The sequence below is a fragment of the Hydrogenophaga sp. LT287 genome (assembly GCF_055702805.1).
On the sequence record NZ_JBVPZC010000005.1, the window covers coordinates 53,473 to 105,681 of the forward strand.

67 protein-coding genes (2 of these 67 cut by a window edge) are annotated in these 52,209 nt (G+C 63.1%); 45 read left to right on the forward strand and 22 right to left on the reverse strand.

Annotation, left to right across the window (positions count from 1 at the left end; translation table 11 throughout):
• The 6 genes in view from AC0GNR_RS06105 to radA are tightly spaced (at most 33 nt apart) and all read right to left on the reverse strand, a layout consistent with a single transcriptional unit that may run on beyond the window.
• Positions 1–392: the 5' portion of a glycosyltransferase family 2 protein gene (locus tag AC0GNR_RS06105; RefSeq protein ID WP_472900093.1), read on the reverse strand. 379 nt of this gene lie to the left of the window's left edge; 392 of the gene's 771 nt are visible here — the first part of the coding sequence; it begins with the start codon at positions 390–392; its stop codon lies beyond the left edge, outside the window.
• Between the two features lie 16 nt (positions 393–408).
• Positions 409–1,107: a glycosyltransferase gene (locus AC0GNR_RS06110; protein WP_472900094.1), complete on the reverse strand. Its 699-nt coding sequence runs from the start codon at positions 1,105–1,107 to the stop codon at positions 409–411.
• A gap of 9 nt (positions 1,108–1,116) precedes the next feature.
• Complete coding sequence (locus AC0GNR_RS06115; RefSeq protein WP_472900095.1) at positions 1,117–1,323, reverse strand: zinc-finger domain-containing protein; 207 nt, start codon at positions 1,321–1,323, stop codon at positions 1,117–1,119.
• Positions 1,324–1,334: 11 nt separating this feature from the next.
• Positions 1,335–2,285, reverse strand: a complete 951-nt coding sequence (locus AC0GNR_RS06120) for a branched-chain amino acid transaminase (RefSeq protein ID WP_472900096.1) — start codon at positions 2,283–2,285, stop codon at positions 1,335–1,337.
• Between the two features lie 33 nt (positions 2,286–2,318).
• Positions 2,319–2,747 (reverse strand): glycerate kinase, encoded by a 429-nt coding sequence (locus AC0GNR_RS06125; protein WP_472900097.1) that lies wholly within the window; start codon positions 2,745–2,747, stop codon positions 2,319–2,321.
• Between the two features lie 2 nt (positions 2,748–2,749).
• Positions 2,750–4,153, reverse strand: a complete 1,404-nt coding sequence (gene radA / locus AC0GNR_RS06130; RefSeq protein ID WP_472900098.1) for a DNA repair protein RadA — start codon at positions 4,151–4,153, stop codon at positions 2,750–2,752.
• A gap of 63 nt (positions 4,154–4,216) precedes the next feature.
• Here radA and AC0GNR_RS06135 point away from each other — a divergent pair, with 63 nt between their 5' ends.
• Positions 4,217–5,359 (forward strand): hypothetical protein, encoded by a 1,143-nt coding sequence (locus tag AC0GNR_RS06135; protein ID WP_472900099.1) that lies wholly within the window; start codon positions 4,217–4,219, stop codon positions 5,357–5,359.
• A 19-nt stretch (positions 5,360–5,378) separates the two neighbouring features.
• On the opposite strand, the gene AC0GNR_RS06140 is transcribed toward AC0GNR_RS06135, so the two are convergent.
• A complete protein-coding gene (locus AC0GNR_RS06140; RefSeq protein ID WP_472900100.1) occupies positions 5,379–5,675 on the reverse strand; it encodes an antibiotic biosynthesis monooxygenase family protein in 297 nt (98 codons plus the stop codon).
• Positions 5,663–6,715 carry an NAD(P)H-dependent flavin oxidoreductase gene (locus AC0GNR_RS06145; protein ID WP_472900101.1) on the reverse strand — a complete coding sequence of 351 codons (1,053 nt, stop codon included), beginning with the start codon at positions 6,713–6,715 and terminating at the stop codon, positions 5,663–5,665. Before AC0GNR_RS06145 ends, AC0GNR_RS06140 begins: the two co-directional genes overlap by 13 nt.
• A 104-nt stretch (positions 6,716–6,819) precedes the next feature.
• On the opposite strand from AC0GNR_RS06145, the gene hpaR reads away from it, so the two are divergent.
• The 10 genes from hpaR to AC0GNR_RS06195 all read left to right on the forward strand — a co-directional run bounded on the left by hpaR (position 6,820) and on the right by AC0GNR_RS06195 (position 15,422).
• Positions 6,820–7,302 (forward strand): homoprotocatechuate degradation operon regulator HpaR, encoded by a 483-nt coding sequence (hpaR, locus tag AC0GNR_RS06150; RefSeq protein ID WP_472900102.1) that lies wholly within the window; start codon positions 6,820–6,822, stop codon positions 7,300–7,302.
• Entirely contained in the window at positions 7,299–7,949 is a 651-nt protein-coding gene (locus AC0GNR_RS06155) for a fumarylacetoacetate hydrolase family protein (protein WP_472900103.1), read from the forward strand. Before hpaR ends, AC0GNR_RS06155 begins: the two co-directional genes overlap by 4 nt.
• Positions 7,946–8,719: a fumarylacetoacetate hydrolase family protein gene (locus AC0GNR_RS06160; protein ID WP_472900104.1), complete on the forward strand. Its 774-nt coding sequence runs from the start codon at positions 7,946–7,948 to the stop codon at positions 8,717–8,719. Before AC0GNR_RS06155 ends, AC0GNR_RS06160 begins: the two co-directional genes overlap by 4 nt.
• Positions 8,716–10,188: a 5-carboxymethyl-2-hydroxymuconate semialdehyde dehydrogenase gene (hpaE, locus tag AC0GNR_RS06165; protein ID WP_472900105.1), complete on the forward strand. Its 1,473-nt coding sequence runs from the start codon at positions 8,716–8,718 to the stop codon at positions 10,186–10,188. The genes AC0GNR_RS06160 and hpaE overlap by 4 nt, the downstream gene beginning before the upstream one ends.
• A 348-nt stretch (positions 10,189–10,536) precedes the next feature.
• Positions 10,537–11,463: a 3,4-dihydroxyphenylacetate 2,3-dioxygenase gene (gene hpaD, locus AC0GNR_RS06170; protein ID WP_472900106.1), complete on the forward strand. Its 927-nt coding sequence runs from the start codon at positions 10,537–10,539 to the stop codon at positions 11,461–11,463.
• 14 nt (positions 11,464–11,477) lie between these two features.
• A complete protein-coding gene (locus AC0GNR_RS06175; protein ID WP_472900107.1) occupies positions 11,478–11,924 on the forward strand; it encodes a 5-carboxymethyl-2-hydroxymuconate isomerase in 447 nt (148 codons plus the stop codon).
• Positions 11,925–11,928: 4 nt separating this feature from the next.
• Positions 11,929–12,756, forward strand: a complete 828-nt coding sequence (gene hpaH, locus AC0GNR_RS06180) for a 2-oxo-hept-4-ene-1,7-dioate hydratase (RefSeq protein WP_472900108.1) — start codon at positions 11,929–11,931, stop codon at positions 12,754–12,756.
• A gap of 14 nt (positions 12,757–12,770) precedes the next feature.
• Positions 12,771–13,589, forward strand: coding sequence for an aldolase/citrate lyase family protein (locus AC0GNR_RS06185; protein WP_472900109.1), 819 nt, complete (start codon positions 12,771–12,773; stop codon positions 13,587–13,589).
• A 29-nt stretch (positions 13,590–13,618) separates the two neighbouring features.
• Entirely contained in the window at positions 13,619–14,419 is an 801-nt protein-coding gene (locus AC0GNR_RS06190) for a class II aldolase/adducin family protein (RefSeq protein ID WP_472900110.1), read from the forward strand.
• A 4-nt stretch (positions 14,420–14,423) separates the two neighbouring features.
• A complete protein-coding gene (locus tag AC0GNR_RS06195; RefSeq protein WP_472900111.1) occupies positions 14,424–15,422 on the forward strand; it encodes a 2-dehydropantoate 2-reductase in 999 nt (332 codons plus the stop codon).
• A 6-nt stretch (positions 15,423–15,428) separates the two neighbouring features.
• Here the strand turns inward: AC0GNR_RS06195 and AC0GNR_RS06200 are convergent, their stop codons facing one another.
• The 3 genes from AC0GNR_RS06200 to AC0GNR_RS06210 form a co-directional block, all read right to left on the reverse strand.
• A complete protein-coding gene (locus AC0GNR_RS06200; protein WP_472900112.1) occupies positions 15,429–16,046 on the reverse strand; it encodes a MarC family protein in 618 nt (205 codons plus the stop codon).
• Between the two features lie 71 nt (positions 16,047–16,117).
• Positions 16,118–16,615, reverse strand: coding sequence for a MaoC family dehydratase (locus tag AC0GNR_RS06205; protein ID WP_472900113.1), 498 nt, complete (start codon positions 16,613–16,615; stop codon positions 16,118–16,120).
• 138 nt (positions 16,616–16,753) lie between these two features.
• Positions 16,754–17,500, reverse strand: coding sequence for an SDR family oxidoreductase (locus AC0GNR_RS06210; protein ID WP_472900114.1), 747 nt, complete (start codon positions 17,498–17,500; stop codon positions 16,754–16,756).
• Between the two features lie 111 nt (positions 17,501–17,611).
• Between AC0GNR_RS06210 and AC0GNR_RS06215 the strand changes: the two genes are divergently transcribed.
• Genes AC0GNR_RS06215 through AC0GNR_RS06230 form a run of 4 tightly spaced genes read left to right on the forward strand, consistent with a single transcriptional unit; the run spans position 17,612 to position 20,518 of the window.
• On the forward strand, positions 17,612–18,211 hold the full coding sequence (locus tag AC0GNR_RS06215) for a DsbA family protein (protein WP_472900115.1): 600 nt from the start codon (positions 17,612–17,614) through the stop codon (positions 18,209–18,211).
• Positions 18,212–18,247: 36 nt separating this feature from the next.
• A complete protein-coding gene (locus AC0GNR_RS06220; RefSeq protein WP_472900116.1) occupies positions 18,248–18,931 on the forward strand; it encodes a dienelactone hydrolase family protein in 684 nt (227 codons plus the stop codon).
• Positions 18,932–18,989: 58 nt separating this feature from the next.
• Positions 18,990–19,865: an amidohydrolase family protein gene (locus tag AC0GNR_RS06225; protein ID WP_472900216.1), complete on the forward strand. Its 876-nt coding sequence runs from the start codon at positions 18,990–18,992 to the stop codon at positions 19,863–19,865.
• A 2-nt stretch (positions 19,866–19,867) separates the two neighbouring features.
• Positions 19,868–20,518: a glutathione S-transferase family protein gene (locus AC0GNR_RS06230; protein ID WP_472900117.1), complete on the forward strand. Its 651-nt coding sequence runs from the start codon at positions 19,868–19,870 to the stop codon at positions 20,516–20,518.
• 7 nt (positions 20,519–20,525) lie between these two features.
• Here AC0GNR_RS06230 and AC0GNR_RS06235 read toward each other — a convergent pair whose 3' ends face one another.
• Positions 20,526–21,644, reverse strand: coding sequence for a magnesium transporter CorA family protein (locus AC0GNR_RS06235; RefSeq protein WP_472900118.1), 1,119 nt, complete (start codon positions 21,642–21,644; stop codon positions 20,526–20,528).
• 21 nt (positions 21,645–21,665) lie between these two features.
• Entirely contained in the window at positions 21,666–22,667 is a 1,002-nt protein-coding gene (gene hemB, locus AC0GNR_RS06240) for a porphobilinogen synthase (RefSeq protein ID WP_472900119.1), read from the reverse strand.
• 383 nt (positions 22,668–23,050) lie between these two features.
• On the opposite strand from hemB, the gene AC0GNR_RS06245 reads away from it, so the two are divergent.
• From AC0GNR_RS06245 to AC0GNR_RS06350, 22 genes are all read left to right on the forward strand, one after another.
• Positions 23,051–24,076, forward strand: coding sequence for a response regulator (locus AC0GNR_RS06245; RefSeq protein ID WP_472900120.1), 1,026 nt, complete (start codon positions 23,051–23,053; stop codon positions 24,074–24,076).
• Between the two features lie 269 nt (positions 24,077–24,345).
• Complete coding sequence (locus AC0GNR_RS06250) at positions 24,346–24,786, forward strand: CopD family protein (protein ID WP_472900121.1); 441 nt, start codon at positions 24,346–24,348, stop codon at positions 24,784–24,786.
• Positions 24,787–24,923: 137 nt separating this feature from the next.
• Positions 24,924–26,021 carry a VanZ family protein gene (locus tag AC0GNR_RS06255; protein WP_472900122.1) on the forward strand — a complete coding sequence of 366 codons (1,098 nt, stop codon included), beginning with the start codon at positions 24,924–24,926 and terminating at the stop codon, positions 26,019–26,021.
• Between the two features lie 21 nt (positions 26,022–26,042).
• Entirely contained in the window at positions 26,043–26,381 is a 339-nt protein-coding gene (locus AC0GNR_RS06260; protein WP_472900123.1) for a (2Fe-2S) ferredoxin domain-containing protein, read from the forward strand.
• A 66-nt stretch (positions 26,382–26,447) separates the two neighbouring features.
• The gene (locus AC0GNR_RS06265) at positions 26,448–27,071 is read left to right on the forward strand and encodes an alpha/beta hydrolase (protein ID WP_472900124.1); all 624 of its coding nucleotides are present in this window, start codon (positions 26,448–26,450) and stop codon (positions 27,069–27,071) included.
• A gap of 53 nt (positions 27,072–27,124) precedes the next feature.
• Complete coding sequence (locus AC0GNR_RS06270; RefSeq protein WP_472900217.1) at positions 27,125–28,303, forward strand: D-alanyl-D-alanine carboxypeptidase family protein; 1,179 nt, start codon at positions 27,125–27,127, stop codon at positions 28,301–28,303.
• A gap of 178 nt (positions 28,304–28,481) precedes the next feature.
• Entirely contained in the window at positions 28,482–28,859 is a 378-nt protein-coding gene (gene rpsL, locus AC0GNR_RS06275; protein WP_056266875.1) for a 30S ribosomal protein S12, read from the forward strand.
• 164 nt (positions 28,860–29,023) lie between these two features.
• The gene (gene rpsG / locus AC0GNR_RS06280; protein WP_439112201.1) at positions 29,024–29,494 is read left to right on the forward strand and encodes a 30S ribosomal protein S7; all 471 of its coding nucleotides are present in this window, start codon (positions 29,024–29,026) and stop codon (positions 29,492–29,494) included.
• Positions 29,495–29,575: 81 nt separating this feature from the next.
• The gene (fusA, locus tag AC0GNR_RS06285; protein ID WP_472900125.1) at positions 29,576–31,678 is read left to right on the forward strand and encodes an elongation factor G; all 2,103 of its coding nucleotides are present in this window, start codon (positions 29,576–29,578) and stop codon (positions 31,676–31,678) included.
• Positions 31,679–31,846: 168 nt separating this feature from the next.
• Positions 31,847–33,037, forward strand: a complete 1,191-nt coding sequence (tuf, locus tag AC0GNR_RS06290) for an elongation factor Tu (protein ID WP_472900126.1) — start codon at positions 31,847–31,849, stop codon at positions 33,035–33,037.
• A gap of 9 nt (positions 33,038–33,046) precedes the next feature.
• Positions 33,047–33,361 carry a 30S ribosomal protein S10 gene (gene rpsJ, locus AC0GNR_RS06295; protein ID WP_304828262.1) on the forward strand — a complete coding sequence of 105 codons (315 nt, stop codon included), beginning with the start codon at positions 33,047–33,049 and terminating at the stop codon, positions 33,359–33,361.
• A 225-nt stretch (positions 33,362–33,586) separates the two neighbouring features.
• The gene (gene rplC / locus AC0GNR_RS06300) at positions 33,587–34,261 is read left to right on the forward strand and encodes a 50S ribosomal protein L3 (RefSeq protein WP_304835053.1); all 675 of its coding nucleotides are present in this window, start codon (positions 33,587–33,589) and stop codon (positions 34,259–34,261) included.
• Positions 34,261–34,881, forward strand: a complete 621-nt coding sequence (rplD, locus tag AC0GNR_RS06305; RefSeq protein WP_304835050.1) for a 50S ribosomal protein L4 — start codon at positions 34,261–34,263, stop codon at positions 34,879–34,881. The genes rplC and rplD overlap by 1 nt, the downstream gene beginning before the upstream one ends.
• Positions 34,878–35,192: a 50S ribosomal protein L23 gene (rplW, locus tag AC0GNR_RS06310; RefSeq protein ID WP_304835048.1), complete on the forward strand. Its 315-nt coding sequence runs from the start codon at positions 34,878–34,880 to the stop codon at positions 35,190–35,192. Before rplD ends, rplW begins: the two co-directional genes overlap by 4 nt.
• 2 nt (positions 35,193–35,194) lie before the next feature.
• Positions 35,195–36,019 carry a 50S ribosomal protein L2 gene (gene rplB, locus AC0GNR_RS06315; protein WP_304835046.1) on the forward strand — a complete coding sequence of 275 codons (825 nt, stop codon included), beginning with the start codon at positions 35,195–35,197 and terminating at the stop codon, positions 36,017–36,019.
• 12 nt (positions 36,020–36,031) lie between these two features.
• The gene (gene rpsS / locus AC0GNR_RS06320; RefSeq protein WP_304835043.1) at positions 36,032–36,307 is read left to right on the forward strand and encodes a 30S ribosomal protein S19; all 276 of its coding nucleotides are present in this window, start codon (positions 36,032–36,034) and stop codon (positions 36,305–36,307) included.
• 9 nt (positions 36,308–36,316) lie between these two features.
• Positions 36,317–36,652 carry a 50S ribosomal protein L22 gene (gene rplV, locus AC0GNR_RS06325; RefSeq protein WP_439112197.1) on the forward strand — a complete coding sequence of 112 codons (336 nt, stop codon included), beginning with the start codon at positions 36,317–36,319 and terminating at the stop codon, positions 36,650–36,652.
• A 15-nt stretch (positions 36,653–36,667) separates the two neighbouring features.
• Positions 36,668–37,543 (forward strand): 30S ribosomal protein S3, encoded by an 876-nt coding sequence (gene rpsC, locus AC0GNR_RS06330; RefSeq protein ID WP_439112196.1) that lies wholly within the window; start codon positions 36,668–36,670, stop codon positions 37,541–37,543.
• A 2-nt stretch (positions 37,544–37,545) separates the two neighbouring features.
• Complete coding sequence (gene rplP / locus AC0GNR_RS06335; protein ID WP_304835037.1) at positions 37,546–37,962, forward strand: 50S ribosomal protein L16; 417 nt, start codon at positions 37,546–37,548, stop codon at positions 37,960–37,962.
• A gap of 17 nt (positions 37,963–37,979) precedes the next feature.
• The gene (gene rpmC / locus AC0GNR_RS06340; RefSeq protein WP_304835036.1) at positions 37,980–38,183 is read left to right on the forward strand and encodes a 50S ribosomal protein L29; all 204 of its coding nucleotides are present in this window, start codon (positions 37,980–37,982) and stop codon (positions 38,181–38,183) included.
• A gap of 11 nt (positions 38,184–38,194) precedes the next feature.
• The gene (rpsQ, locus tag AC0GNR_RS06345) at positions 38,195–38,464 is read left to right on the forward strand and encodes a 30S ribosomal protein S17 (protein WP_322304771.1); all 270 of its coding nucleotides are present in this window, start codon (positions 38,195–38,197) and stop codon (positions 38,462–38,464) included.
• Positions 38,465–38,594: 130 nt separating this feature from the next.
• Positions 38,595–39,107: a redoxin family protein gene (locus AC0GNR_RS06350; protein WP_472900127.1), complete on the forward strand. Its 513-nt coding sequence runs from the start codon at positions 38,595–38,597 to the stop codon at positions 39,105–39,107.
• Between the two features lie 64 nt (positions 39,108–39,171).
• Here the strand turns inward: AC0GNR_RS06350 and AC0GNR_RS06355 are convergent, their stop codons facing one another.
• Entirely contained in the window at positions 39,172–39,669 is a 498-nt protein-coding gene (locus AC0GNR_RS06355) for a GNAT family N-acetyltransferase (RefSeq protein ID WP_305659988.1), read from the reverse strand.
• Positions 39,670–39,929: 260 nt separating this feature from the next.
• Positions 39,930–40,454, reverse strand: coding sequence for a TlpA family protein disulfide reductase (locus AC0GNR_RS06360; RefSeq protein ID WP_371136586.1), 525 nt, complete (start codon positions 40,452–40,454; stop codon positions 39,930–39,932).
• Positions 40,455–40,532: 78 nt separating this feature from the next.
• Between AC0GNR_RS06360 and AC0GNR_RS06365 the strand changes: the two genes are divergently transcribed.
• Positions 40,533–41,237, forward strand: a complete 705-nt coding sequence (locus tag AC0GNR_RS06365; protein ID WP_472900128.1) for a DUF4197 domain-containing protein — start codon at positions 40,533–40,535, stop codon at positions 41,235–41,237.
• Between the two features lie 40 nt (positions 41,238–41,277).
• Here the strand turns inward: AC0GNR_RS06365 and AC0GNR_RS06370 are convergent, their stop codons facing one another.
• A complete protein-coding gene (locus AC0GNR_RS06370) occupies positions 41,278–41,715 on the reverse strand; it encodes a thioredoxin fold domain-containing protein (RefSeq protein WP_472900129.1) in 438 nt (145 codons plus the stop codon).
• Between the two features lie 42 nt (positions 41,716–41,757).
• Complete coding sequence (locus AC0GNR_RS06375) at positions 41,758–43,023, reverse strand: CaiB/BaiF CoA transferase family protein (protein WP_472900130.1); 1,266 nt, start codon at positions 43,021–43,023, stop codon at positions 41,758–41,760.
• A gap of 70 nt (positions 43,024–43,093) precedes the next feature.
• On the opposite strand from AC0GNR_RS06375, the gene AC0GNR_RS06380 reads away from it, so the two are divergent.
• The 6 genes from AC0GNR_RS06380 to gloA2 all read left to right on the forward strand — a co-directional run bounded on the left by AC0GNR_RS06380 (position 43,094) and on the right by gloA2 (position 47,946).
• Entirely contained in the window at positions 43,094–43,666 is a 573-nt protein-coding gene (locus AC0GNR_RS06380; RefSeq protein ID WP_472900131.1) for a hypothetical protein, read from the forward strand.
• A 92-nt stretch (positions 43,667–43,758) separates the two neighbouring features.
• A complete protein-coding gene (locus AC0GNR_RS06385; protein WP_472900218.1) occupies positions 43,759–45,012 on the forward strand; it encodes an MFS transporter in 1,254 nt (417 codons plus the stop codon).
• 9 nt (positions 45,013–45,021) lie between these two features.
• Positions 45,022–45,468: a PTS sugar transporter subunit IIA gene (locus tag AC0GNR_RS06390; RefSeq protein WP_472900132.1), complete on the forward strand. Its 447-nt coding sequence runs from the start codon at positions 45,022–45,024 to the stop codon at positions 45,466–45,468.
• On the forward strand, positions 45,437–45,706 hold the full coding sequence (locus tag AC0GNR_RS06395; RefSeq protein WP_472900133.1) for an HPr family phosphocarrier protein: 270 nt from the start codon (positions 45,437–45,439) through the stop codon (positions 45,704–45,706). The genes AC0GNR_RS06390 and AC0GNR_RS06395 overlap by 32 nt, the downstream gene beginning before the upstream one ends.
• A gap of 79 nt (positions 45,707–45,785) precedes the next feature.
• Entirely contained in the window at positions 45,786–47,537 is a 1,752-nt protein-coding gene (gene ptsP / locus AC0GNR_RS06400) for a phosphoenolpyruvate--protein phosphotransferase (protein ID WP_472900134.1), read from the forward strand.
• 13 nt (positions 47,538–47,550) lie between these two features.
• Positions 47,551–47,946 (forward strand): SMU1112c/YaeR family gloxylase I-like metalloprotein, encoded by a 396-nt coding sequence (gene gloA2 / locus AC0GNR_RS06405; RefSeq protein ID WP_472900135.1) that lies wholly within the window; start codon positions 47,551–47,553, stop codon positions 47,944–47,946.
• Between the two features lie 3 nt (positions 47,947–47,949).
• Here gloA2 and AC0GNR_RS06410 read toward each other — a convergent pair whose 3' ends face one another.
• Positions 47,950–48,789 carry a DMT family transporter gene (locus AC0GNR_RS06410; RefSeq protein WP_472900136.1) on the reverse strand — a complete coding sequence of 280 codons (840 nt, stop codon included), beginning with the start codon at positions 48,787–48,789 and terminating at the stop codon, positions 47,950–47,952.
• Positions 48,790–48,895: 106 nt separating this feature from the next.
• Between AC0GNR_RS06410 and AC0GNR_RS06415 the strand changes: the two genes are divergently transcribed.
• Positions 48,896–49,249, forward strand: a complete 354-nt coding sequence (locus AC0GNR_RS06415) for a carboxymuconolactone decarboxylase family protein (protein ID WP_472900137.1) — start codon at positions 48,896–48,898, stop codon at positions 49,247–49,249.
• A 14-nt stretch (positions 49,250–49,263) separates the two neighbouring features.
• On the opposite strand, the gene lipA is transcribed toward AC0GNR_RS06415, so the two are convergent.
• The 4 genes in view from lipA to AC0GNR_RS06435 are tightly spaced (at most 27 nt apart) and all read right to left on the reverse strand, a layout consistent with a single transcriptional unit that may run on beyond the window.
• Entirely contained in the window at positions 49,264–50,292 is a 1,029-nt protein-coding gene (gene lipA, locus AC0GNR_RS06420; RefSeq protein ID WP_472900138.1) for a lipoyl synthase, read from the reverse strand.
• A 27-nt stretch (positions 50,293–50,319) separates the two neighbouring features.
• On the reverse strand, positions 50,320–51,009 hold the full coding sequence (lipB, locus tag AC0GNR_RS06425) for a lipoyl(octanoyl) transferase LipB (protein WP_472900139.1): 690 nt from the start codon (positions 51,007–51,009) through the stop codon (positions 50,320–50,322).
• The gene (locus AC0GNR_RS06430; RefSeq protein ID WP_472900140.1) at positions 51,010–51,294 is read right to left on the reverse strand and encodes an HP0495 family protein; all 285 of its coding nucleotides are present in this window, start codon (positions 51,292–51,294) and stop codon (positions 51,010–51,012) included.
• A gap of 10 nt (positions 51,295–51,304) precedes the next feature.
• Positions 51,305–52,209, reverse strand: partial view of a D-amino acid aminotransferase gene (locus AC0GNR_RS06435; protein ID WP_472900141.1) — the 3' portion only. Its footprint extends 7 nt past the window's final position; 905 of the gene's 912 nt are visible here — the last part of the coding sequence; its start codon lies beyond the right edge, outside the window; its stop codon occupies positions 51,305–51,307.

The window sequence follows — 52,209 nt, forward strand, 5'->3', positions numbered from 1 at the left end:
AACCGCTGCACGCTGCCTGAACTGCGCATGAGGGTCAGCGGGCGGCCAAACGCCACCTGAATCCACCGCAGTTCCCAAACGGACTTTTCGCCGCTGGCCAGAACGGCTTTCAACTCGGTTTCCAGTTCCGGGGTGAACTCTTCGTCTGCATCGAGGAAAAAAATGTAGTCACCCTTGGCGTGGGTGAGAAGTCTGTCGCGCTGAACCGCAAAACCTTGCCAGTCGTCATACACGTGCACCTCAGCGCCAAGGGAGCGTGCAATCTCGGCAGTGCCGTCCTTGCTGGCGCTGTCTACCACCACGATCTGGTCGGCAAAGTGCGCGCTGCGGATGCAACTGGCTATGCGCCGGGCTTCATTGAGGGTGAGGATGGCGACGGTGAGTTGGGGCATGGGGGAATGTGACGGGTTAAGCGCGGTCACGTTTGGACCTGATCCACGCCTTCACATGTTTGGAAAGAGATTTTCGATTGGTTCCACTCACGCTCACGCCATCTCCAATATGCCGACACGCACCAGGGTCTGCGTAGACGACGAAACGATGTTGCGCGCGAATTGCGGCAGAGATGTCTTTTTCAGCGGCGTATTGAGAAAACCCGCCAAGCTCCTTCCAGAGCGAAAGAGCACAGAAATGGGGGTTAAAAGTAAACCCGTGCCACTGCTTGTGCAAATGATCAAGGCGCCATGCTTTTTGGCCGTTGAATTCGTGCCTAGCAGGCTTGAAGTTCAGGGGTTTGTCATGCAGCACATCCTCTACAGCACGGAAGCACACAATGCTTGCGCTGTTATCTTGAAGAAGCGCCTGTGCACCTGGTAAGTCGGGCGCAGTTTCGAATACCCAGTCGTCTTCACAATGAAAAACGTAAGGCGTCTTGATGCGCTCATACATCGCGTCAGCCGCGATATGGTGGCCCATCTGGCGATCCTGTACGACCAGGGTGCCGCTTGGACACAGCTCACGAAACACGCTGTTCGTGGGCTCATCCCCAAAGTCATTGACAGCTATGACCTCGTCAAAGGCAACTTGACCGAGCAGGCTCGTCAGAGTCTCACGAAGCTGTGCTGGTCGGTTTCCGATCGTGAGGCACAGAGTTACGGAGGGTCTCATGCTCGGGGCTTAATGCCCATGCCCAACCGTTTCCCCCGCCTTCAGCCGGTACACCGTCCCGCAATACGGGCAGCGCGCCTCACCGGTTTTGGCCACGTCCAGGTACACCTTAGGGTGGGTGTTCCAGAGCTTCATGTCGGCCAGCGGGCTGGGGCAGAACACCCCGCCGTGGGCGTTGAGGTCTTTGGCGGTCAGTTCTATGGTGGCGTTGCTCATGGTGGTGGACCTCAAACCTGCGTGAGCCAGTGGGCGTATTTGGGGTTGCGGCCGCCGACGATGTCGAAGAACGCGCTCTGGATCTTTTCGGTGATGGGGCCGCGGCTGCCCACGTAGTCTTCTTTGCCGAGCTCGATGCGGTCGAGTTCGCGGATGGGGGTCACTTCGGCGGCGGTGCCGGTGAAGAAGGCTTCATCGGCGATGTAGACCTCGTCGCGGGTGATGCGCTTTTGCACGATCTCCAGCTCCAGGTCTTTGGCGATGTGGAACACCGTGTTGCGGGTGATGCCGTTGAGTGCGCCAGCCGACAGGTCGGGGGTGTAGATCACGCCATTTTTGATGACGAAGATGTTTTCGCCGGCGCCTTCGCTCACAAAGCCCGAGGTGTCCAGCAGCAGGGCTTCGTCGTAGCCCTCGTCGGTCACTTCCATGTTGGCCAGGATGCTGTTGGTGTAGTTGCTCACCGCCTTAGCCTGCGTCATGGTGATGTTGACGTGGTGGCGGGTGTAGCTGCTGGTTTTCACGCGGATGCCGCGCTTCAGGCCATCGTCGCCCAGGTAGGCGCCCCACAACCAGGCCGCCACCATCAGGTGGATGGTGTTGCCTTTGGGCGATACGCCGAGCTTTTTGTCGCCGATCCAGGTCAGGGGGCGGATGTAGGCGCTTTCCAGCTTGTTTTCGCGCACCACGGCCTTTTGGGCTTCGTTCACTTCTTCTTTGGTGAACGGCAGCTTCATGCGCAGAATCTTGGCGCTGTTGAACAGGCGTTCGGTGTGCTCTTCCAGGCGGAAAATGGCGGTGCCGCCGTCGGCCGTTTTGTAAGCCCGCACGCCCTCAAAGGCGCCACAGCCGTAGTGCAGGGTGTGGGTCAGGACGTGGATCTTGGCGTCGCGCCATTCGACCATCTGGCCGTCCATCCAGATCTTGCCGTCGCGGTCTGACATTGAGGGAATGGGTGACATTTGCATTGCCTTTGGTGGGTTGAATTTGGGATTTTACGTCCCGGCTGGCGGGTCTTCAGGGTTGGCCAGCCGCAGCTCAAAAGTGTCCAGGCGGCCGTGGTGAAAGGTACAGGTGACGGTGTGGCCTTGTTCGTCGCGCCACTCTAGCGCTTCGGGCTCGTGCCCGGGTGCCGACAGCCGTTGCCCCAGGCTGAGCGTGCGGCGCACCACGTCAACCAGCGGTTGCCCCCGTTTCAGTTGCCGGTGCAGCCGCCGCGCGTCTTGCACATGGCCCATGGGCCGGGTGGCTGCGGTGCGCAGCAGGCGCATGAGCTTGGTGAAATGCAGCAGCACCCAAAAAGCGATCATGAGTGCGGCCAAGATCAGGCCTTGCCCGCCGTAGCTGCGCCAAGCGGCGTAGGCGATGGCAGCGGCCAGGGCGGGGAAGATCAGAGCGCGCAAGCGGTGAGGCAATTGGGGCATGTTCACAAGCTCCTGGCCAGTTCCATGGCCTCTTCAATGCGTTCCACGCCGTGCACGGTCAGGCCCTCAAAGGCCTTGTCGTTCTTCTTGGGCATGTTGGCTTTGGGCACCACGGCCACGCTGAAACCGAGTTTGGCGGCTTCTTTCAAGCGCTCCTGACCGCGCGGCGCCGGGCGCACCTCGCCGGCCAGGCCCACTTCGCCAAAGGCCAGGAAGCCCTTGGGCAGGGGCTTGCCGCGCAAGCTTGAAGTGATCGCTAACATCACCGCTAGGTCAGCTGCTGGCTCGGTGATGCGCACGCCGCCCACGGCGTTCACAAACACGTCCTGGTCCATGCAGGCCACGCCCGCGTGGCGGTGCAACACCGCCAGCAGCATGGCCAGGCGGTCGCGGTCCAGGCCCACGCTCAGGCGCCGGGGGCTGGGTCCGCCCGTGTCCACCAACGCCTGAATTTCGACCAGCATGGGCCGCGTGCCTTCCAGCGTCACCATCACGCAGCTGCCGGGCACGGGTTCCGAATGTTGCGAGAGGAAGATGGCGCTGGGGTTGCTCACGCCCTTCAGCCCTTTTTCGGTCATGGCAAACACGCCGATTTCGTTCACCGCGCCAAAGCGGTTTTTGATGGCGCGAATCAGCCGAAAGCTGCTGTGTGTGTCGCCCTCGAAATACAGCACCGTGTCCACCATGTGTTCCAGCACCCGCGGGCCGGCCAGCGCGCCTTCTTTGGTCACGTGCCCCACCAGCACAATGGCCGTGCCGCTGGCCTTGGCCGCGCGCGTCAGGTGGGCCGCGCATTCGCGCACCTGCGCCACCGAGCCGGGCGCGCTGGTGAGCTGTTCGGAATACACGGTCTGGATCGAGTCGATCACGGCCACCGAGGGGCGGTGCGCGTCCAGCGTGGCGAGTATTTTTTCCAGCTGAATTTCGGCCAACACGTTGACCCTTGAGCCGTCCAGCCCGAGCCGGCGGGCGCGCAGCGCCACCTGGGCGCCGCTTTCTTCGCCGGTGACGTAGAGCGTGCCCCCGCGCTGCCCCGCGTTGCCCGGCGCCGCTTCCCAGCGCCGCTGCAGCGAGTCCAGCGCTTGCAGCAGCAGGGTGGACTTGCCAATACCGGGGTCGCCGCCGATCAGCACCACGCCACCTTCGACAATGCCGCCGCCCAGCACCCGGTCCAGCTCGTCATGGCCGGTGGGGGTGCGCTCCACGTCGCTGGCTTCAATGTCGGCCAGTGCGGTCACAGCGGCGGTCTTGGCCAGCGACGCAAAGCGGTTTTTGGTGGGGGCTGACGACTCGGCCACCGATTCGATGAGGGTGTTCCAGGCGTTGCAGTGCGGGCACTTGCCCAGCCACTTGGGGCTGCTGCCGCCGCATTCGTTGCAGGTGTATTGGGTTTTTTCTTTGGCCATGTGGCTGGCAATATAGTCGAGTCCCGCCGCGCCCTGGCGCAGCCCGCTTCCGTGAGACACCCCTTGTCAACCAGCTCCGATTCTTTTCCCCCCACCGTGGCGCAGGCGCTGCGCGTGCTGGCGCCGGGCGACGTGCCCGCCTCGGGCGCCGCGCGCGCGTTCAACCTGCAACTGTCCCGCATCGACAAGCTCAAGGCCCAGCTCGACGCACTGGACATCCTGGGTCAGTCGCACCGGGTGGAACTGCACCGCTGGGTGGCGCCGCTGCAGCAGCGCCAGCGCCAACGCACGCGCGACATGGCCTTGTGGCTGGCTGAATGCGTGCAGGGAAAAAGCCTGAGCCGGCTGCAACACGACACCGCCACCGAGGCGCTGTGCCGCCTGGCCCAAACACTGGCCGAAGAGGGCGACAAAGCCATGGCCGCGCTGCACGACCAGCACAGCCGCCACACGCTGGCGCAGAAAAAGCAGGCCGCTGCCGACGCCATGCGCGCGAAGCTGGAAGCGGTGCTGGGTGAGCCCCTGGCCGACACCGACCCAGATGCGCCGCTGGAAGAGCTCTTGCGCGCCGGCATGGCGCGCTGGCGCGAGGCGCAAGACGCCGCGCAAGCGCGCCGCCGCGACAAGAAAAATGCCCGCAAGGCCCGCCAGAAGCCGGGCGCCGAGCAGGAACAAGCCCAAGCCCAGCAGGCCGATGCCGACACCCAGTTGCGCACGCTGTTTCGCCAGCTGGCCAGCGCCTTGCACCCCGACCGTGAACCCGACGCGCAGGAGCGTTTGCGCAAAACCGCGCTCATGAGCGAGGCCAACGCCGCCTACGGCCGCAAAGACCTGGTGACGCTGATGCAAATTCAGTTGCGCGCCGAGCTGGCCGACCCGGCGGCCGTGCCGCGCCTGGCCGACGACAAGCTGGCCGCGCTCACCCTGTTGCTCAAGCAGCAGGTGGCCGAACTGGAGCGCGAACGCGCAGCGCGCCAGCAGCGCCTGGCCGCCGAGTTTGACTTGCCGCCCGGCGCCGTGACCAACCCGAACACGCTCAAGCAAAGCCTGCTGGCTCAGGTGGACGCGCTGGAGCAAGACGTGGCGGAACTGGAGCGCGACCTGCAGCTGGTGCAGGAGCCCGCCGGGCTCAAGCGCTGGCTGAATGCGCAGCGCGAAGCACCGAGCCGGGTGCGAGTAAATCGCGACCCCGACGACTACTGCTGATCTGCTGCCTGTCCGTTGTTCATGGCGCCGGATGGCTGTAGTGCCGCGTCACCTCGGCAATGTCCACCGTGTAGCTGGCGTACCAGCGCTCGCGGCCCAGGCGCTGTGCGGCCAGGTGGTCGGTGTGCTGTTTCCAGGCGCGGATGCTGGCTTCGTCGGGCCAATACGACACCGCTATTTCCTGCTCGCCCTCGGTCACGGCGGTGAAGTCGAGGCAGCCGAATTGCGTCAGCGCCAGTTCGCGCATGTGCGCGGCCATGGCGCTGTAGGCGGCGTCGAGCGCGCGGGCTTTGGCGCGGAAGATCACAACGAACATTCGAATCCCCGGGCGAGCTGATGGGTGATATCGGCCGCGGGCAACGAACGGCAGCCGCTCGCGTTTTGCCCCGCCCACAGCGGTGAAAAGTCGCCACGGCCCAGCGCTTCGAAGTGCGCGCGCAGCGGCGCCATGGCGGCAGTGGCCAGCGGGAAAGCCGGGGCGGCCAGGCTCATCGGGCCGAGCTCGCGCATGGCGCGGTTGACGATGCCGCGCGCCGGCCGGCCGGTGAACACGTTGGTGAGCGCCGTGTGGCGCGCTGCCTCACTTTGCAGGGCGGCGCGGTGCAGGGCGCTGGTGGTGGCTTCTGCGCTGCACAGGTAGGCCGTGCCCACCTGCACACCGGCGGCGCCCAGCGCCATGGCCGCAGCCACGCCCGCCGCGTCGGCAATGCCGCCGGCTGCGATCACCGGCACGCGCACCGTAGCCACGATTTGCGGCAGCAGCGCGAAAGTGCCCATTTGCACGCTCAAGTCGTGCGACAGAAAGTGGCCGCGGTGGCCGCCGGCTTCCAGGCCCTGGGCAATCACCGCGTCTGCACCGTGCGCTTCCAGCCAGCGCGCTTCTTCCACCGTGGTGGCGCTGGACAGCACCACGCTGCCCCAGCTTTTCACGCGGGCCAGCAAGTCGGGCGCGGGCAAGCCGAAGTGGAAGCTCACCACCGGGGGGCGAAAGGGCTCGATCACATCGGCCACCGCTTGGCTGAACGGCACGCGTCCGGCGCCGGCGGGGACAGCCGAGATGTCCAGCCCGGCTTCGGCATAGAAGGGTGCCAGCGCGTCGCGCCAGCGCGCCTCGTGGGCGGCGTCGGGCGCTGGGGGCGTGTGGCAAAAAAAGTTGACGTTCCAGGGGTGCGGCGTGCCTGCGCTGAGGGCACTCAGCTCGCGTTGCAGCGCCTCGGGTGTGAGCATGGCGCCCGGCAACGAGCCCAGTCCACCGGCGTTGCACACGGCGGCGGCCAGCGCCGCACCTTGCGCGCCGGCCATGGGCGCCTGAATCAAAGGAAATGGGGTGCCCAGCAGGGTGGTCAAGGTGGTCATGGCGGGCATTTTCCCCTGTGTGGGCGCGTCTGAGCGATTCGGGCAGATGCATCCGGGAAAACCCTTGCCTGGCAGGCTGTCAAATCATTTAACATATTAAATAAATGAACGAGCCAACTCCTTTTGTCCACCGCAACCTGCCGCGCCTGCTGCTCGAAGCGCGTGAGGCCGTGATGCAGCGCACCCGGCCCAGCCTGCGCGAGCACGGCTTGTCAGACCAGCAGTGGCGCGTGCTGCGTGTGCTGGGCGAACACGCTGCCGAGCGGGCGGGCGTGGAAACCGGCCGGGTGGCGCGCGAGGCCTTGTTGCTGGGTCCCAGTCTCACCGGTGTGCTGACGCGCATGGAGCGCGATGGGCTGATCCGCCGCGCCCGCTGCCCGCAAGACGCCCGCCGCACCGTGGTGCGCGCCACGCCCGCGGGCTTGAAGCTGGTGCGCACGCTGTCGCACACCATTGAGGCGCATTACGCGTGGATGGAAGAACGCCTGGGCAAAGCGCAACTGGGTCAGTTGTATGCGTTGCTGGACCAGGTGATCGCATTGGAAGCGCCCCTGGGCGAGGACGAACCTGAGATGGAAACCGAATGAACATTCCCTACCTGCCCACCGGCACGGTGTACGGCACCTTGCTGAACTTTCAGCGCGAGCACGCACTGTGGGCGCCGCGCATGAGCGAGGCCCCCTACAAAGCGCCGCCGCAGGCGCCAGTGCTGTACATCAAGACCGCCAACACCTTCACGCCGGCGGGCCACTCGATTGCCCTGCCGCCCGGCGTGGCCGAGGTGGAGGTGAGCGCTTCGCTGGGCCTGGTGGCGGGTGAGGGCGGTGCCGTCGCGGGCTGTGTGTTGTTCAACGACGTGGCCATTCCCCACGAGAGCTATTACCGCCCGCCAGTGAAATTTCGGTGTGTGGACGGGTTTCTGGGTGTCGGGCGCGAGGTGGTGTCTCTGGACGCCGTTGGCGGTCTGGCCGGGCTGGGCGCAATGACCCTGGAACTGCGCGTGCATGGCGTGTTGAAGCAAGTCATTTCGCTGGCCGATCTGGTGCGCGACGCCGCCACGCTGTGGGCCGACGTGAACGCCTTCCAGAGCATGCGCCCCGGCGACGTGCTGATGCTCGGCACCGACTGCCTGGCCGACGGAAACCGGCCACGGGCAAAGGTGGGCGACGCGGTGGAGATCACAGCTGCCGGCTTCAAACCCTTGACCCACCAATTCGTGCAGGAGTCCCCATGAAAAGAGCCCGCATCGCCTTGGCCGGCGCGGTCCATGAAGCCATCGAATCGGATGGCCAACTGGCGTTGCTCACGCCCGCGTTCAAAGGCCGCCGCGTGGGGTTTGACGAGGTGGTCTGGTTGCCGCCGCTGGCACCCGTGCCACGCGCCCGCACGGTGCTGGCGCTGGGTCTGAACTACGCCGACCACGCCAAAGAACTGGCTTTCAAGGCGCCCGAAGAACCGCTGGCTTTCGTGAAGGGCGAGGCTTCGCTCATTGGCCACCGCGCGTTCACCGTGCGGCCCGAGGGCGTGCAGTTCATGCACTACGAATGTGAGCTGGCGGTGGTGATTGGCAAACCCGCGAAACGTGTGAAGAAAGCTGACGCGTTGCAGCACGTGGCCGGCTACACCGTGGCCAACGACTACGCGATCCGCGACTATCTGGAAAACTGGTACCGCCCCAACCTGAAGGTGAAAAACCGCGACACCTGCACGCCCATCGGCCCCTGGCTGGTGGACGCGGCCGATGTCCCTGACCCGATGAACCTGGCGCTCAAGACCACGGTGAACGGCAACGTCACGCAGCAGGGCAACACGAAAGACATGATCTTCGACGTGCCCACGCTGATCGAATATTTCAGCAGCTTCATGACGCTCATGCCCGGCGATCTGATCCTCACCGGCACGCCCGACGGCGTGGTCGATTGCCAGCCGGGTGACGTGGTCGTCACCGAGATCGAGGGCATTGGCGCCCTCACGAACACCATGACTTTCGAAAGCCACGCATGACCCGCATTGACCACCTCATCAACGGCAAAACCGTCGCCGGCGCCGACTACTTCGAAACGATCAACCCCGCCACGCAGGGTGTGCTGGCCGAAGTGGCTTCGGGCACCGAAGCGGAAGTGAACGCGGCGGTGCAGGCCGCCAAAGACGCGTTCCCGAAGTGGGCCGGCTTGCCAGCCACTGAGCGCGCAAAAAAAATGCGTGCGCTGGGTGATCTGATAGCGAGACACGTGCCCGACATTGCTCGGACCGAGACCGACGACACCGGCCAGACCATTGCTCAAACCGGCAAGCAGCTGGTGCCACGCGCAGCAGACAACTTCAACTACTTCGCCGAAATGTGCACCCGCGTGGATGGCCACACCTACCCCACACCCACGCACCTGAACTACACGCTGTTTCACCCGGTGGGGGTGTGCGCGCTCATCAGCCCGTGGAACGTGCCGTTCATGACGTCCACCTGGAAGGTGGCGCCCGCGCTGGCGTTTGGCAACACAGCGGTGCTGAAGATGAGCGAACTTTCGCCCATGACCGCCGCGCGCTTGGGCGAGCTGGCGCTGGAGGCCGGCATCCCAGCCGGTGTGCTCAACGTGGTGCACGGTTTCGGCAAGGAAGCGGGCGAGCCGCTGTGTGCGCACCCCGACGTGCGCGCGATTTCCTTTACCGGTTCCACCGCCACCGGCAACCGCATCGTCAAAGCGGCTGGCCTCAAGAAGTTCAGCATGGAGCTGGGCGGCAAGAGCCCGTTTGTGGTGTTTGACGACGCCGATCTGGACCGCGCGCTGGACGCCGCCCTGTTCATGATCTTCAGCAACAACGGCGAGCGCTGCACGGCGGGCAGCCGCATTCTGGTGCAGCAGAGCATTTACGCCGACTTTGCCGCGAAGTTCGCCGAGCGCGCCAAGCGCATCACCGTGGGCGACCCGCAGGACGAAAACACCACCATCGGGCCGATGATTTCAAAGGCCCATCTGGCCAAAGTGCGCAGCTACATTGAGCTGGGGCCGAAAGAGGGCGCGACGCTGTTGTGCGGCGGCCTGGACCGGCCTTCGTATGCCGCTGAGCTGCCAGCGCATGTGCAGGCGGGCAACTTCGTTTGGCCCACGGTGTTTGCCGACGTGGACAACCGCATGCGTATCGCCCAGGAGGAGATTTTTGGCCCGGTGGCCTGCCTGATTCCGTTCCGCGACGAGGCGCATGCGATCGAGCTGGCGAACGACATTGCCTACGGCCTTTCCAGCTACGTGTGGACGGAGAACATTGGCAAGGCGCACCGCGTGGCCGCTGCGGTGGAAGCGGGCATGTGTTTCGTGAACTCGCAGAACGTGCGGGATCTGCGGCAGCCGTTTGGCGGTACCAAAGCGTCGGGCACGGGGCGTGAGGGCGGGACCTGGAGTTACGAGGTGTTTTTGGAGCCCAAGAACGTGGCGGTTTCTCTTGGGTCGCATCACATTCCTCATTGGGGAGCTTGATTTGCTCTCCTGCATTGCATGCTTGGACCTGGGCGGGAAGGGCGCGCCGTGGCGCCCTGTTGCGCTCATGTCCCCCGAAACGGGCTGCGCCCGTTTCTCCTCCTTTACTTCGCTACACAGAACGCCACGTCATGCCCTTCCAGGGTCGATGTTGGAGATCAACGTTCGATTGCCAATGCGCAGCGAGAAGGCGGTGATGGGTGTTTGCCGCAGCGAAGGCAAGGCGGAGGGCTGCGCGCAGCGCGGACCGGGGGACATGAGCGTAGGTACATGCCCGTCACCGCCTTCCACCTACAAACGCCAGCCGAGAAACGACACCCAACAAGCACATCAACGGAGACAGACGAAATGGGCAAAGTAGCACTGGTCGGAAAAATCACCCATGTCCCCTCGATGTACTTGAGCGAACTCGACGGCCCGCGCAAAGGCACGCGCCAAGACGCCATCGACGGCCATCAGGAAATCAGCCGCCGCTGCCGCGAAGCGGGGGTGGACACCATCGTTGTGTTCGACACCCACTGGCTCGTCAACGCCAGTTACCACATCAACTGCGCGCCGCATTTTGAAGGCAGCTACACCAGCAACGAGCTGCCGCACTTCATCAGCAACCTGCCGTTTGCCATTCCTGGCAACCCCGAGCTGGGTCAGCTGCTGGCCCAGGTGTGCAACGAGCACGGGGTGGAAACCCTGGCCCACCACGCCACCACGCTCGGCCCCGAATACGGCACCCTCGTGCCCATGCGCTACATGAACGCCGATCAGCACTTCAAGGCCGTCTCCGTCTCGGCTCTTTGCATGGTTCACTACCTCAACGACAGCGCGCGGCTGGGCTGGGCCATGCGCCGTGCGGTGGAAGACCACTACGACGGCACGGTGGCCTTTCTCGCCAGCGGCAGCTTGAGCCACCGTTTCGCGCAGAACGGCCTCGCGCCCGAATTCGCCTTCAAGGTCTGGAGCCCATTTTTGGAAACGCTGGACCGCCGCGTGGTGCAGATGTGGGAAAACGGCGAATGGGCCGACTTCTGCGGCCTGCTGCCCGAGTACGCCGCCAAGGGCCACGGCGAAGGTTTCATGCACGACACCGCCATGATGCTGGGCGTGTTGGGCTGGAGCGAATACACCGGCAAGGCCGAGGTCATCACGCCGTACTTCGGCGCCAGTGGCACCGGCCAGATCAACGCTGTGTTTCCCGTCACGCCCGTCACCGGCAAAGCCATCCCCAAAGCGCAGGCCTCGGCTGCCGATGGCTTCAGCCTTGTGAGTTCGCGCCTCTGACCGGAAGTGTCCCCATGCCTCACCTCGTCATTCTTTACACCCCCAACCTCGACAAACCCGTGGCCGATGGCGGCGTGGACATGGGCGGCCTGTGCCGCGCGCTGGCCGACGCCATGCTGGCGGTCCGCGACGAGCAGGACCGCCAGGTTTTCCCCACCGGCGGCACGCGCGTGCTGGCCTACCCGGCGGCGCACAGCGCCGTGTCCGACGGCGGCGCAGCGGGCACCGCCGCCGGGCTGGGCGGTGACTACGCTTTTGTCTACATGAACGTGCGCATGGCCAAAGGCCGCAGCGCGGCCGTGCACCAGCGCGTGGGCGACGCGCTCAACGCCTGCGTGAAAGAGCGCTTCGCCGAACAGCTGGCGAAGCGTCCCATCGGCATCACCGTGCAGGTGGACGAAGGCCACGAGGTCTTTGACGCCAAGAACAGTTCGCTGCACCCGCTCTTTCCCAAACCCTAAAACCATGTTCGACAACACCCTTATCCAGCAACTTGCGGCCGAGCTGCAGCGCGCGCAGCAGACGCGCAGCCCGGTCGAGCACTTTTCGAAACGCCACCCGGGCATGACGATTGAAGACGGCTACCGCATTGGCCGCGCCTGGGTCGAGCTGCAACAAGCCGAAGGCCGCAAAGTGATCGGTCACAAGATCGGCCTGACCAGCCGCGCCATGCAGATCAGCAGCCAGATCGACGAGCCGGATTACGGCACCCTGCTCGACAACATGCTTTACACCGCGAAGGCCGGCGAGGTGCTGGAGATCCCGATGAAGCACTTCATCGCGCCGCGCGTGGAGGTTGAGCTGGCCTTCGTGCTCAAGGCGCCGCTCGCCGGGCCCAGCGTGACGGTGGACGACGTGCTCAACGCCACCGCTTACATCACCCCCGCCATCGAAATCATCGACGCCCGCATTGAGCAGTTCGACCGCGACACCAAGGCCATGCGCAAGGTCTACGACACCATCAGCGACAACGCGGCCAACGCCGGCATCGTCGTCGGTGCCGGCGACCCGGCTTTTCGTGCCGACCCGCACCGCACCAACCGCCCGTGGTGCGGCGCCATCCTGCGGCAAAACGGCGCGGTGGAAGAAACCGGTCTGGCCGCGGGCGTGCAGGGCGACCCGGCCGTCGGCATTGCCTGGCTGGCCAACAAACTCGCACCCTGGGGCGAGCGGCTGGAGGCCGGCGAGCTGGTGCTGGCGGGCAGCTTCACCCGGCCCGTGGCGGCCAGGGCCGGCGACCTGTTCGAGGCCGACTACGGACCGTTGGGCTGTCTGAAATTTCGTTTTGTCTGAACCCACACACCAGCATGAAAACACCCACCAACACCTTCAAGCAAGCGCTCGCGCAAGGCCAGCAGCAAATTGGCCTGTGGCTCGGTTTGGCTCATGCCTACAGCGCTGAAATTTGCGCCGGGGCCGGCTTCGACTGGCTGTTGATCGACGGCGAACATGCACCCAACGGACTGCAGGACGTGCTGGCGCAGGCGCAGGCCATTGCGGCCTACCCCGGTTCGCACGCCATCGCCCGTGTGCCGGTAGGTGACACGACCCTGATCAAGCAGTACCTCGACCTTGGCCTGCAGACCCTGCTGGTACCCATGGTGGACACGCCCGAGCAGGCCGCTCAGCTGGTGCGTGCCTGCCGTTATCCGCAGGACGATGGCCTGGGTGGCGTGCGCGGCATGGCGGGAGCCCGTGCGTCGCGGTGGGGCCGATACCCGAACTATGCAAAGGAAGCCAACGCACAGGTTTCCCTGTTGGTGCAGGCCGAAACCCGTGAGTCGCTACGTCACCTTGACGCCATTGCCGCTACGCCGGGGGTCGACGGGGTTTTCATTGGGCCGGCCGACTTGTCGGCATCGCTCGGCCATGTGGGCAACCCTGGCCATCCCGAGGTGCAGGCCGCCATTGAGGATGCCATTTGCCGCATCCTGCGCGCCGGCAAGGCGCCCGGCATCCTCACCACCGACGAAGCCCAAGCCAGTCACTACCTGGCGCTGGGCGCGGTGTTTGTGGCGGTGGGCCTGGACACGCAGATACTGGCGCGCCAGACCAGCGCGTTGGCTGCACGTTTCAAGACCGGTGCCACAGCCACCGCCGATTTGCCCAAGGGCAGTGTGTACTGACCCTTGATCTGCAGCGAAGGAATGCCCCCATGAACGCCATCTTGCCTGTCAACACCACCTCGGCCGCACCCTCCGGCATGCATCCCGACGAGTGGGCCGCCCGCTTGGAGCTGGCCGCCTGCTACCGCGTGTTCGCCCACCTGGGCTGGACCGAGATGATCTACAACCACATCACGCTGCGCTTGCCCGACAGCGTGAGCGGCGCCGAAAAACAGTTCCTGATCAACCCGTTTGGCCTGCACTACAGCGAAGTCACAGCGAGCAATCTGGTGAAGATCAACCTGCAGGGTGACGTACTCGATGGCTCTTCGCACCGGGTCAATCCAGCGGGCTTCGTGGTGCACGCCACCATCCACGGTGGACTGGAAGGCGCGCACTGCGTCATGCACACCCACACCACGGCCGGCGTGGCCGTGGCCTGCCTCAAAGGCGGCCTGCAGCAGACCAACTTTTACAGCGCCCAGCTGCACGGCATGGTGGCCTACCACGACTTCGAGGGCATTACCATTCACGCGGAGGAGGGGCCGCGCGTGCTGCAAAGCATCGGCAACAAACCGGCGGTGATTTTGCGCAACCACGGCCTGCTGGCCTGGGGCGCCACGCTGGCGCAGACCTTTGCCATTTTGTGGACGCTGCAACGGGCCTGCGAAATCCAGCTGGCCACCTTCAGCATGGGTGGAGCTGAAGCGGCCATCCCGGTGCCCGAGGCCATTGCTGAAAAATGCACCCGCGACGCGCTGCAGTTCAACCCGAACCACGGCGCAGGCCAGGACGTGTTCAACGCCCTGGTGCGTCAGGTGGACCGCCTTGACGATTCCTACAAGCATTGAAACCATGAACGAACCGACATTTCAACGTGTGACCATCGTGGGCGCGGGCGCCATTGGCGGCTGGCTGGGTGTGCGGCTGGCGCAGGCGGGCTGTACGGTGAGCGCCATCGCGCGAGGCGAAACGCTGGCCAACTTGCAGCGCGAGGGCTTGCGTTTGCGCAGCGGCGACAGCGAGCAAACCGTGAGCGTTCAAGCTGTGGCCGATGGCAGCCAGCTCGGCCCGCAAGACCTGGTGATCGTGGCCGTGAAAGCACCGGCGCTGGCCAAGGTGGCGCCGCTGGTGGCACCGTTGCTGGGCCCCAAAACCGTGGTGTTGACGGCCATGAATGGCGTGCCCTGGTGGTTTTTCGACGGCTTTGGTGGCAACCATGCGGGCACCCGTTTGCAAACCATCGACCCCGATGGTGCCCTGGCCCGTGCCATGCCCGCCGCCCACGTGATCGGCTGCGTGGTGCACGCCAGCTGCTCGGTGGACGCGCCGGGCGCCATTCGCCACCACTTTGGCAACGGTCTCATCGTGGGTGAGCCGGCTGGGGGTGAAAGCCCACGCGTGCAGGCGCTGGCCGCACTGCTGCAGCATGCAGGGCTCAGCGCCACGGTGTCGCCCCAGATTCAAAAAGACATCTGGTACAAGCTCTGGGGCAACATGACGGTGAACCCCGTGAGTGCGCTCACGGGCGCCACCACCGACCGCATCTTGAGCGACGAACTGGTGCGCGGTTTCATCAGTGCGGTGATGCTGGAGGCCAAGGCCATTGGCGAGCGCATCGGCATTCCCATTGACCAGCAGCCGGCTGACCGTCACGCCGTGACGCTCAAGCTCGGGGCGTTCAAAACGTCCATGCTGCAAGACGTGGAGGCCCGCAAGCCGGTGGAGCTGGATGCGCTGGTGAGCGTGGTGCGCGAGCTGGGGCAGCTCACCGGTGTGGCCACGCCGTTCACCGATGCGCTGCTGGGGCTCAGCCGTCTGCAGGCGCAGACGCTGGGCCTGTACCCGGCTTGAGTCTGTTTACAGCAGCGCCGGAAACAGCTTCACCAGCCCGGTGGCCATCACCTCGACCGCCAGTGCGGCCAGGATCAGGCCCATCAGCCGGGTCATCACGTTGATGCCGGTCTGGCCCAGGAACCGCGAAATGGGCTGGGCCAGCGTGAAACACACGGCGGTGGCCAGCGCGATGACCACGCCGTAGCCCACCAGCGCGGCGTGCTGCAAAAAGGTGGCGGCCTGGTCGGCGTAAATCACCACGGTGGACATGGTGGCCGGCCCGGTGAGCAACGGAATGGTGAGCGGCACCACAGCGATGGAGGCCCGGGCCGAAGCGTCGTCCACCTCGCCCTGGGTGGTCTTGGCTTCAGCGGGTTGGGCGTTCAGCATGGACAGCGCTGAGGTGAGCAGCAACATGCCACCGCCCACCTGAAAGCTGGCCAGCGAGATGCCAAAAAACTCCAGAATTTGCAGGCCGATGATGGCGCAGGTGGCGATCACCGCGAACGCGCTGACCGACGAAATCAACACCGTGCGCCGGCGCTGTTTGGCCGAAAAGCCCTGCGTGTAGTGGATGAAAAACGGAACGATGGCCAGCGGGTTGACGATGGCCAGCAGGGTGATGAGGGGCTTGAAATCCATGCTGCGGATTGTGGGGCAGGAAGCGCGCCGCCACGCAGCATCAGCGGATTTCAGGTGGTATTCATGCGCCGCTACCGTGGCGATCCGTCGCCCGGCAGGCGTCTGCGGAACATGCCGTAGCCCTCCATGTGCAGCACCTTGTCGCCGTGCTGGTTGAACATTTCCCACACCGTGCGCACCAGGCCCACGTCCGCCCGTTTGCTCATGGGGCGCTTTTCGGTGATGGTGTGCTGCAGCCGCAGCACGTCACCGGGGTAGACCGGCTTGGTCCATTTCAGGCTCTCCAGGCCGGGTGAGCCCAGGCTGGACGTTTCGCACAAAAAGTTCGTCACCATCAGCCGCATGGCCATGGCGCAGGTGTGCCAGCCGCTGGCGCTCAGGGCGCCAAATACCGACGCCTTGCCACCTTCTTCGCTCAGGTGAAAAGGTTGCGGGTCGAACTGGCTGGCGAAGGCGATGATCTCGTCCTTGGTCGGCGAGACCGTGCCCAGATCGCGCACCTGGCCAATTTCCAGGTCTTCCCACCAGACCTTGATGTGCGGGCTTTGTTCGGGGGTGGTGGCGGTCATGTTCGTCTTTCAAGGTGCCGGAGTTCCATCCTGGCGTGTAAAAAAGGCGCAGCCCAGGGCATCGCCGGGCCGGCTTTGGCGGACGGCCAGTGCCGCCCCCTAAAAGGGGGTAGCGCGAAGCGCTGCGGGGGTGTCATTTCACCTTCCTCCTGAGACGTCCAACAAAGACATGGTGGTGTAACTTGCCGCGTCGGACAGCAGCCAGACAATGGCCTGCGCCACCTCGTCGGCGGTGCCGCCGCGATGCATGGGCACCAGGTGCTTCAGGTCTTGCACCCGGTTGGGCAAGCCGCCCGAGGCATGAATCTCGGTCTCGATCAGACCCGGGCGCACCGCGTTCACGCGAATGCCCTCGGCACCTACTTCTTTGGCCAGCCCGATGGTGAAGGCGTCCACGGCACCCTTGGCCGCGGCGTAGTCCACGTACTGGCCCGGCGATCCCAGACGCGACGCTGCGCTGGACACGTTGACGATGGAGCCCCCGCTGCCGCCGTGCCGGGTGCTCATGCGCCGCACGGCTTCGCGGGCGCACAGCATGCTGCCCAGCACGTTGACGTCAAACATCCGGCGCCAGCGCGCCATGTCCATTTCGTCCACCCGCGCGCTCACGTCCACCACGCCGGCGTTGTTGACCAAGCCGCTCAGCGGCCCGAGCTTGGCGTCGATCCGGGCAAACATGGCCAGCACCTGGGCCTCGTTGGCCACGTCGGCCTGCACCGCCATGGCGGTGCCGCCGCCGGCACGGATGCGGCGCACCACCTCGTCGGCAGCCAGCGAATTGGCCGTGTAGTTCACCGCCACCGCCCAGCCCTGCTGCGCAGCCAACAAGGCGGTAGCGGCACCAATGCCGCGGCTGGCGCCTGTCACCAAAAGCACGGGGCTCATAACCGGTCTCCTGCAAAAAGGGGTGGCATCGCTTACAACACGGGCTCACCAGAATTCAAATATCTTCAGGGCTTGCGCAAGCCTTGATTACAACAGCGCCAGGAGACACCCATGCGTCGCACACTCGACTATTACTTTGCACCCCAGAGCCCCTGGATGTATTTGGGCCATGCCCGGCTGAGCGAACTGCTGCAGCGAACGAACACCGAGGTGCGTGTGCGCCCGGTGGACTTTGGCCACATCTTCTCCGTGTCGGGCGGTCTGCCCTTGCCACAGCGTGCCCCACAGCGCCAGGCCTACCGGCTGGTGGAACTGCGCCGCTTCAGCGAAGCGCTGGGCGTGCCTTTGAACCCGCAGCCGCGCCACTTTCCGCTGCCCGGTGACCCTTCGGCCCTGCTCATCACCGCGGTGGCCGCACACGACGGCGCAGCTGCTGCCATGCGGCTCACGGGTGCCATTGGCCAGGCCATCTGGGCCCAAGAGCGCAACATGGCCGATGCCACCGAGCTGGCCGCTGTGCTGTCCGAATGCGGGCTGGACGCTCAGCGGCTGGCGCAGGCCCAGGACGCTGACAACAAGGCGCTTTACGCGCAGCACACCCGCGAGGCGGTTGACGCAGGGGTGTTTGGTGCGCCAAGCTACGTCGTTCATGGCGAGATTTTCTGGGGTCAAGACCGGCTCGACTATGTCGAGCGCCGCTTGACCGCCTGAGTTTCCCTTTCAAAAACCAACACACAGGAGCATTGCATGGGCCAGTTCGTTGAACTCACTTCCGCCGACGGTTTCACCTTCCCTGCCTACGTGGCGCAACCCGCGGGCACGCCCAAGGGCGGCCTGGTGGTGCTGCAAGAAATTTTTGGCGTCAATTCGCACATCCGTTCGGTGGCCGACGGCTATGCCGCCGACGGGTATTTCGTGGTTGCGCCGTCCACCTTTCACCGCGTCAAAGCCGGTGTGGAACTGGGTTACACCGAGGCCGACATGGGCGCCGGCTTCGCGCTGAAAACGGCGGTGGAAGCCCTGCCCGAGCCCGGCGTCATGCCCGACATCCAGGCTGCCATTGACCACGCGGCGCAAGCCGGCAAGGTGGGCATCCTGGGGTACTGCTGGGGCGGTTTGCTCACCTGGCGCTCGGCCTGCCTGCTCAAGGGTTTGTCCGCTGCGGTGCCTTACTACGGCGGCGGCATGACCGGCGAGGCCGATGCCGCCCGCCAGCCGCAGGTGCCCGTGCTGGCCCACTTTGGCGACCAGGACCACTGGATTCCCCTGGACACGGTGGAAGCCTTCAAAAAGGCCCAGCCCGGTGTGGCGGTGCAGGTGTACGCCGCCAACCACGGTTTCAATTGCGACCAGCGCGGCTCGTACAACCAGCCCGCCGCCGAGCTGGCGCGCGAACGCACGCTGGCTTTTCTGGCGCAGCATGTCGGCTGATGCCCTGGCCGCATGGCGGGGCGTTCGTGCGCTGGGGCTGGCGCTGGCGGGCTTTTGCATGGGCGCTCAGGCGTTGGCGCAAAGCCCGCCGCCTTACAGCGGCCCGCTGTTTGACGCCCACCTGCACTACAACGACGAAGCCTGCGTGCACGACGCGCCGGCGCCCGGTTGCCCACACCCGCTGGCCGATGTGCTCGCGCGCATGCAGGCCAGCGGCGTGCGCGGTGTGCTGGCCAATTCCCGGCCCAACGACGGTACCAAGGCCCTGGCCACCGCGCAGGACCAGACCCGCACTGCGGGCGTGACCGTGGTGCCGTTTGTGCGCCTGTACCGCCACCGCGCCGACTACAACAACTGGTTCCGTGACGACACCATCGTGGACCTGGTGCAGGCCGAACTGGCCCAAGGCACGCCCGCCGGCCCCTACCGTGGCCTGGGTGAATTTCATTTGTACGACAGCGTCAACGCCAACGGCCCGGTGGCCCAAAAGCTCATGGCGCTGGCCGAAGAAAAGGGCCTCGCCATCCTGGCTCATGTGGACGACGTGGCAATTGACCTGTTGATGGCAAACACACCGTCCAAGGGACAGAGCATGCGTTTGATTTGGGCCCACACCGGCATTGGCGGCACCCCGGTTGAACGGGTGGATGCACTCATGGCCCGTTACCCGCTGCTCATGGGCGAACTGTCTTACCGCCCCGGCCTCACCTGCGAGGGCGGACAGCTGTGCCCCGAGTGGCGTGCCCTCATGCTCAAGTACCCCGACCGTTTCATGATCGGTTCCGACACCTGGGTCAACCAGCGCTGGCTGTACTACGGCGACCTGATGCAGGGCTACCGCACCTGGCTCGGCGGCTTGCCACCGGCCGTGGCCCGGCGCATTGCCTGGGACAATGGGGCGCGCCTGTTTGGCGTGGCCACGCCAAAAAATTGAACATGATCCAACTGCATTACTACCCCAGCACCGCCAGCATGGTGCCGCACATTTTGCTGGAAGAACTGGGCGTTCCCTATGAGCGTGTGCTGGTGGACCGCACCCAGGACGCCCAGAAAACCACGGCTTACCTGAAGCTCAACCCCAACGGCTTGATCCCGGTGCTGACCGACGGTGAGCTGGTGTTGTACGAGACGGCCGCCATTGCCCTGCATTTGTGCGACACGCACCCGGCCAGCGGCCTGGCGCCCGCGCTGGGCACGCACGAGCGCGCCCATTTTTACAAATGGCTGATGTGGCTGACCAACACGCTGCAGAGCACGCTCATGGTGTATTTCTACCCCGAGCGCTGGGTGAATGCAGGCAATGTGGCGGGTGCGGCCGAGGTGAAGCACCACGCTGAAATCCGCGTCAACAACCTGCTCAAACAGCTCGACGCCGAGTTCGTGCGCCATGGCGGCCCCTGGTTCATGGGCCAGACCTACACCGCGCTCGACGCCTATGTGTTCACCCTGTGCCGCTGGACACGCGGTTTTGCCAGCGCGCCAGCACGCGACAAACGCCACCTGGGGCCCTACCTGCAGCGCATGCTGGAACGGCCGGCGGTACAGCGTGTGCTGGTCAACGAGGGCTTGAGCGCCCCGTTCGTCTGAAACGGCGTTACCGCCCCGAGTGCGCGATGTAGCGCTTGCGCCAGAAGACGACGCTCAAGACCACCGCCGTCAGGCTCATGGTGCCCATGGCCCACCAGAAACCCGACTTCTGGTGCAGCAGCGGGATGAACTCGAAGTTCATGCCGAAAATCCCGGCGATCAGGTTCAGCGGCAGAAAGATGGCGGTCAGCGCCGTGAGGGTGCGCATGGTGTCGTTGGTGCGGTTGCTCTGGGCTGAAAAGTGCATCTGGATCGCGACCTCGGCATTCTGCTCGAGTTGCCGCACGTGGTGCACCACGCGCTGGATGTGTTCCAGCAGGTCCCGGCTCCGTACCCGCAGCAGTTCCAGCCCGCGGTGGCCGCCAAAGTGGTCGGTGCCCTGCTCGACAACCTCCCATTCCGCCAGTGCCTCAATCCAGTCCAGGATGGCCGAGCGCTGGTCTTCGCAGATCTCGTCCAGGTGGTGCAAGGCAATGCGCGCTTCCAGCAGCGCCCCCCAGTTGTTGAACCGGGCCTTGGGGTGCAGCAGCTCGGACTGCCAGTGATCCAGCTGGCGCGTGAGCTCACGGCGCAGCGCCAGGTAGCCGTCCACCAAGTGGTTGACGATGCGCAGCATCAGGTCGGCCGGACTGGCCGGTATCTGCGCTCCACTGACGCGCACATCCGTTGCGCCAGACGACATCAGCCGCGAAGCGTAGTGCGCCAGCGTGGTGCAACCCGCTGGGTGCACGGTGAGCAACACCCGGTCGAACAGCGCGAAGCCCACTGGGCTGGTATCGATACGGCGCAGTACCGGAGGCCCGCCCTTTTTGGGCCGCTGAGCCGGTGCCGGGGTGATGTCTTGGGGGGTCTCGCCATGTCCCGCCGCCAGGCGGCGAAAGACCAGAATGTCGTATTGCGAGGTGTAGTCGAAGTGCGAGGGCAGGTGCTGGTTGAGCAGGTCAGAGACGTGCAGGTCCACGATCGACACGCCGCACAGGTGGCGCAGGCTGGCCTGGATCGTGGCCTGCTGTTGCTCGAACTCGCTTCTCTCGCAGGCAATCCAGACATAGCCCCGCTCGGGCAAGGCGGCGGGCGCTGCCGAGCTTTCGCTCACGCCACCGGGCAGGATGCTGAAAACGCGCATGGCGTCTGGCAACTGAAGGGTTCAGCCGCGCAGCAGCCGCGCGGCGTCGCGTGCAAAGTAGGTCAGCACGCCGTCAGCGCCCGCCCGCTTGAAGGCCAGCAGGCTTTCCATCATCACCGCGTCGTGGTCCAGCCAGCCGTTGAGGGCAGCGGCCTTGAGCATCGCGTACTCCCCACTCACCTGGTAGGCGAACGTGGGCACGGCGAATTCGTCTTTGACCCGGCGCACGATGTCCAGGTACGGCATGCCGGGCTTGACCATCACCATGTCGGCGCCCTCGGCCAGGTCCAGCGCCACCTCGCGCAGCGCTTCGTCGCTGTTGCCCGGGTCCATCTGGTAGACCTTCTTGTCGGCCTTGCCCAGGTTGGCCGCCGAGCCCACCGCGTCGCGGAACGGGCCATAAAAGGCGCTGGCGTATTTGGCGCTGTACGCCATGATGCGCGTGTGTACCAGGCCACGCGCCTCCAGCCCCTGGCGAATGGCACCAATGCGCCCGTCCATCATGTCGCTGGGCGCGACCATGTCCACGCCCGCTTCGGCCTGGGTCACGGCCTGTTTCACCAGAATCTCCACCGTGGGGTCGTTCAGGATGTAGTTGTGCTCGTCCAGCAGACCGTCCTGGCCGTGGCTGGTATACGGGTCCAGCGCCACATCGGTCATCACGCCCAGCTGGGGGAAACGGCGTTTCAACTCGCGCACCACGCGCGGCACCAAGCCATCGGGGTTCAGCGCTTCCTGTCCGTCGGGCGTCTTGAGCGACTGGTCGATCACCGGAAACAGGGCCATGACCGGAATGCCCAGCGCCACGCAGTCTTCGGCCACTGGCAGCAGCAGGTCCAGGCTCAGGCGCTCCACGCCGGGCATGGAGCCCACCGCTTCACGGCGGTTCTCGCCGTCCAGCACAAACACGGGGTATATCAGGTCGGCCGGGCTGAGCCGGTGTTCGCGCACCAGATCGCGGGTGAAGGCGTCGCGGCGCAGGCGGCGTGGGCGGTACAGGGGGTAGGGGGCAGGTGCGTGCATGTTCGGTATTGTGTCAAAGTGCCATCGTTGGCATTTTGTCGACGGGAGGTCGGTTATCAGCGCTGGCCGTTGATTGAAAAACGCAAAAGATTGTGGTGAACTGTGCGGTAGTAAGAAAATACTGCGAGTGTCGGGCGGGTCAAGGTCCGCTGGAGGTGGTATTTTCAGCAGCCGACTGACGGAAAACCGCGCTTGGGTGTCGTGCCAGCACTTTGCTGCGCAAGGCTGTGCAAGTATCTTGTCTGTCTGCTGCCTCAACTGTCTACATATTTCTCTCGTCATGCTGCAAACCAAAAAAAAGCAACGCGAACACATCCGCGTCAGTCAAGCCCGGGGGAGGTGCTGAGCCCGATGGATGGTCGCTGGACGATCATTGGCCCGAATTGCTGGCGGGCCTGGCCGATCAGATCACCGAAGGCGTCAGTACCCTGCAAAGCAGCATCGACCAATTGTTGATCAAAGGCCGCATCACCAAGGCTGAGCACCGCGCGCTCAGCATACCGGCCGAGCGCATCAAGCTTGGCGGTATCAGCGCCCAGCAAATCAACCGCTTTTACGGTGGCCGTATTCGGCAGTCGCACGAAAAAGTGGACATGGCGGAACTGGTTGAAGGCGTGCTGCAGGAGCGAAAAAAAGAGCTCGGTGTGCTGGGCATAGCGCTGCGCCGCAAGCTCAAGCCGGTGGAGGTGCTGATCGATCCCACGGTGGCCCACACGTTTGTCAACGCCGTGCTCGACTGGGGCTTGCCTTTCGGCAGCCGGGTCGACGTGCGCATGGACCTCAATGCTTGGCCGCAGCATGCCCGCTTTCAGGTACGCGTGTCCAACGACGGCGTGCCGCCGTCGAGCAGCACCACCTCGGACAACCTGAGCTGGATGCTGATCCGTCAGATCGCCCTGGCGGCCGGCGGCATTGAAATCGACCGTGAACTGAACGAAGAGGGCGTGAGTTTCACGGCGCTGTTCAACCGCACCGTGCAAGCCGTGGACGGCATTTCGGCGGTGGACTTGTCGGATGAGCACTCGTCGATGTTCAAGTCGCTTTCCGGGACCTATGTGCTCACTGTCTCGCCCAATTTGCAAATTCGCGCCGACGTGCGCGATGCCTTGCGCGAGATCGGCATCATGTCCGACAGCGTGGTCGACTTCGGTCAGGCCCGTGAGGCGCTCAAAGGCCGCATGCCCAACCTGATCGTGATCGACTCCGAAATCAAGGACGATGAGTTCGAAGCCTTTCGCCGCGATTTGCTGCGCGAGGTGTTTGAGTTTCCGTTTGTCGAAATTTCGCCGGACGACAGTTCATTTGACATGTCAGGCTTTGGCGAGTTTTCCATGGCGAAAGTGGGCCGAGGCAACATCCGCGAGGCTTTGGGCACCGCGGTCATGTTCGAACTGGCCAAGATGATGTAAGGCTTTCACCGATTGGCCTGTCAGTGTTTTTCTCGTTTTGTCAAATTTGACAGGGGTTCGGCGATGTCAGGAAAATATTGGTGTACCATTTCACCCGAGTGAGCCGAAAGGTAAGCTCCCCGCTTTTCCTCCCTGAGCGGGTGCCTTAGTGTGTGACAGCAAAAAGGCTTCCTAACCCGGCCCTGTGGGCCGGGTTTTTTTTCGCCACCGTTTTTAACGCTGTTGCCAAGCGGCGGGTGGGGCGCGGGGTGCGCGGCTACACTGCCACCATGCTCTGGGTCAAATCCTTCCACATCGTGTTCATCGCCAGCTGGTTTGCTGGTCTTTTTTACCTGCCGCGCATCTTTGTCAATCTGGCCATGGTGCCGCCCGAAAGCGTGGCCGAGCGGCAGCGCCTGCTGCTCATGGCGCGCAAGCTGATGCGTTTCACCACCTTGCTGGCCGTGCCGGCGTTGGCGCTGGGCTTGTGGATGTGGCTTCCTGCGCCAGTCGGCTGGGGCTTTGGCTGGGGGCCTGGCAACGGCTGGATGCACGCCAAGCTGGCCGTGGTGGTCCTGATCCTCGGTTACCACCATGCCTGCGGCGTCATGCTGCGCAAGTTTGAGAGCGGCAGCAACCGGCGCAGCCACGTGTGGTACCGCTGGTTCAACGAGGCGCCCGTGATCATGCTCGTGGTGGTGGTGGTGCTGGTGGTGGTCAAGCCTTTGTGAGGCTCGGCACATGGCGCAGGTCTTTGACCGGTTGACGCAGCCCTGGGGTGCCCGGGTTGTATCGGACCTGCTTGCCGGCACCCGTCGACTGCACCCTTCTGCGGCCCGATCGGATCGGCCCAGCGGCCGTCTCTAGATTGAATACCCGCTCATCTGCCTGGCCGCTGGCCCTGCTGTTTGCGGGGTTGGTGGTGTACGCCAGCTTCTACCCTTTCACGGGCTGGCGTTTTCAGGGCGTTGCCCCGCTGGCGTTTTTGCACGCTCCGCTGCCCCAGTACTGGACGGGCTTTGACGTGGGGGCCAACCTTGTTGGGTATGCACCGCTCGGCTTTTTGTTGGCGCTTGCGCTATTGCGCTCCGGGTGGTCACGCGCGGCCTGGCCGCTGGCGGTGTGTCTGTCGGCCTTGCTCTCTCTTGCCATCGAGGCGCTGCAAAATTACCTGCCCATGCGCGTGCCTTCCAATGTGGACTTCGCCCTCAATGCCACAGGTGCTGTGGCGGGCGCGAGCACCGCGTGGGTGCTGGAGCGGCTGGGAGGCTTGCGCCGCTGGAGCCAGTTTCGTGCCGACTGGTTCGACCCCGGCGCCCATGGCGGGCTGGTGTTGCTGGCCTTGTGGCCGTTTGCTTTGCTGTACCCCGTGTCGGTGCCCTTCGGCCTGGGCCAGGTGGCGGAACGGCTGGAGGCGGGGTTGCGGCGCCTGTTGGCAGAAACCCCTTTTTTGGAATGGTTGCCCCTGCGTGCGCAGCAACCCTTGCCTTTGAGCCCGCTGGCCGAGGCTTTTTGTGTCGCCTTGTGTCTGCTGGCGCCCTTGCTGATGGGGTACGCCGACCTGCGTTCGGTGCTGCGCCGTTTGATCTTTGCGTGGCTCTTGTTTCTCTGCGCTGCGGCAACAGCATCCTTGTCCTCGGCGCTGACTTACGGCCCAACGCATGCCTGGTCCTGGATCAGTCCGCCCGCCGGCATGGGGCTGGTCTTGGCCATGCTGGGGGCCATGGCGCTGCTGGCTTTGCCGCGCAGGGTTTGCACGGTGGCCATGTTGCTGAGCCTGGCGGTGTCCTTGAGCCTGCTGAACCGGGCGCCGGCCAGTCCTTATTTCGCGCAGTCGCTGGAAGTTTGGGAGCAAGGTCGGTTCATTCGGTTTCATGGGCTCTCTCAATGGCTGGGCTGGCTGTGGCCGTTTGCCGCCCTGGTTTTTGGCGTGCGTGCGGTGCTTCGCCAGCCCGCCGCGCGGTGAGCTCGCACTAAAATCAGCGCCATGCCTGAAAACAAGTCTTATTACGAGCGCCACATTTTCTTCTGCCTGAACCAGCGTGAGGGCAGCGAAGCGTGTTGTGCCCAACACAAGGCGCAGGCGGCGTTTGACCGTTGCAAGTCGCAGGCCAAAGCACAGGGCCTGCTGGGCCCGGGCAAGGTGCGGGTCAACAAGGCCGGGTGTCTGGACCGCTGTGCCGGCGGTCCCATTGCCGTGGTCTACCCGGAGGCGGTTTGGTACAGCTACGTCGACGAGAGCGACATCGACGAGATCGTGCAATCGCATCTGCGCGATGGCGTGGTGGTGCAGCGTCTGGTGACGCCGTCCGACGTCGGCCGCTGATCCCATTCTTCTTTGCGCAGCCCCAGCAGACGCGGGCTTTTGCGCTCTTTCCCCGGAGTTGGCATCATGAATGCTCAGACCGAATACCTGCTGCAGGACGGCCCAGCCGGTCGGCTGGAGATTGCCATTGACCGACCCGCCGATGCCGCTTTAGGCGTGGCGGTGATCGCTCACCCCCATCCCCTGCACGGCGGCACCTTGTCCAACAAAGTGGTGCAGACTTTGGCACGCGCTTGCGTGATGGCTGGCTGGACCGCTGTGCGGTTCAATTTCCGAGGGGTGGGGCGCAGCGAGGGAGTCTATGACGAGGGACGGGGTGAGCTGGACGATCTGCTCGCCGTGGTTGCCGAGCAGGCTCCCGAGGGGCCGTTGTGCCTGGCGGGGTTTTCGTTTGGGGCTTTTGTGACCAGCCACGCCGCCGCGCGGGTGCAGAGCACGCGCGACCTGCAGCGTCTGGTGCTGGTCGGTACCGCGGCCAGCCGTTTCTCGGTGGCCGAGGTCGCTGCGGAACTCCATGGCCGCACACTGGTCATTCATGGCGAGCAGGACGATACCGTGCCGCTCGCGTCTGTATTGGACTGGGCCAGGCCCCAGGTGCTGCCGGTGCTGGTGGTGCCCGGTGGCGGTCATTTCTTCCACGGGCAGCTGCCGTTGCTGCGCGATCTGGTGCTGCGCCACCTGCGCGCCTGATGCTGGCTGGGCCGTTCACTTTCTTTTTTTCTTCATCCAAGGACAGCGTTTTGTTGCGTCGATTGTTTCTCCGTGTGTTGTTCCTCTCTTTGTCGGCGCTGGCGGTTTTTCCTGCAGCCGCCCAGTTGTCGCAGCCACCCGAGGTTGCTGCCAAAGCCTACTTGCTGCTCGATCTCACGTCGGGCCAGGTGCTGGCGGCCAAAGACCCCGACCAGCCGGTTGAGCCGGCCTCTCTCACCAAGCTGATGTCCGCTTACCTGGTGTTTGACGCGCTCAAGGCCGACAAGATCAGCTTGACCCAAACCTTTCCCGTGAGCGAGCGGGCCTGGAAAATGCCCGGCTCGCGCATGTTCATTGACCCCAAGATGCAGGTGCCGGTGGAAGACCTCATCAAGGGCATGATCGTGCAGTCGGGCAACGACGCCACCGTGGCGCTGGCCGAGGGCGTGGGAGGTTCCGTCGAACGCTTCGTCCAGATGATGAACGAGCAAGCCAAAGCGCTGGGCATGTCCAGCAGCAGCTTCAAAAACCCCGAAGGCCTGACCGTTGCCGGCCACACCACCACGGCGCGGGACCTGGCCACGCTGGCCACCCGTCTCATGCGCGATTTTCCCGACTACGTGCCCTACTACGCCATCCAGCGCTACCGCTACCCGGGTACGCCGGCCGCCAACGACACCAACCGCAACCTGTTGCTGTTTCGCGACCCCAGCGTCGACGGGTTGAAAACGGGCCACACCAACGCGGCTGGCTACTGCCTGGTGGCGACCGCCCGGCGGCAGGTGCCAGCGCTCGGCACAGGTGCTCAGGGCCAGCGCCGTTTGCTCAGCGTGTTGCTGGGCGCTTCCAGTGAAAACGCACGCGCAGCCGAAAGCCAAAAGTTGCTGAACTGGGGTTACACCGCCTTCGATGCGGTGCGTCTGTTCCCTGCGGGAGCGCCCGTGGCCACGCCGCGGGTCTGGAAAGGCAAGGCTCCCCTGGTGAAGCTGGGTCAGCCTGACGGCGTGGTGGTTTCGGTGCCTGCCGGTGAAGGTGGGCGTCTGAAAACCGAGATTGTGCGGCCCGATCCTCTGGTGGCGCCGCTCTTGCAGGGGCAATCCGTGGGCACGTTGCGCGTCAGCCTGGCCAGCGGTGCGCTGGTCACCGAAAGGCCGCTCACCGTGCTCGAAACGGTGGAAGAAAGTGGCGTGATCGGCCGCGCCTGGGATGCTTTGCGCCTTTGGATCCAGTGAGTCGCGGGGAGGCTGCGACGCCAGCTTTCGGCAGAAGCACCACTCAAGCGGCCAGCTTGAGGTGCGCCAAGTTCATTTGATTTGCCAGAAAATTGAGCCCGTGCTACAGTCGAGGGCTTTTCGGAATCTTCCGGGAAGTATCCGTTTTTGCTTTTTTCTAAACGTTTAGGGACGTTTCATGCCAACTATCAATCAACTCGTGCGCCACGGCCGGGAGGTCGAAAAGACCAAATCCAAGAGCCCGGCCATGGAAAACTCTCCGCAGCGTCGCGGTGTGTGCACCCGTGTGTACACCACGACTCCAAAGAAGCCCAACTCCGCTCTGCGTAAAGTCGCCAAAGTGCGTCTGACCAACGGTTTTGAGGTCATCTCCTACATCGGCGGCGAAGGCCACAACCTCCAGGAACACAGCGTCGTGCTGGTTCGTGGTGGTCGTGTCAAGGACTTGCCCGGTGTGCGTTACCACATCGTGCGTGGTTCGCTCGACTTGCAAGGCGTGAAAGACCGCAAGCAGTCGCGCTCCAAGTACGGTGCGAAGAAGCCCAAGGCCAAATAAGCCCTGCTTCGTCCGGATATCCAGTTGCTGTTTCCCGCGTGGCGCGGTGATTCAGCGTTGTGACCCGAAGCGCGGAATGTTCCGTGTGGGTCGAGTAAGTGAGGGTTCCACTGACCCTCGCGGTGTTTGAAAAGACGCCAACTGAAGTTTTATGAGGTGAAATAATGCCACGTCGTCGCGAAGTCCCTAAACGTGAAATCCTGCCGGATCCCAAGTTCGGCAACGTCGAGCTCTCCAAATTCATGAACGTGATCATGGAAGGCGGCAAAAAAGCTGTCGCCGAGCGCATCATTTACGGTGCCTTGGAGCAGATCGAAAAGAAGACCGGTAAAGACCCGGTCGAAATCTTCTCGAACGCCATCAACAACGTCAAGCCCATGGTGGAAGTCAAGTCCCGCCGCGTGGGTGGTGCCAACTACCAGGTGCCCGTTGAAGTGCGCCCTGTCCGTCGCCTGGCGTTGTCCATGCGCTGGATCAAGGAAGCCGCGCGCAAGCGCAGCGAGAAGTCCATGGCCATGCGCCTGGCCAATGAGCTGGTCGAGGCCACCGAAGGCCGTGGTGGCGCCATGAAGAAGCGTGACGAAGTGCACCGCATGGCCGAAGCCAACAAGGCTTTCAGCCACTTCCGCTTCTAAGACCCGTTCCCATCGTCAGTTCAAGCGAGCCCGCGGACCCCAATAAAGGGTGGCGGGCTTGCCTTATTCAGGAGTATTTTCATGGCACGAGTTACGCCACTGGAGCGGTACCGCAATATCGGTATTTCCGCCCACATTGACGCCGGCAAGACCACCACCACCGAGCGCATTCTTTTCTATACCGGCGTGAGCCACAAGATTGGTGAAGTGCACGACGGCGCCGCCACCATGGACTGGATGGAGCAGGAGCAAGAGCGTGGTATCACCATCACGTCCGCTGCCACCACCTGTTTTTGGAAGGGCATGGATGGCGCCTTCCCTGAGCACCGCTTCAACATCATCGACACCCCCGGCCACGTGGACTTCACCATTGAGGTGGAGCGTTCCATGCGCGTGCTGGACGGTGCTTGCATGGTGTATTGCGCTGTGGGCGGTGTGCAGCCCCAGTCCGAAACCGTTTGGCGCCAGGCCAACAAATACAAAGTGCCACGCCTGGCTTTTGTGAACAAGATGGACCGTACCGGCGCCAACTTCTTCAAGGTCGTTGACCAGATGAAGACGCGCCTGAAGGCGAACCCTGTGCCGATCGTGATCCCAATTGGTGCTGAAGAGCATTTCACGGGTGTGGTCGATCTGCGCAAGATGAAAGCCATCATCTGGGACGAAGCCTCCCAGGGTATGAAGTTCACTTTCACCGACATCCCGGCCGAGTTGCTGGAGTTGGCGCAAGAGTGGCGCGAGAAAATGGTGGAAGCTGCTGCCGAGTCCAGCGAAGAGCTGATGGACAAGTACCTCGGTGGCGAAGCGCTGACCGAAGAAGAGATCACCGCCGGCCTGCGTACGCGCACCCTGGCTTGTGAAATCCAGCCCATGCTGTGCGGTACCGCGTTCAAGAACAAGGGTGTTCAGCGCATGCTTGACGCTGTTATTGAGCTGCTGCCTTCGCCGGTGGACATTGAGGACGTCAAGGGCACCGACGACGACGAAGCGCCAACGACCCGCAAGGCCGATGACGAAGAAAAGCTGTCCGCACTGGCATTCAAGCTGATGACCGATCCGTTCGTGGGTCAGCTGACGTTTGTGCGCGTGTACTCTGGCGTCATCAAAAAAGGCGACACCGTTTACAACGCGGTCAAGGGCAAGAAAGAGCGCATTGGCCGTATCGTTCAGATGCACGCCAACAACCGCCTGGAAGTCGAAGAAATTCGCGCCGGTGACATTGCCGCTTGCGTGGGCTTGAAGGACGTGACCACCGGTGAAACCCTGTGCGATCCATCCGCCATCATCATGCTGGAACGCATGGTGTTCCCGGAGCCTGTGATTGCCCAGGCTGTCGAGCCCAAGACCAAGGCCGACCAGGAAAAAATGGGCATCGCTCTGGGCCGTCTGGCCGCAGAAGATCCATCGTTTCGCGTTCGTACCGACGAAGAGTCGGGTCAGACCATCATCGCCGGCATGGGCGAGTTGCACCTGGACATCATTGTTGACCGTATGCGCCGCGAATTCGGTGTCGAGGCCAACGTCGGTAAGCCACAAGTGGCCTACCGCGAAACCATCCGCGGCACCATCGAAGATGCCGAAGGCAAGTTCGTGCGCCAGTCCGGTGGTAAGGGTCAGTACGGTCACGTGGTGCTCAAGATCGAGCCGCAAGAGCCGGGCAAAGGCTTCGAGTTCGTCGACGCCATCAAGGGTGGTGTGGTTCCGCGCGAGTACATTCCTGCGGTCGAAAAGGGCGTGATCGAAGCGCTGGGCCAAGGCGTGCTGGCGGGTTACCCCGTCGTGGACGTGAAGGTCACGCTGCACTTCGGTTCGTACCACGACGTGGACTCCAACGAACTCGCCTTCAAGATGGCTGCCATCTTCGGTTTCAAGGAAGGCTGCCGCAAGGCCCAGCCCGTCATCCTGGAACCCATGATGGCCGTGGAAGTTGAGACGCCAGAAGACTACGCCGGTACCGTGATGGGTGACCTCTCCAGCCGCCGCGGCATGGTGCAGGGTATGGACGACATGGTGGGTGGCGGCAAGGCCATCAAGGCCGAAGTGCCCCTGTCCGAAATGTTCGGTTACTCCACCTCGCTGCGCTCGGCCACACAAGGTCGCGCTAGCTACACCATGGAATTCAAGCACTACTCGGAAGCTCCTCGCAACGTGGCCGAAGCCATCGTTGCATCGCGCGCCAAGTAACCAGCCGCTTGAAAGGGCTCAACCCGAGGCATCAACTGCCTCGGGTGGGTCAAGAATCAAAGCCGGTCTGCGATCACGCGCCGCCCTGTCCCCGTGCGGGGCGAACCAGCAGTGTGATGCAGACCTAAAACCAGTGACACGGGTTTGTTCTTTCTAAGGAATTGAAAAATGGCAAAAGAGAAATTTGAGCGGACCAAGCCGCACGTCAACGTTGGCACCATTGGTCACGTTGACCACGGTAAAACCACCCTGACTGCGGCCATCACCACCGTGCTGTCGGCCAAGTATGGCGGCTCCGCCAAGGCCTACGACCAGATCGATGCGGCTCCGGAAGAGAAGGCCCGCGGCATCACCATCAACACCGCCCACGTGGAATACGAAACGGCCAACCGCCATTACGCCCACGTTGACTGCCCCGGCCACGCTGACTATGTGAAAAACATGATCACCGGCGCCGCACAGATGGATGGCGCTATTCTGGTGTGCTCGGCCGCTGACGGCCCCATGCCCCAGACCCGCGAGCACATCCTGCTGGCCCGCCAGGTGGGCGTGCCTTACATCATCGTGTTCCTGAACAAGTGCGACATGGTCGACGACGCCGAGCTGCTCGAGCTGGTCGAAATGGAAGTGCGCGAGCTGCTCGACAAGTACGAGTTCCCTGGCGATGCCACCCCCATCATTCACGGCTCTGCCAAGCTCGCCCTCGAAGGCGACAAGGGTCCCCTGGGTGAAGAGGCCATCATGAAGCTGGCTGAAGCGCTGGACACCTACATCCCAACGCCAGACCGCGCTGTGGACGGTGCCTTCCTGATGCCCGTGGAAGACGTGTTCTCCATCTCCGGTCGCGGCACCGTGGTGACCGGTCGTATCGAGCGCGGTATCGTCAAAGTCGGCGAAGAAATCGAAATCGTTGGTATCGCCGACACCCAGAAGACCACCTGCACCGGCGTGGAAATGTTCCGCAAGCTGCTGGACCAGGGTCAGGCTGGCGACAACGTCGGTATCCTGTTGCGCGGTACCAAGCGCGAAGACGTGCAGCGCGGCCAAGTGCTGTGCAAGCCCGGCACGATCAAGCCACACACCCACTTCACCGGCGAGATCTATGTCTTGTCCAAAGACGAGGGTGGCCGTCACACGCCGTTCTTCAACAACTACCGTCCACAGTTCTACTTCCGTACGACCGACGTGACCGGCTCCATCGAGCTGCCAGAAGGCAAAGAGATGGTCATGCCTGGTGACAACGTGTCGATCACCGTGAAGCTGATCAACCCCATCGCCATGGAAGAAGGCCTGCGCTTCGCCATCCGCGAAGGTGGTCGTACTGTCGGCGCCGGTGTGGTTGCCAAGATCATTGCTTAAGGAGCACGCATGTCTTCCAAGCAAAAAATCCGCATCCGCCTGAAGGCGTTTGACTACAAACTGATCGACAGCTCCGCTGCTGAAATCGTTGACACCGCCAAGCGCACCGGTGCGATCGTCAAGGGCCCCGTGCCCCTGCCGACCCGCATGAAGCGTTTTGACATCTTGCGTTCGCCGCACGTCAACAAGACCAGCCGCGACCAGCTTGAAATCCGCACCCACCAGCGTCTGATGGACATTGTGGACCCAACCGATAAAACGGTTGACGCCCTGATGAAGCTCGACCTGCCGGCTGGCGTGGACGTGGAAATCAAGTTGCAGTAAGCAGCTTTTGTAGGGCCGGTGGCATTTCGATGCTGCCGGGCTTGCAGAAACAAAGCCCGCTGGTTATACTGGCGGGCTTTTCGGACTTTTGTCCGATGGGTTCGGCTTTGCCGATGCGGCCTGTCAATTTTGCAGCAGCCGTATTTTTAAAACGTGTCGGTGTCCTTCACAGGGTGCCGACGCATCATCAGCCCCGGCCAATTGAAGTCGGGAACGGAGAAAACAATGAGTCTTAGCAACTCCCTCGGGTTGTTGGGTCGCAAGGTGGGCATGATGCGCCTGTTCACCGATGATGGGGATGCAGTTCCTGTCACGGTGGTCGACGTGTCTAACAACCGTGTGACGCAAGTCAAAACTCAAGCCAATGATGGCTACGATGCATTGCAGGTCACCTTTGGTGCCCGCCGTGCCTCACGCGTGACCAAGCCCGAAGCGGGCCACCTGGCCAAGGCCGGTGTTGAAGCGGGTGAGATCATCCAAGAATTCCGCGTCGCCTCCGACGTTGCCGCCCAGTACCAGCCTGGTGCCGTGGTGGCTGCTACCGCGATCTTCGCGGCTGGCCAAAAGGTGGACGTGCAAGGTACTTCGATCGGTAAAGGCTTCGCCGGCACCATCAAGCGCCACAACTTCAAGTCGCAGCGCGCGTCGCACGGTAACAGCCGTTCGCACAACGTGCCCGGCTCGATCTCCATGGCACAAGACCCAGGTCGCGTGTTCCCCGGCAAGAAGATGACCGGTCACATGGGCGATGACACCAAAACCATTCAAAACCTCGACATTTTCCGCGTTGACGAAGCCCGTCAGTTGCTGATGATTCGCGGTGCGGTGCCGGGTTGCAACGGCGGTTTCCTGACCGTTCGTCCCGCCATCAAAGCCAAAGTCAACAAGGGAGCAAACTGATGCAAGTTGAACTCCTGAATGACCAGGGTCAAGCATCGTCCAACGTGGACGTGCCCGAGACCGTTTTTGGTCGCGATTACAACGAAGCGCTGATTCACCAACTGGTTGTGGCCTATCAGGCCAACGCCCGCCAAGGTACGCGTGCTCAAAAAGACCGTGAGCAGGTCAAGCACTCGACGAAGAAGCCGTTCAAGCAAAAAGGTACGGGTCGCGCTCGCGCCGGTATGACGTCTTCCCCGCTGTGGCGCGGAGGCGGTCGTATTTTCCCGAACAGCCCGGACGAAAACTTCACCCAGAAGATCAACAAGAAGATGTACCGCGCTGGTATGGCTTCGATCTTCTCGCAGTTGGTTCGCGAAGGTCGTTTGTCTGTGGTGGACTCCATGAAGGTGGACTCGCCCAAGACCAAGCAATTCGCTGACAAGCTGAAGGCTATGAACCTGAGCCATGTGCTGGTGATCGCCGAAGAAGTCGACGAAAACCTGTACCTGGCTTCGCGCAACCTGCCCAACATCTTGGTTGTTGAGCCGCGTTACGCAGACCCGGTGTCTTTGGTGCACTACAAAAAGGTGATCGTCACCAAGGGCGCCATTGACCAGCTCAAGGAGATGTTCGCATGAGCGTCACGAAATACGACGAAGGCCGCTTGATGCAGGTGCTGGTAGCACCGATCGTGTCGGAAAAAGCCACGCAAGTGGCCGAGCAAACCAACGCTGTGCTGTTCAAGGTGCTGCGTGACGCCTCGAAACCAGAAATCAAGGCCGCTGTGGAATTGATGTTCAAGGTTCAGGTCAAGGGCGTTTCCGTTCTCAACCAGAAGGGCAAAGCCAAGCGTTTCGGCAAGACCGTCGGTCGCCGCGATCACGTGCGTAAGGCTTATGTGACCCTGATGCCGGGTCAAGAGCTGAACTTCGGCGGGGAGGCTGTTTAATCATGGCAGTTATCAAGATGAAGCCCACCTCACCAGGCCGTCGTGGCATGGTGAAGGTTACGCGTGACCACCTCCACAAAGGTGAAGGTTTTGCGCCCCTGCTGGAACCTCAGTTCCAAAAGGCCGGCCGCAACAACAACGGTCACATCACAGTTCGCCACAAGGGCGGTGGTCACAAGCACCACTACCGCGTGGTCGACTTCCGTCGCAACAAGGACAACATCCCGGCCAAGGTTGAGCGTATCGAATACGACCCCAACCGCACGGCGCACATCGCGCTGGTGTGCTACGCCGACGGCGAACGCCGCTACATCATCGCCCCGCGCGGTGTTGAGGTGGGTGCAACGCTGCTGTCCGGTTCGGAGTCCCCGATCCGCGTCGGCAACACGCTGCCTATCCGCAACATCCCAGTTGGTTCCACCATTCACTGCATCGAACTGCAAGTCGGTAAAGGCGCCCAAATCGCCCGCTCCGCAGGCGCTTCGGCTGTGTTGCTGGCTCGCGAAGGCATCTACGCTCAAGTGCGCATGCGCTCGGGTGAAGTGCGCAAAGTCCACGTTGACTGCCGCGCCACCATTGGTGAAGTGTCCAACCAGGAACACAGCCTGCGCCAGTTGGGCAAGGCCGGTGTGAAGCGTCACATGGGTATTCGCCCAACCGTCCGCGGTACCGCCATGAACCCAATCGACCACCCACACGGTGGCGGCGAAGGCAAGACCGGCGAAGGCCGTGCGCCAGTGGATCCATGGGGCAACCTGACCAAAGGCTACCGTACGCGCAACAACCGCCGTACGCAGTCGATGATCGTGTCGCGTCGCAAGAAGTAAAGGGTTGACAACATGACTCGTTCACTCAAAAAAGGCCCTTTCGTTGACCATCACCTGATGGCCAAAGTCGAAAAGGCCGTGTCCACCAAGGACAAAAAGCCCGTCAAGACCTGGTCGCGTCGCTCCATGATCCTGCCCGATTTCATCGGCCTGACCATTGCCGTGCACAACGGCAAGCAGCACGTACCCGTGTACATCACCGACCAGATGGTTGGACACAAGCTCGGCGAGTTCTCGCAGACGCGGACGTTCAAAGGCCATCCGGCGGACAAAAAAGCGAAGAAGTAAGGACCTACCATGAGTACAGAAACCCGCTCCGTCGTTCGCGGCGTGCGCCTGTCGGTGGACAAAGGCCGACTGGTTGCCGACTTGATTCGCGGCAAAAAAGTTGACCAGGCACTGAACATTCTCGCGTTCACGCAGAAAAAAGCTGCCGGCATCGTCAAAAAAGCGCTCGAGTCGGCCATTGCCAACGCCGAGCACAACGACGGCGCTGACATCGATGAATTGAAGGTCAAGACCATCTACATCGAGCAAGGCACCACGCTCAAGCGCTTCTCGGCCCGCGCCAAAGGCCGCGGCAACCGCATCAGCAAACCCACCTGTCACATCTATGTGACGGTTGGCAACTGAAGAGGTCACAGGAATATGGGACAGAAAATCAACCCTACCGGGTTCCGCCTCGCCATTTCGCGCAACTGGGCCAGCCGCTGGTACGCGAGCAACCGTGACTTCGCCGGCATGCTGGCCGAAGACATCAAGGTGCGCGAGTACCTCAAGGGCAAGCTGAAGAACGCCGCCGTTTCGCGCGTCGTGATCGAGCGCCCCGCCAAGAACGCACGCATCACCATTTACTCGGCACGTCCGGGCGTGGTGATCGGCAAGAAAGGCGAGGACATCGAGAAGCTGAAGAAAGAACTGGCTGCCAAGTTGGGCGTTCCAGTTGCGGTCAACATCGAAGAAGTGCGCAAGCCTGAAATCGATGCCAAGCTGATCGCCGACAGCATCACGCAGCAGCTCGAAAAGCGCATCATGTTCCGCCGCGCCATGAAGCGTGCGATGCAAAACGCCATGCGTCTGGGTGCCCTGGGCATCAAGATCATGTCGTCGGGCCGTTTGAACGGTATCGAAATTGCACGCTGCGAGTGGTACCGCGAAGGCCGTGTGCCACTTCACACCCTGCGTGCTGACATCGACTACGGCACGTCCGAAGCCAAGACCACCTACGGCATCATTGGTGTCAAGGTCTGGGTCTACAAGGGCGACACCCTGGGTCGCAATGATGCGCCCGTGGTTGCCGAGGCACCCCGTGCCGAAGAAGAGCGTCGTCCGCGCGGTCCCCGCCGTGAGCGTCCAGCAGGTCCTCCTGCCCGCGCTGCGGTTCGCCGCCCTGGCGCCAATGCCGCACCGGCCGATGGCAGCGACAAGCCTGCTGAAGCCACCACTGGCACCGACAAACCCGCCGTTAAGCGCGTTCGTAAAGACGCACCCGCATCTGCAGCTGCGGACGGCAAAGGAGAATAACTATGTTGCAACCTGCTCGTCGCAAGTACCGTAAAGAGCAAAAAGGCCGCAACACGGGCGTCGCCACCAGCGGCGCTACCGTGGCTTTCGGTGACTTCGGTCTGAAGTCCACCGATCGCGGTCGCCTCACGGCCCGCCAGATCGAAGCCGCACGCCGTGCGATTTCCCGTCACGTGAAGCGTGGCGGCCGTATCTGGATCCGCGTGTTCCCGGACAAGCCGATCTCGAACAAGCCTGCCGAAGTCCGTATGGGCAACGGTAAGGGCTCGGTTGAGTACTACGTGGCTGAGATTCAGCCCGGCAAAGTGCTTTACGAGATCGTGGGTGTGCCGGAGCAGCTGGCTCGTGAAGCGTTCACGCTGGCCGCCGCCAAACTTCCATTGCGCACCACGTTCGTGACGCGCTTGCTGGGTCAGTGATTCAGGAGAACATGCATATGAAAACTACTGAACTGCGCCAGAAGGATGTGGCTGGCCTCGAAGCCGAAGTGAAATCGCTGCAAAAGGCCCACTTTGGCCTGCGCATGCAAAAAGCCACGCAACAACTCAACAACAACGCCACGTTGGGCGACACCCGTCGCGCCATCGCCCGTGCCAAGACCATCCTGGCCGAGAAGCAGCGCGCTGCTGCGGCCAAATAAGGAGCGAACCCATGACGGAAGCTAAAACATCCCTCAAGCGCACCTTGGTTGGCAAGGTGGTTAGTGACAAGCGTGCCAAGACCGTGACGGTGTTGGTTGAGCGTCGCGTGAAGCACCCGCTTTACGACAAGATCGTTGCCAAGTCGAGCAAATACCATGCGCACGACGAAAACAGCGAATACAAGACGGGCGACGTGATCGAGATCACCGAAAGCCGTCCGCTTTCCAAGACGAAAAACTGGGTGGTGAGCCGCCTGGTGCAAAAAGCCGCTCTGGTGTAAGCCTGTTTGTGCTGCTCGCAGCGCAAATCTGAAAAGCGACCGATACTTCGGTCGCTTTTTTACTTTCTAGGCCCCACTTTTTGAGGCCATTTTTCTAGACCTGCGGGTCCATAACCACGAGGAGCACAGCATGATTCAGATTGGCGAAAAAATTCCGGCGACTACGTTGATGGAGTTCATTGAGGTCGAGGGCAATGGTTGCAGCATTGGCCCCAACCCGGTTGATGTCCAGGCCGCCTCTGCGGGCAAAACCATCGCCGTATTTGCGTTGCCCGGTGCCTTTACGCCAACCTGCTCTGCCAAGCACGTACCGGGGTTTGTGGACCAGGCTGCTGCGTTCAAGGCCGCAGGTGTCGACGAAATCTGGTGTCTGAGCGTGAACGACGCCTTCGTGATGGGTGCCTGGGCGCGTGATCAGAAAACTGCTGACAAGGTTCGTATGCTGGCCGACGGCAGTGCCGATTTCGCCAAGGCCACCGGTCTGACGCTGGACCTGACGGCCCGCGGTATGGGTTTGCGCAGCAACCGCTATTCCATGCTGGTTCAGGATGGGGTGGTGAAAAGCCTGAACGTCGAGGGCCCAGGCAAGTTTGAAGTGAGCGATGCAGACACGTTGTTGGCCCAGGCAAAAACCGGCGTCTGACCTTCAACGCTTTCTGCAAAAAAGCCGCGCTGTAAACACAGCGCGGCTTTTTTTTTGGCAGCCGTCAGAGCTCGACCTTGAGGTAGTGCGCCCCCGCAATGGGGTTGTGGTAATACGGCGCAACCTCGTAAAAGCCGGCTTCCTGGTAGAGGGCGCGTGCGGCTTCCATGTCTGTTAACGTGTCCAGCAGCATGTTGGTGTACCCAGCCAGGCGGGCTTCTGACAGGATGAGGTCCACCAACTGGCGCCCAAGGCCGAAACCGCGGAACGCCGGACGCACGAACAGGCGTTTCATTTCACAGGCGTTCAGGTGGTCACTTCCCTCCAAGGGGCGAAACGCACAGCAACCGGCCGGGCTTCCACCCACCAGCGCCAACGCGATGGCGCCGTTTGGCGTGGTGTAAGCACCTGGGAGTTCGTCCAGTTCGGCCGCAAACCCCTGGAAGCAGAGGTCGATGCCAAGGTCTGCCTGGTAGTCCAGGAAAAGGGCCCGAACTGCCTCGATGTCGTCTGGGCCTTGGGCCCACCGAAGGATGATGTCGGTTGAAGGAGTCTCAGTCATGTGCTGGCAGTGGGGCGCAAGGGCTAACGCGCGGTAGGTGGCCTGCCACTATAAGGCAGCGAAGCTGAATGCGGCCGCCAAGTCCAGCAACCTGGACGATGTGAAAACGTCATTCAGCGCTCGCGCTGAGGGTCAGACCTGCAAGGCTTGCAACGACGTTTATCGGAAAGACTGAGTACCGCGCAGCGATGGTGCGTGCGGACCCTGAAAGAAGACCGGGGTCTTAAGATAAACAGACCTTCTAACGTTGATTGAAACCGTCAGCTCTGAGCCAGCAGCTTTTCAATGAGTGTGTGGAGCGCAGCGAAGTCGGGCTCACCCACATAGCGTTTGACAATGCGCCCTTGCTTGTCCACCAGGTAGGTGGTGGGCGTGAGTTTGACGTCTCCCCAACTCTGGGCGATCTCGCCGGTGTTGTCGAGCGCCACTTTGAACGGCAGTTGTCTGGTTTGGGCGAAATTCAAGACCCAGGCTGGGGGGTCGTAGCTCATGGCCACAGCCACGGTTTCGAAGCCCTGGTCCTTGTATTTGTTGTAAGTTGACGCCAGAGCCGGCATTTCTTTGACGCATGACACACAGGTCGTGGCCCAGAAATTCACCAGCGTCACTTTGCCTTTAAGGTCGGCAGTGGTCGTCTTGGCGCCGTCCAGCAGCACAAAGGTCGAGTCGGGCGCCGGGTCTCGGGTGCCGCAGCCCGTCAGCATCAAAGTGGAAGCCAAGCCCAGAACGGCCACCGCTGAGAGCAGGGCGCGCCGGGCTACCGGGGAGTGTGTTTCTTGGGTCATTGTGGTTCGAGGGTGCCGGGAATACAGTGCTCAGGTCAATCGAAAATGTCTGATACCGTCTATCTTCAGGAGTTCACCATGCAACGTCGCCAGTTTAACCAGTCGCTTGCCAGCGCCACAGCCTTGTTGATACTGGCAGCCCACCAACAGGCTCACGCCCTCACGCTGGCGGACCTGACCGACAAAGATGCCAGCGCCGGCCTGAAGACCGCGCTGGAAAAAGGTGCGCTGGCGGCCGTGGCGTTGCTGGGCAAGCCAGACGGCTTTTTGGGCAACCCCAAGGTGCGCATACCGCTGCCAGGTTTCCTGGAAGATGCGGCCAAACTGCTGAAGATGACTGGGCAAGGCAAGCGGGTGGAGGAACTCGTGACCAGCATGAACCGCGCCGCAGAGGCGGCAGTGCCCATGGGCAAAGACCTGCTGCTGGGTGCGGTGAAAAGCATGTCAGTCACCGATGCGAAGAAGATTCTGACCGGTGGCGACAACTCGGTGACGCAATTCTTTGCCGAAAAAACACGTCTCCCGCTCGGAGAGAAGTTTTTGCCAGTGGTGACGCAGGCCACTGAAAAAGTAGGACTGGCCGCGAAATACAACAAAGTTGCCGGCAAAGCGGCGGGCATCGGTTTGGTGAAGAAAGAAGACGCGAATATTCAGCAGTACGTGACGAGCAAATCACTCGACGGCCTGTACACCATCATTGGCGAGGAAGAGCGCAAGATTCGCCAGGACCCGGTGGGTGCTGGCAGCGCCATATTGAGCAAGGTATTTGGCGCCTTGAAATAACGATTTGCCCCACCGTCCACCGAGCGGTGTCAGCGCGCGCTCACTTCAATTTGGAGCGCGCCTCGGTCAGGCGCGCTTCCAAGTACTCACCGTAAAAGTCGGGCACGGCCACACCCACCAGACGCTCGGCCAACTCCTGTCCGTTGGGACCCAGAAACAACACCGTGGGCGCAAAGCGGGCTTTCCAGGCGCGGGCCTGGTCAGCGGGTGTGGTGTTTTCGCCGGCAAAACCTTGTAGGTTGGTGGTGCGGTCGCGGATATCGATCTGCACCGCCTGCACGCCGGCATCGCGCCGCATAGGCAGCAGGTAGTGGTTGCGCACCAAATCGCAATAGGGGCAGCCGGTGAGGGTGGTCATGACCACCAGGGGTTCCCCGCGCGCCGCAGCCGCCTGGGCTGCCGCCCGCAGTGAAGACGGGCTGGGCAGGGCGGCATGGGCTTTTGGGGCAGTGGCTCGCGCAGGTGTGGCTGTGGTCATGGTGTGGCTGAATGTTGGGGGCAGCGCCCGGCCAGTGGCGGCTCAAACAATACCGCGCTGCTGCAACTCAGACAAGCGCTCTGCGGGAGCGTTCAACCAGTCGCACAGCACTTCTTCGGTGTGTTGGCCCAGCAGGGGAGGAGGCAGGTCGTTGCGAACCGGGGTGGCGCTGAGCTTGAGCGGGCTCGCCACCAGGTCCACCGCATCGGCCATGGGGTGTTCCCACCGCTGCACCATGCCACGCGACAGGATGTGTTCGTCCGCGAAAACCTCGGCCAGGTTGTTGATCGGGCCGCCGGGTACCTTGGCGGCCTCCAGTGCCGCCAGCCAGTCGGTCTTGCTGCGGGTTTTCATGATGGACTCCAGCAACGGCACCAGCGTGTCGCGATGGCGCACCCGGTTTTGGTTGCGTGCGAAGCGTTCGTCGGTTGCCAGCGCGGGCTGCCCCGCCACTTCACAGAATTTGGCGAACTGGCTGTCGTTGCCCACGGCCAGGATGATGTGTTGCGGCTGGCCTCGGGCATCGGGTGCGACTTCAAACACCTGGTAGGGCACGATGTTGATGTGCGCGTTGCCCGCCCGTCCGGGCACTTTGCCCTCTTCGCGGCCGCGCACCAGGTAGTTGGCGCCGAGGTTGGCGAGCATGGCGACCTGCGTGTCCAGCAGCGCCATGTCGATGTGCTGGCCTTCGCCGGTGCGCTCGGCGTGGCGCAGCGCTGCCTGAATGGCGACCGTGGCGTAGAGCCCGGTGAACAGATCGGCCACGGCCACGCCAACCTTTTGTGGGCCGCCACCGGGCAGATCGTCGCGTTCGCCGGTCACGCTCATCAGGCCACCCATGCCCTGAATGGCGTAGTCGTAACCCGCGCGGTCTTTGTAGGGGCCGGTCTGGCCGAAACCGGTGATGGAGCAGTACACCAGGCGCGGGTTGATGGCGTGCAGCGAGGCGAAGTCCAGCCCATAGCGTGCCATGTCGCCGACCTTGTAGTTCTCCACGAACACATCGGCTTTGGCGGCGAGTTCGCGAATCAGCGCCTGGCCTTCAGGCTGGGCAATGTCGCAGGTGATGGAGCGTTTGTTGCGGTTAGCACCCAGGTAGTAAGCCGCCTCGGCGGTGTCGGCGCCGTCGCGCCCGCGCAGAAACGGCGGTCCCCAACCGCGGGTGTCGTCGCCGCCCGGGTGGTTCGGGCCCGGCGGGCGTTCCACCTTCACCACGTCGGCCCCCAGGTCGGCCAGGGTTTGCGTGCACCAGGGACCGGCGAGCACGCGCGACAAATCAAGTATGCGGATACCATCCAGAGCGTTCATAACGCCATTGTGCGCGACCCGACGCGGTTCGGTTGTCGCTCACGCGTGGTCACCCCCTTGCTGGAATTCCATGTTGCTCTTCAACCGGGCCGGTGCGACCCGCGCCAGCCGTACCGTGTCACGCGGGCTGTTGCCTTTTTTACTGCTGGCCTGGGCTGTGTCGGCCTGCAGTCCCACATTCAATTGGCGTGAATGGCGCAGCGACGGCACGCCCCTGCTGGCGCTCATGCCGTGCAAACCCGAGAGCGCCGTACGCCCGGTGCCGCTGGGCGGCGCGCCCACCACCTTGCACATGCACAGCTGCGACGCCGGCGGGTTGACCTTTGCCGTGGCCTGGGCCGAACTGCCCGATGCGGCGCGCGCACCCGAGGCGCTGGGCCAGTGGCGCGGCGCGGCGCTGGCCGCCATTCGGCTAGACCCGGCTTTGGCGCTTGACGCCCAAACCCAGTGGGACGCGCGGGTGCCAGGGGCGTCCACTGCGCAAGGCCTCAGGGCCCAGGGCACCACCCACGACAACCGTCCGGTGCAGATGCGCGCGGTGTATTTCGCCCGGGGTAGCCAGATTTACCAGGCGGCGGTGTACGGCACCCGTTTGCCCGACGCCGAAGTCACCACGTTTTTTGACGGGCTGAGACTGCCATGAGCGGCCCCGAACGCCATTTGCCCGGCGCAGCCAGCGCGTCCCATCGCTCTGGGCCGGTGCGGCAAGCGTCCGCGCCCAGCCCAAGCCCTTCGGTGGATCAGCTGGGCCTGCGCGCAGCGGTGGTCGTTTTCCTGTCGTTCGCCCTGGCGTATTTTTTCTCCGCGCTGGTGCGCGCCATCACCGCCACGATTTCACCCACCTTGAGTGTGGAACTGGCTCTGAACGCCAGCGACCTGGGTTTGTTGGCCGGCGGTTACTTTTTTGGTTTTGCACTCACCCAGTTGCCGTTGGGCAACTGGCTGGACCGCCATGGCCCGCGCCGCGTGATCCTTGCGTTCCTGAGCCTGGCGGTGCTGGGTTGTGTGGCCTTTGCCCTGGCCACCAGTTTCTCGGGGTTGCTGGCAGCGCGGGTGCTCACGGGCATGGGCGTGAGCGCTTGCCTCATGGCGCCCCTCACCGGTTACCGCCGCTGGCTGGCGCCGGCGGCGCAAATGCGTGCCAACTCCTGGATGCTCATGACTGGCTCGCTGGGAATGGTGGCCGCCACGCTGCCCGTGCAGTGGCTCATGCCCTTGATGGGTTGGCGGGGTTTGTTTTGGGCGCTGGCGGCGCTGATCGTGCTGTCCATGGCGGGCATTGCGGCGGCCGTACCACCCTGGCGCCAAGCGGTGGCGCGGCCGCTCCCGCACGAAGCCAGCGCCACGCCGCCGGGCTATGGTCTGATCTGGCGGCACCCGTATTTTCGCCAGATGCTGCCGATTGGTTTTGTCAACTACGGTGGCATGGTGGCGGTGCAAACGCTCTGGGCTGGCCCGTGGATGGTGAAGGTGGCGGGCTACACACCGCAGCAGTCGGCGGCCGGGCTGTTTGGCATCAACCTGTCCATGCTGGGCGCGTTCTGGCTCTGGGGCATTGTGAACCCCCGGCTGGTGCAGCGAGGGCTGAGCGCCGAGCGTCTGATTGCCTGGGGTTTGCCGCTGAGTCTGGGTGTGCTGGCGGCCATCGTGTTGCTGGGCGCCGGCGCGGGCTGGCCGTTGTGGGCCTTGTTTTGCGTCAGCAGCACCTTTGTGGCGTTGTCGCAGCCGGCGGTGGCGCTGGCTTTGCCTGCCGAGGCCGCAGGCCGTGCGTTGTCGGCTTACAACCTGGCCATCTTCTCCGGGGTGTTTGCGGTGCAATGGGGCATTGGCCTCGTGATTGACGCGTTCAGCGCACTGGGCTGGAGCGAACCCGACCGCTACCGCGCTGCGATGGGCGTTTTTCTGCTGTGTTGTGTGCTGGCCTACCTGGGCTTTCTCCGCCCTTACGTCCGTTCGCAGGCCCGCAACGCGGGTTTGCAACAAGGCTAAACTGGTGCCATGAACGGCATCCTCATCATTGCCCACGCGCCGCTGGCTTCGGCTTTGCGCGAATGCGTGTTGCACGTGTTTCCAGACAGCGCCGAGGCAGTGGCTGCGCTGGACGTTCAACCCAATATGCCGCCCGAAGAATCGCTGGCCCAGGCGCGCGCCTTGATGCGCCAATTGGGCCAACCCAACACCCTGGTGGTGACCGACGTGTTCGGCGCTACCCCCTGCAATGTGGCGCAAAAGCTGGTGGACGGCGTGCGCTCCAAGCTGATCACTGGCGTGAACCTCCCGATGCTGCTGCGCACCGTGTCGTACCGCCATGAGTCGCTGGACGCGCTGATCTCGCGCGCCATGATCGGCGCCACGCAGGGTGTGATTCAGGTGGCTGTGACCGCTCCCCAAAATCAGGCCAGACGAGCCACCCATGATCAAGACCACCGTGACCATCAGCAATAAGCTCGGGCTGCACGCCCGTGCCTCGGCCAAACTCACCAAGCTCGCAGGCAGCCACAGCTGCGAGGTCTGGATGTCACGCGGCGAGCGCCGCATCAACGCCAAGAGCATCATGGGCGTGATGATGCTGGCTGCGGGCCTGGGCAGCCAGGTCGAGCTGGAAACCAGCGGCGCCGACGAGCAGCAGGCCATGGATGCGCTCGTGGCCCTCATCAACGACAAATTCGGCGAGGGCGAATGATGGTGGCTGCTGCGGTTGTGCTTAGGCGCTGCGCCGCTTCGCAGGCCTCTGACCTTGTGTCTGCCGGCTAGGAGTCCGCATGAGCTTTTCTGTTCACGGTCAGGCGGTTTCTCGTGGCATCGCCATCGGGCGGGCGGTCATCGTGGCGTCCAGCCGCATGGACGTGGCGCACTATTTCGTCACCACCGAGCAGGTGCCGGCCGAAATTGAACGGCTGCGCAGCGCCCGCAACGCGGTGGCAGAAGAAATCGAGCGCGTGCAGCACAGCCTGGGTGCGCTGGGCTCCAACGACGCACACCCCGAGCTTTCTGCCCTGCTGGACGTGCACCTCATGCTGCTGCAGGACGAGCAACTCACCAGCGGCGTCAAACACTGGATCGTGGAGCGCCATTACAACGCCGAATGGGCGCTCACCAGCCAGCTGGAGGTGATCGCGCGCCAGTTCGATGAAATGGAAGACCCCTACCTGCGCGAGCGCAAGGCCGACCTGGAACAGGTGGTCGAGCGCATGTTGCGGGTCATGCGGGGCATGGTGTCGCCCGTGGTCACCGGCGCCCAGCCCGGCACGCACGACAGCAGCAACGACGTGCCCCTGGTGCTGATTGCCCACGACCTGTCGCCTGCCGACATGCTGCAGTTCAAGCAAAGCGTGTTTGCCGGTTTTGTCACCGACGTCGGTGGCAAAACCAGCCACACCGCCATCGTGGCACGCAGCATGGACATTCCGGCGGTGGTCGGCGCGCGCTCGGCCAGCCACCTGATTGCGCAGGACGACTGGGTCATCATCGATGGCGATGCGGGCGTTGTGGTGATCGATCCATCGCCGGTGCTGCTGGCTGAATATGGCTTCAAGCAGCGCCAGGGCGAGGTAGAACGCGAGCGCTTGTCGCGCCTCAAAAACACCCCGGCTGTGACGCTGGACGGCCAGAAGATCGAGTTGCTGGCCAACATTGAGCAACCCGAAGACGCGGTGGCTGCGCTCAAGGCCGGGGCGGTGGGTGTGGGCCTGTTCAGGACCGAATTTTTGTTCATGGGGCGCAACGGCAAACTGCCCGATGAAGAGGAGCAGTACCAGGCCTATCGGCGTGCGGTTGAGGGGATGCAGGGTTTGCCCGTCACCATTCGTACAGTGGACGTGGGTGCCGACAAACCGCTGGACCGTGGCGCCTCGCGCGCGGTGGACGACTACCTGAACCCGGCGCTGGGTTTGCGTGCGATCCGCTGGAGCCTGGCCGATCCGGCCATGTTCTTGGCGCAGTTGCGTGCCATTTTGCGCGCCGCCGCACACGGGGCGGTCAATCTGCTCGTGCCCATGCTGGCCCACGCCAGCGAAATTCGCCAGACGCTGGCGCTGGTGCAGCGCGCCCGCGAGCAGCTGGACGCGCGTGGCCAGGTGTATGGCGCGGTGCGCCTGGGCGCCATGATTGAGGTGCCGGCCGCAGCGCTCACCATTCCGCTGTTTCTGCGGCACTTCGACTTTCTGTCCATCGGCACCAACGACCTGATCCAGTACACGCTGGCCATTGACCGCGCCGATGAGGCTGTGTCGCACCTGTATGACCCGGTGCACCCGGCCGTGCTGCAGCTGTTGGCCGGCACCATCGCGCAGGCGCGGGCCCAAGGCAAGGGCGTGAGCGTGTGCGGTGAAATGGCGGGCGATGTGGCGATGACGCGCCTGTTGCTCGGTTTGGGCTTGCGCAGTTTTTCCATGCATCCGTCGCAAATTTTGGCGGTGAAGCAGCAAATATTGCGTTGCGACACGGCCAAGCTCGCCACCTGGGCGCAGAGCGTGCTGGTGGCCGAAGACCCGGCTGCGTTGATGGCCGATTGACGTCCCGAACCCCATGCTCCTGGGTATCCACCACGCGGCCATCATCGCCTCGGACTATGCGCGGTCCAAGCATTTTTATACCGCGCTGCTGGGGCTGACGGTGCTTGCCGAGCACCACCGCGCGCAGCGCCAGAGCTGGAAACTGGATCTGGCACTGCCCGACGGTTCGCAGATCGAACTGTTTTCATTTCCGGGCGCGCCACCGCGCCCGTCTTACCCCGAAGCGCAAGGCCTGCGCCATCTGGCGTTTGCGGTGCAAGACGTTGCCGAGTGCAAGCGCGATCTGGAAGCCAAGGGGGTGGCTGTCGAAGCCATTCGCGTGGATGAATACACCGGTCAGCGCTTCGTCTTTTTCGCCGACCCGGATGGTTTGCCGCTAGAACTCTACGAGGGCGGCCGCACCGCCTGAAGCTCAGCGCGTGCGCGTGGCCAGCACCGCAGCACCGATGATCATCACAGCCGCCAGCGCCACCGACAGGCTGGGGGTTTCACCGCGCACCCACAGCAGCGTGAGCGTGGACAGCAGCGGCGTCAGAAAGCTCAGCACCCCGATCTGCCGTGCGTCGCCGCGCTTGAGTGCCGCGTCCCACAGAAAAAATGCACCGCCCAGCGGGCCCAGGCCCATCAGCGCAATCAGCCCCCAGTCGCGTGCCGACAGCGCGGTGGCGGGCTCCAGCCAGGCATGGCACAGCAAAGACAGCAGCCCCGAGACCAGCGCAAAGCTGCCAATGGCGGCGGTGGGAAAGCTGCGCACCCGCTTTGTGAGCAACGAGTAGCTGGCCCAGATGAATGCCGAGCCCAGTGCCGGAATGTAGCCCCAGGCCCACACCGCGTCGGCGCTGCCACCGCGCCCACCCAGGATGGCCAGCGCTGCGCCGGCAAAACCCAGCAGGGCGGCCAGCACGTGCCGCAACGTGAGCGACATGCCCGGCAGAAACAGCGGCGCCATCACCACAATGCCCAGCGGCCAGAGGTAGTTCACCAGATTGGCTTGCACCGGTGGCGCGTGGCGAAGCGCAATGAACAGCAAAAAGTGAAAGCCAAACAGGCCATACACCCCAATGGCCAGCGTGGATAGCGGCACGCGCCACTGGCGAAAGTCAAACCGCGACAGCGGCAGGGCAATCACGCTGCCCACCAGCAAGGCCAGTCCAGTCAGCAAAAAAGGCGGTACATGCGACAGCGAAACCCCAAGCGCAGCCAGCGAGGCCCACAGCGCAATGGCGCCCAGCGCCAGCAGGTTGGCGCTCATGGGCGGGCTCCGTTGTTTTGCACCGCGGGTTGATCCAGAACAAAGCCGAAAAGCACCACCATCTCAGATACTCCAATGGGTATTTTTAAATTGCATAGGACATGACATGAGCACCTTCGATCACAGTGGTCTGATTCAAGACATCAACGACAGCCTGGCGCCGTTTCGCAAGGCGCAGCCCGAGGCCATGGCCGGGTTTGGTGCGCTCGCCAAGGCTGCCATCACCGACGGCGTGCTCAGTGCCAAACAAAAGGAGCTGATTGCGCTGGCCATTGGCGTCACGCAGCGCTGCTCAGGCTGTATTGGCTTTCATGTGAAGGCGTTGCACCGCCTGGAATGTACCCGCGCCGAGTTGGAGGAAATGCTGGCCGTCTGCGTGTACATGGGGGGTGGTCCGGCGCTGATGTACGCCGCCGAAGCCATCACGGCCTGGGACAAGATGCACCCCAACAAGGGCTGAAAAAGCCCTTGGCCTCAGGCGGCCGGCGTTGGGTTCAGTGCGTTGTGGGCCTGCTGGTCAGCGTGGTAGCTGCTGCGCACCATGGCGCCCACGGCGGCGTGGGTGAAGCCCATTTTGTAGGCCTCGGCTTCGAACATCTTGAACGTGTCCGGGTGCACATAGCGGCGCACCGGCAGGTGGTGGCCGCTGGGCGCCAGGTACTGGCCAATGGTGAGCATGTTGATGTCGTGCGCGCGCATGTCGCGCATCACATCCAGGATCTCTTCGTCCGTTTCGCCCAGGCCGACCATCAGGCCGCTCTTGGTGGGCACATGGGGGAACAGCGCCTTGAATTTCTTCAGCAGGTTCAGGCTGAACGCGTAGTCCGAACCCGGCCGCGCTTCTTTGTACAGGCGCGGCACGGTTTCCATGTTGTGGTTCATCACGTCGGGTGGCGCGGCTTTCAAAATCTCCAGCGCGCGGTCGTCCCGGCCGCGAAAGTCGGGCACCAGCACTTCAATTTGTGTGTGCGGGGACAGTGCGCGGGTCTTTTCAATACAGGCTACAAAGTGGCCGGCGCCGCCGTCGCGCAGGTCGTCGCGGTCCACGCTGGTGATCACCACGTATTTCAGCTTGAGCTGCGCAATGGTCTTGGCCAGGTTGTCGGGCTCGTTCACGTCAAGCGGGTCCGGGCGGCCGTGGCCCACGTCGCAAAACGGGCAGCGCCGCGTGCATTTGTCTCCCATGATCATGAAGGTGGCCGTGCCCTTGCCGAAACATTCGCCAATGTTGGGGCAGCTGGCCTCTTCGCAAACGGTCACCAGTTTGTTGGCGCGCAGCACGTCCTTGATTTCGTAAAAGCGCGTCGTGGGTGACCCTGCCTTGACGCGAATCCATTCGGGCTTTTTGAGCACCTCGGCCTGCACGATCTTGATCGGGATACGCGCGGTCTTGGCCTGGCTTTTCTGCTTGGCGGTGGCGTCGTATTGGGCGGCAGACTGCGCTTCGCGCACGGTGTTGGACGTGCTGGATGTGGCGGCCGTGGGGGTGTCGGGGCTGGTCATGGCGTGGGCGCGATACGCGCGGTTGTGTCAGGGCGTGAGGGTGGTCTGGAGCTTCTTGCCCAAAACCTGGGCCGCTTCATCCCATGAAACGGCAACCCCGATTGTAGAAAGGTCCACTGTCTGCAGGCCAGCATAACCACAGGGGTTGATGCGCCAGAAGGGTTGAAGGTCCATGGCCACGTTCAGCGCCACACCGTGGTACGTGCAGTGGCGGCTGACCTTGATGCCCAGCGCGGCAATTTTGCCCAAGCCGGTGAAATCGGGTTCTGTCGACTCACCAGGCAGCTTCTTTTGCGGCCGCTGGGGCAGCAGAGCGTGGCTGGTCGGGTCTTCCAGCCGCACGTAGATGCCTGGCGCGTGGGCCACCCGATGGCCGGTCACACCGAAATGCGCCAGCGTGCGGATGACGGCCTCTTCAATGCGGTAAACGTACTCCTTGACGAAATAGCCGGCTCGCTGCAGGTCGATCAACGGGTAAACGACCACCTGGCCTGGCCCGTGGTAAGTCACCTGGCCGCCGCGGTTGGTTTTCACCACCGGAATGTCGCCGGGTGCCAGCAGGTGGTCTTCACGGCCGGCCAGGCCTTGGGTAAATACCGGCGGGTGTTCGCACACCCAGAGTGCGTCGGGCGTGTCGGTGGTACGGGCCGCCGTGAAGGCCTGCATGGCCTCGTAGGTGGGGGCGTAGTCCACCCGGCCGAGAAACTGCAGATCCATTCAGAGCACGATCTTGACCATGGGGTGCGTGGTCAGCGTGCGGTACAGCTCATCGAGCTGTTCGCGGCTTGTGACATGCACCGACAAGGTAAGGCCCATGTAGTTGCCCGCCTTGCTTGGGCGCTGCTCCACCGTGGCCTCGTCAAAACTGGGGTCAAACGCTCGCGCCACGTTCGTTATGGCCGGCAAGAAGCCCTCGGCATTGGCACCCATGACCTTGATGGGGAAGTGGCATGGGTAAATAATCAGCGATTGCTCTGGTGGGATATCCGGTGGTATGTCCATGCGGCGCTCCTCAGATGGACGGGTTGGCTTTCGCCGTCTGGTAAACCTCGTACAGGCGCTGGTAAACAGGGCCTGGCAGTCCACGCGAAGCGCCGTGGCCTACCGGCGCACCGTCCAGCAGGGTCACAGGCAGCACCTCTTTGGTGGCCGATGACAGCATGAGTTCGTCTGCGTCCAGCACCTCCGCGCGGGTGATGCGGCGCAACTCGAAAGGAATGCCTTGTTCGCGGCAAATATCCTCAATCAGGTTGAAACGAATGCCTTCGAGCACCAGGTTGTCTTTGGGTGGCCCCATGACCACACCGTTTTTGACCACCCACACATTGCTGGCAGCCGCCTCGCTCAAAAAATCACCCCGAAACATCACCGTTTCCAGCGCGCCAGCGTCCGCGCTGATCTGCCGGGCAAATACCGCGCCCAGTAGGCTGGTGCTTTTGATGTGGGCCTTCTCCCACCGGAAGTCGGACGCGGTCACGCACGCCACGCCCTGCGTGCGCTGCGCAACGCTGGCCAGTTTCATCTCGCCACACATCACAAACACCGTGGGCTTCAAGCCCGGCAGCATCACATGGTCTCGCGGGGCGACGCCTCGGGTCACCTGGATGTAAATCAACTGGTTGGGTGCGCCCGTGGTGTTCGCCAGATCGTCGATCAGCCGCTGGGCAATCTGGAGCCAAGCTTCATTCGAGAGCGGGTTGGGAATGCGCAGTTCGGCGAGCGAACGGTCTAGGCGGGCCAGGTGCTCGTCAAGCCGGAAAATGTGTCCGTTGTAGGCAGGCAGCACCTCATACACGCCGTCGCCAAAAATGAAGCCGCGGTCGAGCACGCTCACCTTGGCGTCGCACACGGGGCTGAAGTCGCCGTTCAGGTAACAGAGAGAGTTGGGAAGGATGGGCGCATCGCCCTGGGCCATTG

Bases quoted from the DNA above. Each gene is read 5' to 3' on its own strand.
- AC0GNR_RS06110 (WP_472900094.1), bottom strand. From the start codon at position 1,107: ATGAGACCCTCCGTAACTCTGTGCCTCACGATCGGAAACCGACCAGCA.
- AC0GNR_RS06115 (WP_472900095.1), bottom strand. From the start codon at position 1,323: ATGAGCAACGCCACCATAGAACTGACCGCCAAAGACCTCAACGCCCAC.
- AC0GNR_RS06120 (WP_472900096.1), bottom strand. From the start codon at position 2,285: ATGTCACCCATTCCCTCAATGTCAGACCGCGACGGCAAGATCTGGATG.
- AC0GNR_RS06125 (WP_472900097.1), bottom strand. From the start codon at position 2,747: ATGCCCCAATTGCCTCACCGCTTGCGCGCTCTGATCTTCCCCGCCCTG.
- radA (WP_472900098.1), bottom strand. From the start codon at position 4,153: ATGGCCAAAGAAAAAACCCAATACACCTGCAACGAATGCGGCGGCAGC.
- AC0GNR_RS06140 (WP_472900100.1), bottom strand. From the start codon at position 5,675: ATGTTCGTTGTGATCTTCCGCGCCAAAGCCCGCGCGCTCGACGCCGCC.
- AC0GNR_RS06145 (WP_472900101.1), bottom strand. From the start codon at position 6,715: ATGACCACCTTGACCACCCTGCTGGGCACCCCATTTCCTTTGATTCAG.
- hpaR (WP_472900102.1), top strand. From the start codon at position 6,820: ATGAACGAGCCAACTCCTTTTGTCCACCGCAACCTGCCGCGCCTGCTG.
- AC0GNR_RS06155 (WP_472900103.1), top strand. From the start codon at position 7,299: ATGAACATTCCCTACCTGCCCACCGGCACGGTGTACGGCACCTTGCTG.
- AC0GNR_RS06160 (WP_472900104.1), top strand. From the start codon at position 7,946: ATGAAAAGAGCCCGCATCGCCTTGGCCGGCGCGGTCCATGAAGCCATC.
- hpaE (WP_472900105.1), top strand. From the start codon at position 8,716: ATGACCCGCATTGACCACCTCATCAACGGCAAAACCGTCGCCGGCGCC.
- hpaD (WP_472900106.1), top strand. From the start codon at position 10,537: ATGGGCAAAGTAGCACTGGTCGGAAAAATCACCCATGTCCCCTCGATG.
- AC0GNR_RS06175 (WP_472900107.1), top strand. From the start codon at position 11,478: ATGCCTCACCTCGTCATTCTTTACACCCCCAACCTCGACAAACCCGTG.
- hpaH (WP_472900108.1), top strand. From the start codon at position 11,929: ATGTTCGACAACACCCTTATCCAGCAACTTGCGGCCGAGCTGCAGCGC.
- AC0GNR_RS06185 (WP_472900109.1), top strand. From the start codon at position 12,771: ATGAAAACACCCACCAACACCTTCAAGCAAGCGCTCGCGCAAGGCCAG.
- AC0GNR_RS06190 (WP_472900110.1), top strand. From the start codon at position 13,619: ATGAACGCCATCTTGCCTGTCAACACCACCTCGGCCGCACCCTCCGGC.
- AC0GNR_RS06195 (WP_472900111.1), top strand. From the start codon at position 14,424: ATGAACGAACCGACATTTCAACGTGTGACCATCGTGGGCGCGGGCGCC.
- AC0GNR_RS06200 (WP_472900112.1), bottom strand. From the start codon at position 16,046: ATGGATTTCAAGCCCCTCATCACCCTGCTGGCCATCGTCAACCCGCTG.
- AC0GNR_RS06205 (WP_472900113.1), bottom strand. From the start codon at position 16,615: ATGACCGCCACCACCCCCGAACAAAGCCCGCACATCAAGGTCTGGTGG.
- AC0GNR_RS06210 (WP_472900114.1), bottom strand. From the start codon at position 17,500: ATGAGCCCCGTGCTTTTGGTGACAGGCGCCAGCCGCGGCATTGGTGCC.
- AC0GNR_RS06215 (WP_472900115.1), top strand. From the start codon at position 17,612: ATGCGTCGCACACTCGACTATTACTTTGCACCCCAGAGCCCCTGGATG.
- AC0GNR_RS06220 (WP_472900116.1), top strand. From the start codon at position 18,248: ATGGGCCAGTTCGTTGAACTCACTTCCGCCGACGGTTTCACCTTCCCT.
- AC0GNR_RS06225 (WP_472900216.1), top strand. From the start codon at position 18,990: ATGGGCGCTCAGGCGTTGGCGCAAAGCCCGCCGCCTTACAGCGGCCCG.
- AC0GNR_RS06230 (WP_472900117.1), top strand. From the start codon at position 19,868: ATGATCCAACTGCATTACTACCCCAGCACCGCCAGCATGGTGCCGCAC.
- AC0GNR_RS06235 (WP_472900118.1), bottom strand. From the start codon at position 21,644: ATGCGCGTTTTCAGCATCCTGCCCGGTGGCGTGAGCGAAAGCTCGGCA.
- hemB (WP_472900119.1), bottom strand. From the start codon at position 22,667: ATGCACGCACCTGCCCCCTACCCCCTGTACCGCCCACGCCGCCTGCGC.
- AC0GNR_RS06250 (WP_472900121.1), top strand. From the start codon at position 24,346: ATGCTCTGGGTCAAATCCTTCCACATCGTGTTCATCGCCAGCTGGTTT.
- AC0GNR_RS06260 (WP_472900123.1), top strand. From the start codon at position 26,043: ATGCCTGAAAACAAGTCTTATTACGAGCGCCACATTTTCTTCTGCCTG.
- AC0GNR_RS06265 (WP_472900124.1), top strand. From the start codon at position 26,448: ATGAATGCTCAGACCGAATACCTGCTGCAGGACGGCCCAGCCGGTCGG.
- rpsL (WP_056266875.1), top strand. From the start codon at position 28,482: ATGCCAACTATCAATCAACTCGTGCGCCACGGCCGGGAGGTCGAAAAG.
- rpsG (WP_439112201.1), top strand. From the start codon at position 29,024: ATGCCACGTCGTCGCGAAGTCCCTAAACGTGAAATCCTGCCGGATCCC.
- fusA (WP_472900125.1), top strand. From the start codon at position 29,576: ATGGCACGAGTTACGCCACTGGAGCGGTACCGCAATATCGGTATTTCC.
- tuf (WP_472900126.1), top strand. From the start codon at position 31,847: ATGGCAAAAGAGAAATTTGAGCGGACCAAGCCGCACGTCAACGTTGGC.
- rpsJ (WP_304828262.1), top strand. From the start codon at position 33,047: ATGTCTTCCAAGCAAAAAATCCGCATCCGCCTGAAGGCGTTTGACTAC.
- rplC (WP_304835053.1), top strand. From the start codon at position 33,587: ATGAGTCTTAGCAACTCCCTCGGGTTGTTGGGTCGCAAGGTGGGCATG.
- rplD (WP_304835050.1), top strand. From the start codon at position 34,261: ATGCAAGTTGAACTCCTGAATGACCAGGGTCAAGCATCGTCCAACGTG.
- rplW (WP_304835048.1), top strand. From the start codon at position 34,878: ATGAGCGTCACGAAATACGACGAAGGCCGCTTGATGCAGGTGCTGGTA.
- rplB (WP_304835046.1), top strand. From the start codon at position 35,195: ATGGCAGTTATCAAGATGAAGCCCACCTCACCAGGCCGTCGTGGCATG.
- rpsS (WP_304835043.1), top strand. From the start codon at position 36,032: ATGACTCGTTCACTCAAAAAAGGCCCTTTCGTTGACCATCACCTGATG.
- rplV (WP_439112197.1), top strand. From the start codon at position 36,317: ATGAGTACAGAAACCCGCTCCGTCGTTCGCGGCGTGCGCCTGTCGGTG.
- rpsC (WP_439112196.1), top strand. From the start codon at position 36,668: ATGGGACAGAAAATCAACCCTACCGGGTTCCGCCTCGCCATTTCGCGC.
- rplP (WP_304835037.1), top strand. From the start codon at position 37,546: ATGTTGCAACCTGCTCGTCGCAAGTACCGTAAAGAGCAAAAAGGCCGC.
- rpmC (WP_304835036.1), top strand. From the start codon at position 37,980: ATGAAAACTACTGAACTGCGCCAGAAGGATGTGGCTGGCCTCGAAGCC.
- rpsQ (WP_322304771.1), top strand. From the start codon at position 38,195: ATGACGGAAGCTAAAACATCCCTCAAGCGCACCTTGGTTGGCAAGGTG.
- AC0GNR_RS06350 (WP_472900127.1), top strand. From the start codon at position 38,595: ATGATTCAGATTGGCGAAAAAATTCCGGCGACTACGTTGATGGAGTTC.
- AC0GNR_RS06355 (WP_305659988.1), bottom strand. From the start codon at position 39,669: ATGACTGAGACTCCTTCAACCGACATCATCCTTCGGTGGGCCCAAGGC.
- AC0GNR_RS06360 (WP_371136586.1), bottom strand. From the start codon at position 40,454: ATGACCCAAGAAACACACTCCCCGGTAGCCCGGCGCGCCCTGCTCTCA.
- AC0GNR_RS06365 (WP_472900128.1), top strand. From the start codon at position 40,533: ATGCAACGTCGCCAGTTTAACCAGTCGCTTGCCAGCGCCACAGCCTTG.
- AC0GNR_RS06370 (WP_472900129.1), bottom strand. From the start codon at position 41,715: ATGACCACAGCCACACCTGCGCGAGCCACTGCCCCAAAAGCCCATGCC.
- AC0GNR_RS06375 (WP_472900130.1), bottom strand. From the start codon at position 43,023: ATGAACGCTCTGGATGGTATCCGCATACTTGATTTGTCGCGCGTGCTC.
- AC0GNR_RS06380 (WP_472900131.1), top strand. From the start codon at position 43,094: ATGTTGCTCTTCAACCGGGCCGGTGCGACCCGCGCCAGCCGTACCGTG.
- AC0GNR_RS06390 (WP_472900132.1), top strand. From the start codon at position 45,022: ATGAACGGCATCCTCATCATTGCCCACGCGCCGCTGGCTTCGGCTTTG.
- AC0GNR_RS06395 (WP_472900133.1), top strand. From the start codon at position 45,437: ATGATCAAGACCACCGTGACCATCAGCAATAAGCTCGGGCTGCACGCC.
- ptsP (WP_472900134.1), top strand. From the start codon at position 45,786: ATGAGCTTTTCTGTTCACGGTCAGGCGGTTTCTCGTGGCATCGCCATC.
- gloA2 (WP_472900135.1), top strand. From the start codon at position 47,551: ATGCTCCTGGGTATCCACCACGCGGCCATCATCGCCTCGGACTATGCG.
- AC0GNR_RS06410 (WP_472900136.1), bottom strand. From the start codon at position 48,789: ATGAGCGCCAACCTGCTGGCGCTGGGCGCCATTGCGCTGTGGGCCTCG.
- AC0GNR_RS06415 (WP_472900137.1), top strand. From the start codon at position 48,896: ATGAGCACCTTCGATCACAGTGGTCTGATTCAAGACATCAACGACAGC.
- lipA (WP_472900138.1), bottom strand. From the start codon at position 50,292: ATGACCAGCCCCGACACCCCCACGGCCGCCACATCCAGCACGTCCAAC.
- lipB (WP_472900139.1), bottom strand. From the start codon at position 51,009: ATGGATCTGCAGTTTCTCGGCCGGGTGGACTACGCCCCCACCTACGAG.
- AC0GNR_RS06430 (WP_472900140.1), bottom strand. From the start codon at position 51,294: ATGGACATACCACCGGATATCCCACCAGAGCAATCGCTGATTATTTAC.